General features: G+C 46.7%; 53 protein-coding genes, 1 pseudogene and 1 riboswitch (1 of these 55 running past the window's edge). Of the genes and pseudogenes, 29 read left to right on the forward strand and 25 right to left on the reverse strand.

Annotated features, from left to right (window positions below):
* The 7 genes and pseudogenes from NDA06_RS09940 to NDA06_RS09970 form a co-directional block, all read left to right on the forward strand.
* Positions 1 to 119, forward strand: a pseudogene (locus tag NDA06_RS09940) (photosystem II protein D2); the annotation flags it as partial.
* Positions 120 to 803: 684 nt separating this feature from the next.
* A complete protein-coding gene (locus NDA06_RS09945; protein ID WP_347275959.1) occupies positions 804 to 887 on the forward strand; it encodes a hypothetical protein in 84 nt (27 codons plus the stop codon).
* A gap of 179 nt (positions 888 to 1,066) precedes the next feature.
* Positions 1,067 to 3,208 carry an iron uptake porin gene (locus NDA06_RS09950; protein WP_190536765.1) on the forward strand — a complete coding sequence of 714 codons (2,142 nt, stop codon included), beginning with the start codon at positions 1,067 to 1,069 and terminating at the stop codon, positions 3,206 to 3,208.
* 199 nt (positions 3,209 to 3,407) lie between these two features.
* Positions 3,408 to 5,420 (forward strand): iron uptake porin, encoded by a 2,013-nt coding sequence (locus tag NDA06_RS09955; RefSeq protein WP_348251717.1) that lies wholly within the window; start codon positions 3,408 to 3,410, stop codon positions 5,418 to 5,420.
* Positions 5,421 to 5,663: 243 nt separating this feature from the next.
* On the forward strand, positions 5,664 to 6,101 hold the full coding sequence (locus NDA06_RS09960) for an Rrf2 family transcriptional regulator (RefSeq protein WP_190411711.1): 438 nt from the start codon (positions 5,664 to 5,666) through the stop codon (positions 6,099 to 6,101).
* 123 nt (positions 6,102 to 6,224) lie between these two features.
* The gene (cysK, locus tag NDA06_RS09965; protein ID WP_190525524.1) at positions 6,225 to 7,187 is read left to right on the forward strand and encodes a cysteine synthase A; all 963 of its coding nucleotides are present in this window, start codon (positions 6,225 to 6,227) and stop codon (positions 7,185 to 7,187) included.
* A 107-nt stretch (positions 7,188 to 7,294) separates the two neighbouring features.
* Complete coding sequence (locus NDA06_RS09970; protein WP_190411709.1) at positions 7,295 to 8,131, forward strand: J domain-containing protein; 837 nt, start codon at positions 7,295 to 7,297, stop codon at positions 8,129 to 8,131.
* A 147-nt stretch (positions 8,132 to 8,278) separates the two neighbouring features.
* Here the strand turns inward: NDA06_RS09970 and NDA06_RS09975 are convergent, their stop codons facing one another.
* The 4 genes from NDA06_RS09975 to groL form a co-directional block, all read right to left on the reverse strand.
* Positions 8,279 to 8,944, reverse strand: coding sequence for a hypothetical protein (locus tag NDA06_RS09975; protein ID WP_190679337.1), 666 nt, complete (start codon positions 8,942 to 8,944; stop codon positions 8,279 to 8,281).
* A gap of 188 nt (positions 8,945 to 9,132) precedes the next feature.
* On the reverse strand, positions 9,133 to 10,302 hold the full coding sequence (corA, locus tag NDA06_RS09980) for a magnesium/cobalt transporter CorA (protein ID WP_190432336.1): 1,170 nt from the start codon (positions 10,300 to 10,302) through the stop codon (positions 9,133 to 9,135).
* Between the two features lie 51 nt (positions 10,303 to 10,353).
* Complete coding sequence (locus tag NDA06_RS09985; protein WP_190984766.1) at positions 10,354 to 11,514, reverse strand: hypothetical protein; 1,161 nt, start codon at positions 11,512 to 11,514, stop codon at positions 10,354 to 10,356.
* 323 nt (positions 11,515 to 11,837) lie between these two features.
* Positions 11,838 to 13,496, reverse strand: coding sequence for a chaperonin GroEL (gene groL, locus NDA06_RS09990; RefSeq protein ID WP_348251718.1), 1,659 nt, complete (start codon positions 13,494 to 13,496; stop codon positions 11,838 to 11,840).
* A 252-nt stretch (positions 13,497 to 13,748) separates the two neighbouring features.
* Between groL and NDA06_RS09995 the strand changes: the two genes are divergently transcribed.
* Positions 13,749 to 14,822 (forward strand): M4 family metallopeptidase, encoded by a 1,074-nt coding sequence (locus NDA06_RS09995; RefSeq protein ID WP_199323971.1) that lies wholly within the window; start codon positions 13,749 to 13,751, stop codon positions 14,820 to 14,822.
* Between the two features lie 45 nt (positions 14,823 to 14,867).
* Here the strand turns inward: NDA06_RS09995 and NDA06_RS10000 are convergent, their stop codons facing one another.
* Together NDA06_RS10000 and fabG are read right to left on the reverse strand one after the other, a co-directional pair.
* The gene (locus tag NDA06_RS10000; protein ID WP_190411705.1) at positions 14,868 to 15,167 is read right to left on the reverse strand and encodes a protealysin inhibitor emfourin; all 300 of its coding nucleotides are present in this window, start codon (positions 15,165 to 15,167) and stop codon (positions 14,868 to 14,870) included.
* Between the two features lie 134 nt (positions 15,168 to 15,301).
* Entirely contained in the window at positions 15,302 to 16,066 is a 765-nt protein-coding gene (gene fabG, locus NDA06_RS10005) for a 3-oxoacyl-[acyl-carrier-protein] reductase (RefSeq protein WP_190411704.1), read from the reverse strand.
* Between the two features lie 141 nt (positions 16,067 to 16,207).
* Here fabG and trxA point away from each other — a divergent pair, with 141 nt between their 5' ends.
* Positions 16,208 to 16,525, forward strand: a complete 318-nt coding sequence (trxA, locus tag NDA06_RS10010; RefSeq protein WP_190411703.1) for a thioredoxin — start codon at positions 16,208 to 16,210, stop codon at positions 16,523 to 16,525.
* A gap of 97 nt (positions 16,526 to 16,622) precedes the next feature.
* Here the strand turns inward: trxA and NDA06_RS10015 are convergent, their stop codons facing one another.
* Both NDA06_RS10015 and psb29 read right to left on the reverse strand, forming a co-directional pair.
* Positions 16,623 to 16,808 (reverse strand): hypothetical protein, encoded by a 186-nt coding sequence (locus NDA06_RS10015; protein WP_190984767.1) that lies wholly within the window; start codon positions 16,806 to 16,808, stop codon positions 16,623 to 16,625.
* Positions 16,809 to 16,976: 168 nt separating this feature from the next.
* Positions 16,977 to 17,714 carry a photosystem II biogenesis protein Psp29 gene (gene psb29 / locus NDA06_RS10020; RefSeq protein ID WP_190425383.1) on the reverse strand — a complete coding sequence of 246 codons (738 nt, stop codon included), beginning with the start codon at positions 17,712 to 17,714 and terminating at the stop codon, positions 16,977 to 16,979.
* 217 nt (positions 17,715 to 17,931) lie between these two features.
* Here psb29 and NDA06_RS10025 point away from each other — a divergent pair, with 217 nt between their 5' ends.
* Positions 17,932 to 18,546, forward strand: coding sequence for a chromophore lyase CpcT/CpeT (locus NDA06_RS10025; protein WP_190411701.1), 615 nt, complete (start codon positions 17,932 to 17,934; stop codon positions 18,544 to 18,546).
* Between the two features lie 50 nt (positions 18,547 to 18,596).
* On the opposite strand, the gene NDA06_RS10030 is transcribed toward NDA06_RS10025, so the two are convergent.
* The 4 genes from NDA06_RS10030 to NDA06_RS10045 form a co-directional block, all read right to left on the reverse strand.
* Positions 18,597 to 18,965, reverse strand: a complete 369-nt coding sequence (locus NDA06_RS10030) for an STAS domain-containing protein (RefSeq protein WP_190411700.1) — start codon at positions 18,963 to 18,965, stop codon at positions 18,597 to 18,599.
* Between the two features lie 262 nt (positions 18,966 to 19,227).
* Entirely contained in the window at positions 19,228 to 19,650 is a 423-nt protein-coding gene (locus NDA06_RS10035) for an anti-sigma factor antagonist (protein ID WP_190411699.1), read from the reverse strand.
* A 74-nt stretch (positions 19,651 to 19,724) separates the two neighbouring features.
* The gene (hemF, locus tag NDA06_RS10040; RefSeq protein WP_190411698.1) at positions 19,725 to 20,771 is read right to left on the reverse strand and encodes an oxygen-dependent coproporphyrinogen oxidase; all 1,047 of its coding nucleotides are present in this window, start codon (positions 20,769 to 20,771) and stop codon (positions 19,725 to 19,727) included.
* 19 nt (positions 20,772 to 20,790) lie between these two features.
* Positions 20,791 to 20,949, reverse strand: a complete 159-nt coding sequence (locus NDA06_RS10045) for a hypothetical protein (RefSeq protein WP_190411697.1) — start codon at positions 20,947 to 20,949, stop codon at positions 20,791 to 20,793.
* A 187-nt stretch (positions 20,950 to 21,136) separates the two neighbouring features.
* Between NDA06_RS10045 and NDA06_RS10050 the strand changes: the two genes are divergently transcribed.
* The 5 genes from NDA06_RS10050 to NDA06_RS10070 all read left to right on the forward strand — a co-directional run bounded on the left by NDA06_RS10050 (position 21,137) and on the right by NDA06_RS10070 (position 25,385).
* Positions 21,137 to 21,628 (forward strand): SRPBCC family protein, encoded by a 492-nt coding sequence (locus NDA06_RS10050; RefSeq protein ID WP_190411696.1) that lies wholly within the window; start codon positions 21,137 to 21,139, stop codon positions 21,626 to 21,628.
* Between the two features lie 288 nt (positions 21,629 to 21,916).
* Complete coding sequence (locus tag NDA06_RS10055) at positions 21,917 to 22,981, forward strand: Mrp/NBP35 family ATP-binding protein (RefSeq protein WP_190425392.1); 1,065 nt, start codon at positions 21,917 to 21,919, stop codon at positions 22,979 to 22,981.
* 71 nt (positions 22,982 to 23,052) lie between these two features.
* Complete coding sequence (gene rodA, locus NDA06_RS10060; RefSeq protein ID WP_190425394.1) at positions 23,053 to 24,306, forward strand: rod shape-determining protein RodA; 1,254 nt, start codon at positions 23,053 to 23,055, stop codon at positions 24,304 to 24,306.
* A gap of 97 nt (positions 24,307 to 24,403) precedes the next feature.
* A complete protein-coding gene (locus tag NDA06_RS10065; protein WP_190411693.1) occupies positions 24,404 to 24,601 on the forward strand; it encodes an NAD(P)H dehydrogenase subunit NdhS in 198 nt (65 codons plus the stop codon).
* A gap of 115 nt (positions 24,602 to 24,716) precedes the next feature.
* Positions 24,717 to 25,385: an HAS-barrel domain-containing protein gene (locus tag NDA06_RS10070; RefSeq protein ID WP_190411692.1), complete on the forward strand. Its 669-nt coding sequence runs from the start codon at positions 24,717 to 24,719 to the stop codon at positions 25,383 to 25,385.
* Positions 25,386 to 25,436: 51 nt separating this feature from the next.
* Here the strand turns inward: NDA06_RS10070 and NDA06_RS10075 are convergent, their stop codons facing one another.
* Positions 25,437 to 25,616, reverse strand: coding sequence for a hypothetical protein (locus NDA06_RS10075; RefSeq protein ID WP_190411691.1), 180 nt, complete (start codon positions 25,614 to 25,616; stop codon positions 25,437 to 25,439).
* Positions 25,617 to 25,675: 59 nt separating this feature from the next.
* Here NDA06_RS10075 and NDA06_RS10080 point away from each other — a divergent pair, with 59 nt between their 5' ends.
* On the forward strand, positions 25,676 to 27,793 hold the full coding sequence (locus NDA06_RS10080; protein WP_190425425.1) for a cation:proton antiporter: 2,118 nt from the start codon (positions 25,676 to 25,678) through the stop codon (positions 27,791 to 27,793).
* Between the two features lie 120 nt (positions 27,794 to 27,913).
* Here the strand turns inward: NDA06_RS10080 and NDA06_RS10085 are convergent, their stop codons facing one another.
* Complete coding sequence (locus tag NDA06_RS10085) at positions 27,914 to 28,372, reverse strand: hypothetical protein (protein WP_190432352.1); 459 nt, start codon at positions 28,370 to 28,372, stop codon at positions 27,914 to 27,916.
* Between the two features lie 157 nt (positions 28,373 to 28,529).
* The gene (locus tag NDA06_RS10090) at positions 28,530 to 31,559 is read right to left on the reverse strand and encodes a valine--tRNA ligase (RefSeq protein ID WP_190984768.1); all 3,030 of its coding nucleotides are present in this window, start codon (positions 31,557 to 31,559) and stop codon (positions 28,530 to 28,532) included.
* A gap of 156 nt (positions 31,560 to 31,715) precedes the next feature.
* On the opposite strand from NDA06_RS10090, the gene NDA06_RS10095 reads away from it, so the two are divergent.
* The 5 genes from NDA06_RS10095 (at position 31,716) to NDA06_RS10115 (ending at position 37,667) form a co-directional block, all read left to right on the forward strand.
* On the forward strand, positions 31,716 to 32,105 hold the full coding sequence (locus tag NDA06_RS10095; RefSeq protein ID WP_190984796.1) for a GxxExxY protein: 390 nt from the start codon (positions 31,716 to 31,718) through the stop codon (positions 32,103 to 32,105).
* 153 nt (positions 32,106 to 32,258) lie between these two features.
* Entirely contained in the window at positions 32,259 to 34,352 is a 2,094-nt protein-coding gene (locus tag NDA06_RS10100; protein WP_190984769.1) for a GNAT family N-acetyltransferase, read from the forward strand.
* A 16-nt stretch (positions 34,353 to 34,368) separates the two neighbouring features.
* Positions 34,369 to 34,797 (forward strand): ASCH domain-containing protein, encoded by a 429-nt coding sequence (locus tag NDA06_RS10105; RefSeq protein ID WP_190984770.1) that lies wholly within the window; start codon positions 34,369 to 34,371, stop codon positions 34,795 to 34,797.
* Between the two features lie 75 nt (positions 34,798 to 34,872).
* Positions 34,873 to 36,471: an AAA family ATPase gene (locus tag NDA06_RS10110; RefSeq protein ID WP_190984771.1), complete on the forward strand. Its 1,599-nt coding sequence runs from the start codon at positions 34,873 to 34,875 to the stop codon at positions 36,469 to 36,471.
* Positions 36,468 to 37,667, forward strand: a complete 1,200-nt coding sequence (locus NDA06_RS10115) for a restriction endonuclease (protein WP_190984772.1) — start codon at positions 36,468 to 36,470, stop codon at positions 37,665 to 37,667. The genes NDA06_RS10110 and NDA06_RS10115 overlap by 4 nt, the downstream gene beginning before the upstream one ends.
* Positions 37,668 to 37,775: 108 nt before the next feature.
* Here NDA06_RS10115 and NDA06_RS10120 read toward each other — a convergent pair whose 3' ends face one another.
* Both NDA06_RS10120 and NDA06_RS10125 read right to left on the reverse strand, forming a co-directional pair.
* On the reverse strand, positions 37,776 to 37,979 hold the full coding sequence (locus tag NDA06_RS10120) for a hypothetical protein (protein WP_190411686.1): 204 nt from the start codon (positions 37,977 to 37,979) through the stop codon (positions 37,776 to 37,778).
* Between the two features lie 138 nt (positions 37,980 to 38,117).
* Complete coding sequence (locus NDA06_RS10125) at positions 38,118 to 39,230, reverse strand: acyltransferase family protein (protein WP_190984773.1); 1,113 nt, start codon at positions 39,228 to 39,230, stop codon at positions 38,118 to 38,120.
* Positions 39,231 to 39,380: 150 nt separating this feature from the next.
* Between NDA06_RS10125 and NDA06_RS10130 the strand changes: the two genes are divergently transcribed.
* From NDA06_RS10130 to sipA, 5 genes are all read left to right on the forward strand, one after another.
* On the forward strand, positions 39,381 to 39,551 hold the full coding sequence (locus NDA06_RS10130; RefSeq protein WP_190432367.1) for a hypothetical protein: 171 nt from the start codon (positions 39,381 to 39,383) through the stop codon (positions 39,549 to 39,551).
* Positions 39,552 to 39,692: 141 nt separating this feature from the next.
* The gene (locus tag NDA06_RS10135; protein ID WP_190679306.1) at positions 39,693 to 40,130 is read left to right on the forward strand and encodes a nucleoside deaminase; all 438 of its coding nucleotides are present in this window, start codon (positions 39,693 to 39,695) and stop codon (positions 40,128 to 40,130) included.
* A gap of 680 nt (positions 40,131 to 40,810) precedes the next feature.
* Entirely contained in the window at positions 40,811 to 41,527 is a 717-nt protein-coding gene (locus NDA06_RS10140; protein WP_190984774.1) for a hypothetical protein, read from the forward strand.
* 297 nt (positions 41,528 to 41,824) lie between these two features.
* Positions 41,825 to 41,960, forward strand: a riboswitch (cobalamin riboswitch).
* A gap of 42 nt (positions 41,961 to 42,002) precedes the next feature.
* Positions 42,003 to 43,043 (forward strand): sirohydrochlorin chelatase, encoded by a 1,041-nt coding sequence (locus NDA06_RS10145; RefSeq protein WP_190984775.1) that lies wholly within the window; start codon positions 42,003 to 42,005, stop codon positions 43,041 to 43,043.
* A gap of 109 nt (positions 43,044 to 43,152) precedes the next feature.
* Positions 43,153 to 43,461, forward strand: a complete 309-nt coding sequence (sipA, locus tag NDA06_RS10150) for a regulatory protein SipA (protein WP_348234014.1) — start codon at positions 43,153 to 43,155, stop codon at positions 43,459 to 43,461.
* Positions 43,462 to 43,551: 90 nt separating this feature from the next.
* On the opposite strand, the gene NDA06_RS10155 is transcribed toward sipA, so the two are convergent.
* From NDA06_RS10155 to NDA06_RS10185, 7 genes are all read right to left on the reverse strand, one after another.
* Positions 43,552 to 44,400, reverse strand: coding sequence for a hypothetical protein (locus NDA06_RS10155; protein ID WP_190984777.1), 849 nt, complete (start codon positions 44,398 to 44,400; stop codon positions 43,552 to 43,554).
* Positions 44,401 to 44,677: 277 nt separating this feature from the next.
* Complete coding sequence (locus tag NDA06_RS10160; protein WP_242047355.1) at positions 44,678 to 45,574, reverse strand: lysophospholipid acyltransferase family protein; 897 nt, start codon at positions 45,572 to 45,574, stop codon at positions 44,678 to 44,680.
* A 293-nt stretch (positions 45,575 to 45,867) separates the two neighbouring features.
* Positions 45,868 to 46,809 (reverse strand): endonuclease/exonuclease/phosphatase family protein, encoded by a 942-nt coding sequence (locus NDA06_RS10165; RefSeq protein WP_242047356.1) that lies wholly within the window; start codon positions 46,807 to 46,809, stop codon positions 45,868 to 45,870.
* Positions 46,810 to 46,960: 151 nt separating this feature from the next.
* Entirely contained in the window at positions 46,961 to 48,730 is a 1,770-nt protein-coding gene (locus NDA06_RS10170; RefSeq protein WP_190411677.1) for a pentapeptide repeat-containing protein, read from the reverse strand.
* 111 nt (positions 48,731 to 48,841) lie between these two features.
* Positions 48,842 to 50,317: a hypothetical protein gene (locus NDA06_RS10175; RefSeq protein ID WP_242037722.1), complete on the reverse strand. Its 1,476-nt coding sequence runs from the start codon at positions 50,315 to 50,317 to the stop codon at positions 48,842 to 48,844.
* Positions 50,318 to 50,425: 108 nt separating this feature from the next.
* Positions 50,426 to 51,208: a TIGR03943 family protein gene (locus NDA06_RS10180; RefSeq protein ID WP_190411676.1), complete on the reverse strand. Its 783-nt coding sequence runs from the start codon at positions 51,206 to 51,208 to the stop codon at positions 50,426 to 50,428.
* A 94-nt stretch (positions 51,209 to 51,302) separates the two neighbouring features.
* On the reverse strand, positions 51,303 to 52,316 hold the full coding sequence (locus NDA06_RS10185; protein ID WP_190984778.1) for a permease: 1,014 nt from the start codon (positions 52,314 to 52,316) through the stop codon (positions 51,303 to 51,305).
* A 282-nt stretch (positions 52,317 to 52,598) separates the two neighbouring features.
* On the opposite strand from NDA06_RS10185, the gene NDA06_RS10190 reads away from it, so the two are divergent.
* The 3 genes from NDA06_RS10190 (at position 52,599) to NDA06_RS10200 (ending at position 57,118) form a co-directional block, all read left to right on the forward strand.
* Complete coding sequence (locus NDA06_RS10190) at positions 52,599 to 53,693, forward strand: diguanylate cyclase (RefSeq protein WP_190984780.1); 1,095 nt, start codon at positions 52,599 to 52,601, stop codon at positions 53,691 to 53,693.
* 259 nt (positions 53,694 to 53,952) lie between these two features.
* A complete protein-coding gene (locus NDA06_RS10195; protein WP_190984781.1) occupies positions 53,953 to 55,494 on the forward strand; it encodes an ATP-binding protein in 1,542 nt (513 codons plus the stop codon).
* 130 nt (positions 55,495 to 55,624) lie between these two features.
* Positions 55,625 to 57,118: an ATP-binding protein gene (locus tag NDA06_RS10200; RefSeq protein ID WP_190984782.1), complete on the forward strand. Its 1,494-nt coding sequence runs from the start codon at positions 55,625 to 55,627 to the stop codon at positions 57,116 to 57,118.
* A 49-nt stretch (positions 57,119 to 57,167) separates the two neighbouring features.
* On the opposite strand, the gene NDA06_RS10205 is transcribed toward NDA06_RS10200, so the two are convergent.
* Positions 57,168 to 57,671 carry the 3' portion of a L,D-transpeptidase family protein gene (locus NDA06_RS10205; RefSeq protein WP_190525550.1) on the reverse strand. It continues 111 nt past the right edge of the window, so the window shows 504 of its 615 coding nt (coding positions 112-615); its start codon lies beyond the right edge, outside the window; the stop codon is at positions 57,168 to 57,170.

Consider the following 57,671-nt stretch of genomic DNA (forward strand, 5'->3'; position numbering starts at 1 on the left):
TCTACACCAAGAATATTCTCCTCAATGAGGGCATCCGGGCTTGGATGGCTCCTCAGGATCAACCCCACGAGAACTTTATCTTCCCTGAAGAGGTTCTGCCTCGCGGTAACGCATTGTAATGTCAGGAGTGAAATATTGAGTTAATTTTCTCTAACTCAGCATGGGCGGGGCGATCCCGCTCCTACAGCACTCCTCATTGAACGATACCCCGCCACTCGCGGGGTATTTTTTTTCAAGCCAGCCCACATCTGCTCTAGCCTGTGCTAATCTAAATGAAGGGAATGAATCCTTAGCGATTTTTCCCCTACTCCTTTTGAGAATTAGACCGTTCAGGCAACAAGGAGGTGATGCCCATGAGTGATAGTAGTAAATTTATGGGTCATCAAATTAGCGTTAACCGGCTGAGCGTCGGAGCTGTTCTCTAAAAGCCGGTTTTAATCCCCTAGTGGGATTAACTAAAGGCTGAAAGAGCTAGGCTGGTATTTGGAGTTCCTTCCGACAGTCTGGTGCTAATTTGAAGACCCGCTAGACCGCCCTCACATTGAGTGTAATGGTGATACCAAAACGCTTCCCGTGGGGGCGGATAGTTTTTTAGGGGCTTTTTTTCAGGAAGGCGATGGCGTAGATACTCAGCGAGCTGGCAATTAACAAAGCATTCATCAGCTATCAAGTTAGCCAGGGAAGCAGTAGAAGAGCAAATGAAAAAAGTTTGGAGAAGCGATCGCCCAGATTAACAAATTAGTTGCTGTTGCTGCATCTCAATAGAAACAAAGCATCATCTACGAGAAATTTTGTACAATAAGGTGACGCTAACACTGACAACAGATGATAGCGATGGGTTGACAACAAAAGACTTTGATAGGGCGCAAGTCATTTTTAAAGAGTGACTTAGGTCATCCGAAAAATAACACGAAAAATCTCAATAAGCGCTCTAGCAATCATTTCAGGCGCTGGTGAGGTGGTGGCACCGTCCAATCTGTGTTACGATGACTTGAAAAATCAAGAAGGATTGTCACTCTTTCTGAAATATCTTTCTGAAAAAGTGTGTGTGAGGAAAAGAGGAAAGATGGCTAAATTAATGTGGAAATCTCTGCTAGTAAGTCCAGCAGTTTTGGGAGCGGCACTCGTGCTTTCTTCAGCAGCGATCGCTGCTGAAAAGTCCGTAACCTCTGAAGTGATTCAGCCCCAAACGACTGAGGCAAACCTATCGAAAGTGCAGCCAGTGGCTTTGGTTACTGCACCCCAAGCCCCGGAAGCTAACTCAGCCCCCGTGTTTTCAGCAACCGCTAAATCAGCCGAAGCGCTGAGTGCAGTTGAGGTTGAAACGCCAGAACAGTTGGCAGTAGCGCCGATACAAGATGCAGGAACCGCCAACTCGGCAGAAGCACTAAAGGTAGAGAAGCTCGATAGCACGTCTGTACCTGTAATGCCAGTAGTAGAGACGCCAGCTAAGGTGGCTGCAACGCCCATCCAGGACGCAGCAACCGCCAACTCAGCCGAAGCTCTAGGCGTAGACAACAGCGTGTCGGTTCCGATGGCAGCACCGACGAACGCCAAGCTGGCTCAAAGCGCCCCAGCAGGAAATACAGTTGACAACAACAGCGTTTTAGAACAAATCAATCGCTACAGTCGGGAAGGAAATAACTCCCAAAGCCAAGTCACCAACGTCTCCCAACTGTCGGACGTGGAACCAACCGACTGGGCATACGAAGCACTGCGAAGCTTGGTAGAGCGCTATGGCTGTATAGCAGGATATCCGGATGGCACCTATCGGGGCAACCGGGCAATGAGCCGTTATGAATTTGCGGCGGGTTTGAACGCTTGTTTGCTGCAAATCGAGAAATTAATTGCCGCGTCTACAGCAGATTTCGTTACCAAAGAAGATTTGGCAACGCTGCAACGGCTGATCGATGAATTTGGGGCAGAACTGGCAACCCTCCGCACGCGGGTAGATAACCTGGAAGGACGGGTGACGTTCCTAGAAAACCATCAGTTCTCGACAACCACCAAACTGGTGGGTGAAGCGATCTTCGCTGTCACTGATGGATTTGGGGATAACGACGACAACACGAATCTCATTTTCGGCGACAGAGTCCGTTTAGACTTGCAAACCAGCTTTACAGGTCGAGATAAGTTGCACACCCGTTTGGCAGCAGGGAACCTCGCAGCTTTCGGCTTTGGTACCCCTATCGGCGATAGAGATGGTGATGGTATTGATGATGCTCCAATTGCAACAGCGGAGGGAACCCAGACTTTTAACCTCGGCTTCGGCGACGAAAATAACAATAACATTGGCTTAGACTGGCTGGCGTATGAGTTCCCATTTGGCTCTTCCCAAGTTTACATATCAGCCACTGGAGGACGCCATTCCGACTACACCCCTGTTTTGAATCCTTACTTCTATAACGGAGTGAGTGACAGCGGTAACGGCTCGCTCTCAACCTTTGCTCAGTACAGCCCCATTTATCGCATCGGGGGCGGTGCTGGTGCTGGTCTGAGACTGGGTGTAGGTAGAGCGCCGATTCTCGGTCCAACTTCATTAACTGTGGGCTACTTAGCAGATAATGATTCCGCGAATAACCCCGGTAGCGATTTTGGTCTGTTCAACGGCGACTATTCGGCGTTGGCGCAGCTTAACTTTACTGTCAGCGATCGCTTCGGCTTGGCTGCAACCTACGTCCACGGCTACCATAACACTGGCAACCCGATATTCGATATCGGTCGCGGAGAAGGTGTGGTCGGTAATGCCTTGGCTAATAATCCAGGGGACGTCGGAGACTTTTTAACTGGGGGTCTTCTTGCTGCGTCTCCCGTGGTAAGTAACTCCTACGGATTACAAGGTGCTTTCCGATTGGGTGACAGAGTTTCACTCAGTGGCTTTGTCTCTTATAGCGACGTCAGAGTGATTGGTGACGGGGATGGTGAAATCTGGAGTTACGGACTAGGCCTAGCCTTCCCTGACCTAGGTAAGCGGGGCAACGTTTTGGGTATCTTCGCAGGTGCCCAACCCTATCTTGCAAATCTGGAACTTGAGGGTAACAGGGTACGAAATTTGGATGATCGAGGTTACCACATTGAAGCTTTCTACAAGTACCAGCTGACGGAAAACATCTCAGTGACTCCCGGCGTCGTCTGGCTGACGGGTACCAACCAACGGGAGGGCGACGACTCCTATATCGGTACTCTCAGAACTACGTTCAGCTTCTAGTAACACAGAATTTAGGTGGTTGGGTTAATCCAGTTTGCCCAATATTGTGAAATGAAATCAGTAAAGCCTCGCTCAATGCGGGGCTTTTTTGTATGATTTATTACCTAATGACATTTCTAGCCTGTGGTAGGATGACAGGAAAAATTAAGAAGGATGTAAATCTTTCTTAAGTAAGGTGTGTGTGAGGAAAAGAGGAAAGATGGCTAAATTTATCTGGAGATCGCTGGTATTCAGCCCAGCAGTTTTGGGGGCAGCATTGGTGGTTTCATCGGCAGCGATCGCTGCACAAACGCCTGCTGCTAAAGAAGTGATTCAGCCCCAAACGGTAGAGGCACTACCAGAATTGCAGCCAGTAGCGCTCGCTACTGCGCCAGAAACCCCAACAGTCAGCTCAATCCCTGGATTTTCACCTACCGCTGAGAAGTCAGAGTTAGAGCAGAAAGTTGTTGCGACGGAAGCGCCAGAACAGTTGGCAGTCGCACCCAGCCAGGAGCCAGCAACCGCCGACTCAGCTCAAGCACTAGGGGTAGAAACGATTGAAGGCACATCTGTACCAGTGATGCCAGCTGCCGACTCAAAGCTGGCTCAAACAGCTCCAGCAGGGAATACGGTTGGCAACAACAGCGTTTTAGAACAAATTAATCGCTACAGCCAGGAAGGAAATAACTCCCAAAGCCAAGTCACAAACGTCTCCCAACTGTCAGACGTGGAACCAACAGACTGGGCATACGAAGCGCTGCGAAGCCTAGTAGAGCGCTATGGCTGTATAGCAGGATATCCGGATGGCACCTATCGGGGCAACCGGGCAATGAGCCGTTATGAATTTGCGGCGGGTTTGAACGCTTGTTTGCTGCAAATCGAGAAATTAATTGCCGCGTCTACAGCAGATTTTGTTACCAAAGAAGATTTAGCCACACTTCAGCGGCTGATCGATGAATTTGGGGCAGAACTGGCAACCCTCCGCACGCGGGTAGATAACCTGGAAGGACGGGTGACGTTCCTAGAAAACCATCAGTTCTCGACAACCACCAAACTGGTGGGTGAAGCGATCTTCGCCATCACGGACGAGTTTAGCGATCGCGAGGACACCAATACCATTTTTGGCGATCGCGTTCGTTTAGACTTCCAAACCAGCTTCACGGGTCGAGATGTATTGCACACTCGTCTTGCTGCGGGTAACACTACACCTTTTCTTTCAAAGCTTCCACCTCAACCTAATGATTCATTCGAGGGCAACCAGACCTTTGACCTGAATCCCGGTAACAACAACGATATTTTTCTAGACTGGCTAGCGTATGAGTTCCCCTTTGGGGCTTCCAAAGTATACATTGCTGCTGCCGGTGGAATTCATGCCGACTACGCTCCCGTCCTCAACCCTTACTTTTATGACGGAGACGGTGGTACCGCAGCACTCTCAACTTTTGCTCAGCAGAGTCCTATTTATCGAATCGGTGGCGGTGCCGGTATCGGGATCAGGCTCGGTGTAGGTACAGCACCGATTCTCGGTCCTACTTCATTGAGCCTGGGTTACTTGGCAGATAATGGGAATAACCCTGCTGATAAGGTTGGCCTGTTCGGCGGGGACTATTCTGCTCTCGCCCAACTCAACTTTACCGTTAGCGATCGCTTGGGCTTAGCTGCAACCTACGTCCACGGCTACCATAACGCGGGTGATGGGATTTTCGACCTTGGTGGAAGTCCGCGTTCGGCTGAAGCTAGGGCGGTAACAGGTACTCTCGGAGCTAACGATCCAACTCTTGCAACTGGAACAGGCGCTCGGTTTCCATTAGTACTGGCTAGGGATACCGCACTGATCACTAACTCCTATGGTCTTGAGGCTGCCTTACGACTGAGCGACAGATTCTCCCTGAGCGGCTTTGTTGGTAAGACTGATATTAGCGCGGTTGAAAATAGCACCAGAGGCGAGGTCTGGTACTACGGATTAGGTGTGGCTTTCCCCGATTTGGGTAAGCGGGGGAATATCCTGGGAATTTTTGCAGGTGTAGAACCCTACTTGGCAGGTCTTGAAGTTCAAGGCAGCCCAGTCGGGATTAAGAACGATCTCTCTTATCACCTCGAAGGATTCTACAAGTACCAGCTGACGGATAACATCTCCGTGACTCCCGGCATTATCTGGATTACTGCTCCCAACCAAAACAACGATAACGAAGATGCCGTTATTGGCACGCTCAGAACAACGTTCAGCTTCTAGGGAGACGGAAGTAGTAGCCCGCACATTGCTAGGAGAGGTGGTAATGGGTAAGGGGTGATTACTCCCTCTGTCCCTCTTCTCCCTTGATCCCCTGCTCCCAGCTTTTGTGTCGTAAATTTTGCGAACCCGGTTATGCCCCGTATTAGCGGGGCTTTTTTATTGCCGAATGCTTAAACCGGCAAACTCCGGTGGAGAACCGGGGTATACTGGAATAGACGATCCCTCACACTCGATCTCAAGCTTGTGGAACTTTCCTGTAAAACAGAATATGCGCTGTTGGCTCTGTTAGAGCTAGCGTGTCACTACAACGACAACGAACCGTTACAAATTCGGCAGATTGCGGCTCAACAAAATATCCCCGATCGATATTTAGAACAGCTGCTGGCGACATTGAGGCGTGGCGGTTTAGTGCGTAGCCAACGTGGAGCAAAGGGAGGCTATTTGCTGTCGCGGGAACCTTGGAAAATTACGCTCTTAGAAGTTGTGAGTTGCCTGGAAGGATTGGATGCCAAACCTTCTGAGAACAACAACACTTCCAAAACGGTAGAAAGTGCCGTGGTAGAGGAAATCTGGCAGGAAGTGCATCAAACAGCTAATTCGGTCTTACAAGGATACACGCTTCAAGATTTAGCAGAAAAACGGGATTCTAGGCGTCAGCTAGACATCATGTATTACATTTAAAAATTAAAAATTGAAAACTAAAAATTTAAAAAGAAGCATACTTCTTTTAATTTTTAATTTTGCACTTTTTAATGATTGATGTTGACTTCTGACTCCTCATAACCAAGAAAAAAACTAAAATCTATGCGGATTGCTCAAAACATTACAGAATTAATCGGTCGGACGCCTTTAGTACAGTTGAACCGCATTCCCCAAGAGGAAGGCTGTTTGGCTCGGATCGTGGTGAAATTGGAGGGTATGAACCCAGCTGCCTCGGTCAAAGACCGCATTGGGGTGAGTATGATTAATGCGGCAGAAGAGCAGGGGTTGATCCACCCAGGCAAAACAATTTTAGTGGAACCGACTTCTGGAAATACAGGTATTGCTCTAGCGATGGCGGCAGCAGCCAGGGGCTATCGGCTGATCTTGACAATGCCAGACACGATGAGTACCGAACGACGGGCGATGCTGCGGGCTTATGGAGCAGAACTGGAACTGACCCCTGGCATTGAGGGGATGAGCCGCTGCATTCGTAGGGCGCAAGAAATTGTTGACAGCACGCCTAATGCTTATATGCTGCAACAGTTTAGCAATCCAGCCAACGTCCAGATTCACCGGGAAACCACTGCTGAGGAAATCTGGGAAGATACAGACGGGCAGGTGGATATCCTGGTCGCTGGAGTGGGCACTGGCGGCACGCTTACGGGTGTGGCAGAGGTGATTAAACCACGGAAACCGGGTTTTAAAGCGATCGCCGTCGAACCCATCAGTAGCTCAGTGTTGTCCGGCGGACGCCCTGGCCCCCACAAAATTCAGGGCATCGGTGCTGGGTTTATTCCCCAAGTGCTGAAAGTTGAGCTGATTGATGAGGTAATCGCAGTGACAGATGATGATGCGATCGCCTACGGTCGTCGTCTTGCTCGTGAAGAAGGACTGCTTTCCGGCATTTCCACGGGTGCTGCCCTCTATGCTGCCATCAAGGTCGCTCAGCGCCCCGAAAATGAGGGACGATTGATTGTCATGGTTCAGCCCAGCTTTGGAGAACGCTACTTAAGTACACCCCTGTTCCAAGATCCAGAACCGCGAGTGCCAGCTGTGCTGGGTTGACGCTACAGTAACTGTTAGTGGTCATTAGTTAAAAGCTCATGAGCTATGAGTCATTAGTCATACCTCTACCTACTAATGACTCATGCCTCTGACAGAAAGCTATTTCCATGACAGATTCCACTCACTACGACACCCTTGATATTAGTCCCGCAGCGACTCCGGTACAGATCAAGCAAGCTTACCGGCGTCTAGTGAAGCTGTTTCATCCAGATGGTAATCGCGAAACAGCGAACCACGAGCAAATTGTCCGGATTAATGCTGCTTACGAAATACTGGGCGACCCTCAACAGCGGCAGTCTTATGACCAGATGCTGCTCAAAGATCGCCTGAGACACGAACAATCTGTTAACAATCATCCGTCGCGACGAGCCGAATCATCAGCGACATATACTTCGGCGCGATCGCAGCGATACCAGCAAGCCGATGCTTCGGCGCGATCGCAGCGGCAACAGCAAGCCGACACCGAAAACCGATACTACGCGCATCGACAACAGCAAGCCAACGCTGAAAACCGATACTACGCGCATCGACAGACAGCAATAGATGCCGACGAACAACTGGAGCAATGGCTTCAGAAAGTCTATGTGCCGGTCAATCGCTTGATCTGTCGCATTCTCAATCCTCTGGCAGACCAACTAGACCAACTTTCAGCCGATCCTTTTGATGATGAACTGATGGAACAATTTCAGGCTTACCTGAAAGAGTGTCGTAACTATCTCAAACAAGCTCAGCTGGCTTTTCGTTCTTTGCCTAATCCAGCCAATGTTGCTGGCGCAGCAGTTCACCTTTACTACTGCCTCAATCAAGTAGCAGATGGCATTGAAGAGTTAGAACTTTTTACGCTCAACTATGATGAAGGCTACCTGCACACAGGTCAAGAACTTTTTAGAATTGCCACTGGTTTGCGCTGCGAAGCGCAATACGCAGTCAAAGACATTGCTTAACCATTAAAAATTAGAAACTAGCTTTTTTTCTCGTTACCAGTAGGGGCTTTTTCTGTACCGTCCCCTACTGTGGTAACGGGGCTTGGATGAAAGTAAAGCCTCCCCAGTGCCCAAAACAAAAATAAAAATTTAAGAATTTCTCAATTTTTATTTTTTAGTTGTTTCTCTGGGATTCCAACGCATTACATCTGTCCAAGGAGCTTTTTTAACTGTAAAGTCACAAGACAAAATGTGAGTAACGGAATTGCCCGTCTCACTCGTAGACCTAAATAAATGCAGCACCAGCGTTAGAGAAAAGTGCAGCGTACTCTCAGGACTAGAGAGTTTTTTGAGTTTGGATGGATCAAAAAGGGACGCTGAGATTTTCAAAACATCGGTTTGCAAGTCGCGCTGGAGAACGTCTTCAACAGTTATTTTTTCTTTAAGAATTTTTCCAGATCCAATGAAGCTATAAACTTGACGCTGGGAGAGATCCAGAATCATGCTGGGCGTCAGGCGAATCACTCGCCGCGATCGCCCGTCGAAATCTGTCAGCGAACTGCGATCCCAGTCTACGTCAATTGAATGCTCCGCAGATTTATTGTCAATCTGGATCGATAGTTCGCGCAGTCGATCTAGTTGGTATCGCTTTTCCAGCTTAAATTGGATATCGACGCGATCTCTTAGATTTTGTGCTTCCAGTTGTCCATTTAAGGATTCTCGATCGAGATGGACTATCACTTGATTTCTATCTACCGATTTAAAAACTCGGTATAAAATGTAGGTGACACAGATGATGTAGACAGTCAAGATGAATAAATTGCGGTCATCCAAAATTAGTAATTAGTGATTGGTAATTGTTAATTGGGGAAAGTTTTTAATTACAAAGTTTATTTTTTGAAAAAAAGAAACTTACTTATTTGTACTTTAAAATTAAGTAATTAAAAACAAAAATTTTTGTCTCCCATTAATTTTTAGCAAAAAATTACAGGCTATAAGAAAAGTAATTTATGAACATGATGCTAGTCATCCTTAACTGTGGAAAAATTATCAAACCAGCCGCGCCGCCAGAAAAAGTAAATTAAACCAGATGCGATCGCTATCATCAATGCCCAGCAAAGCGGATAGCCTAAATACCAGTTTAGTTCCGGCATATTGAATGGAGATTTTTCTGTATTAAAGTTCATGCCGTAGATTCCAGCAACAAAAGTGAGGGGAATAAAAATACTGGAAATTACAGTCAAAAGCTTCATAACTTCATTCATTCTGTTACCAACCGAGGACATATAAACATCCATTAACCCAGAGGATAGTTCTCGATATGTTTCCACCATGTCCATTACTTGAACCGCATGATCGTAACAGTCTCTTAGATAAATTCGGACTTCTTCACAAATAAGAGGACTCCCATCTCGAATTAAGGAATTTATGGCATCTCGCTGGGGCCAAATAGCGCGACGGAGTGCCAACAATTCGCGCCTAACTTGATATATTTTGTCTAGAGTCTTGCGTGTAGGATTGGCGATAACTTCTTCCTCTAAGTCTTCAATTCGCTCACCATAAACTTCTAAAACCGGAAAAAATCCATCAATAATTGAATCCAACAGTGCGTAGGCTAAATAATCGGCACCGCGCTTGCGGATAGTGCCCTTATTGTGACGAATGCGATCGCGCACGGGTGTAAAACAATCCCGCAGTGGTTCCTCCTGCACAGTGAGCAAATAATGTTTCCCCAAAATTAAACTCACTTGTTCGCTGTAGAAGCCAGTGCCTTTTTCTTTAGGCATCACCATCCGGCTAATAAGCACCAGATGGTCTCCCTGATCATCCACTTTGGGTCGCTGGGGTACATTTACCACATCTTCCAAAACCAATGGATGTAAATGAAAAACCTGTCCCAATTCTCGCAAAATTTCTTCATCTCCTAAGCCCAACACATCCACCCAAGAAACCGACTCGGTATCCAAATAGCTAGCGCACGCTGCTGGGGTCTCAAGTGGCATGCAGATGCGGTTTGCCTCGTTGTAGTCAATTAAGATAATTTTGGGTGGCGGAGAATTTTTATTAATAAAAATTGTTCCTGGTAGACTACCGGGTTTATCGTAAAAGTCTTCAAACAAAGAATTATCATCGTCTTCGTCTACATTGTATTGTGTAACTACTTCCGCAGGCTGGGGGCGTCTTTGTGTCATTTGCATTTACTCCTATTCAGTATTTATTTTAGAATTTTATCTATTCTTTATTCAGCAAAATTCTCTTTTAATTAATTCAATTTCTTCCTGAAAACTATTAGCATAATTCCACCCAAAATATCCTGCAAATTTGCGATCTTCATTAGTATCGAATATATAAACATGGTGTATATTGGCAAAATTAACATACATTTGTATACTACCGCTACCATCTCTAAAATTTAGATGCAGTAATTTTTTATCAAAGATATAGTTTACTGGAGTTAAAACATTTTTAACTTCAGGTATTTTTTTTAAGCGAGATATAACATCATACATAATATTTTTACCAGATAAAATATTATCAGTAATTAAATTAGCTGTTTTAGAACAATTCATATACCAGTGATGAGCATCAACAACTCCTAAAGCTAAGGCTGCATCCACTTGACCGACAGTATAGGCAGTATTTTCCGCCAGGTTAGCATGATCTAAAATATACTCATCTTGTAAAAATATGTTATCAGACGAATTAATGTTAAAGCTTGTCCGAAGCGGATAGGCAATAATATCAGAGGAATGAATTATATTAATCCATCTCAAACCTTGGTTTTTATAATTTTTAGCAAAACATTTAACTTTATTAGGAGTAATACCTAACATGGTGTTAAAGAATAAAATAGGAGAACCCATTGTGGTAATACTCCTTAGGTAAACTTGTCTTTTGGAGGTGGAATCACCTAGTCCTTTAATCATTGTACGGATATGAAACGCCGCATCATCAGAATCAAATCTATCGGAGAACAAACTATCCCATAAGATGACGCTTCCCAAGGAATGGGCAACAATATGAAGGTCAGTTTCTTCAGGGTTACGTCTTATAAAGTCCTCTAGTTGATCTGCAATCAGTTCTCTAATTTTTACGCCCCGTTCTTGATTAAGGTAGGTGAAAGCATCTCCAACGAATTCAGATAGAAAGCCTTGTCTAAAGTGTTGATACCTCAAAATGGTTTGAATATCTAAATTTTGAGATTCCTTTTTAACTTCCTGTAAATCTTGATGAATCCAGTTCCACATCCTCCCAACATCATTTAAAACATCGCCCCAAAAACTATAATAAAAGTGAGGGAGTAATTCACCTCTTTTGGTAAACTCTTCTGTAATAAAACCTTTCAATTTATCTCCATATTTAACATCCCGTGTAGCAACTCCGTGAAGAAAAAAGACTAGCATTGTTAAAATTAATCCTTTAACTGAAAGAAAAATATCTAAGGAACTCCCTTCATATAAGATTCCCGATGATTTACCTAAAGTAACAGTCTTTACTGAAAATTTTCCTAAAATGCTGATTAAACAGAAGTTTGAGGAATTATCCCAGTTAAGTAGGTTTGAACCCTATAATTTTTCAATACTGTAACACTCTTACAATGAGCGATCGCTACAAAAAAGCAGCTTGCCGTTTGAGACAAGCTGCTTTTCTTTCAGTCCACAAAGGTGGGCTTTGTGTTTTTAGCTTCAGGTTTCAACCTGTGGGCGCTGGGGACGCGAACAATGGACTACATCATGCCCATGCCGCCCATGCCGCCCATGCCGCCCATGCCGCCCATGCCGCCCATATCGGGGGCACCAGCCGCTTTCTTCTCAGGCTTCTCGACAACCAGGGCTTCAGTGGTCAACACCATCCCGGCAATCGAACCGGCATTTTGCAACGCCGAACGTACAACTTTCGCAGGGTCGATAATCCCAGCGGCGATCAGGTCTTCAAATGTGTCGGTAGCCGCGTTGTAACCGATATTCAAATCAGTCTCGCGCACCTTCTCGACAATGACAGAGCCTTCGACACCGGCATTATCTGCCATCTGACGCAGGGGAGCTTCTAGAGATCTGCCCACAATGTCAGCACCGACTTTTTCTTCGGCGTCCAGACTATTTTTAATGTCAGCAACTTTCTTGCTCAGGTAAATCAGCGTCGCGCCACCGCCTGGAACGATACCTTCTTCCACCGCAGCTTTGGTCGCGTTGAGGGCGTCTTCAATCCGCAGCTTGCGATCTTTGAGTTCGGTTTCGGTCGCCGCACCCACTTTGATGACGGCGACACCACCGGCAAGCTTAGCAATTCGCTCTTGCAGCTTTTCTTTGTCGTAGTCAGAATCCGTTTCTTCTAGCTGCTTGCGAATTTGGGCAATCCGCTTTTGCACATCTGCCGTCTTGGCATCACCAGCGACAATGGTGGTGTTTTCTTTATCAATGGTGATTTTCTGAGCAGTTCCCAGCATCTCCAGAGAGACGGTATCTAGGCTCAAACCAACTTCTTCTGAGATTAGCTGACCGCCAGTGAGAACGGCGATATCTTGCAGCATCGCTTTGCGGCGTTCGCCAAATCCAGGCGCTTTGATGGCGGCTACATTCAGTACGCCCCGCGCTTTATTTACCACCAAAGTTGCCAAAGCTTCTCCTTCGATGTCTTCGGCAATAATCAGCAAAGCTTGACCGGAACGGGCAACTTTTTCCAAGACGGGAATCAAATCCTGGATAGAGTTGATTTTTTTATCCGTCATCAAAATCCGGACGTTTTCATATTCCACCACCATCCGTTCGGAGTCGGTGATGAAGTAGGGAGAAATGTAGCCGCGATCCAGCTGCATCCCCTCGACGACATCCAGTTCCGTTGCCATCGATTTGGATTCTTCAACGGTGATCACGCCGTCTTTGGTGACTTTATCCATCGCTTCGGCAATCATTTTGCCGACTTCTTCATCGTTACCAGCGGAGACGGTTGCCACTTGCGCGATCGCACTACCTTCCACTGGTTTCGCGATCGCTACAATTTCCTCCACTAAGAAGGCGATCGTTTTTTCGATTCCCCGCCGCAAACTCACTGGATTTGCCCCAGCCGCTACGTTCTTCAAGCCCTCACGAATCATCGCTTGAGCCAGAACCGTCGCTGTCGTCGTGCCATCACCCGCAATATCTTTCGTCTTGGATGCCACTTCCTGAATCAGTCGAGCGCCTGTATTTTCCAGGGGGTCTTCTAATTCAATTTCCTTGGCAACGGTGATACCATCGTTCACAATTTGGGGTGCGCCAAACTTCTTCTCTAGAAGGACATTCCGCCCTTTCGGCCCCAGCGTAATGCGAACGGCGTCTGCCAGGACGTTCACGCCCCGCTCTAGTGCCCGCCGCGATTCGTCATTAAATGCAACGATTTTTGCCATGTTTTAGGTTTTCAGAGCGCTTCCATTAGTCAATTTAGCACTCACTGGCACAGAGTGCTAATCCGAGAGGATGAGAGTCCTCACCTCGACTGATATGGGGGAGGTACATAATAAACAGCTAGAGCAATCAATGGCACGTTTGAGTTACTTTTTGTAACGAAATTGCCGAATTCTCGATAACTAGAGCGGATTGGATTGAATGCGTTTATCATCCACTTTTTGATGCTCTGTCCTTGACAAAGGAAATAATTTATGCCTTCACCAAAAAAAAGAGCGGTAGGGCTGCAACCTTGCTGCGATAGACTTCATCCCATTTGTTGTATCGTTCCTCCTCATATGCTGAAGGAGGTTCTCCAGAATGGCAACCCTGAGCAGCGGGCATGGGCTTTTCAAACCTTAACCGTGTCAGAACAGTTTCGCGGACGGCGCTTGACAGTGGGAAATATCTCGTTCGCAGCATCAGCGGGAGAGAAGCGTCGTACCATCTTTGATGCTAAAAATGGCAACGATCTACCAGGCACCTTGGTGCGGAGTGAAGGCGATCCTCCCAGCGAAGATGCCGCGATAAACGAAGCCTACGACGGATCGGGTGCAACTTATGACTTGTACGAGCAGGTGTTCGAGCGGAATTCCATCGACAATCGAGGGCTGCGTTTGGACTCGACGGTTCATTTTGGCGTGAAGTATGACAACGCTTTTTGGAACGGCGACCAAATGGTCTACGGTGATGGGGATGGAGAGATTTTTGAACGCTTCACCAAGGCGATTGATGTGATTGGTCACGAGCTAACCCACGGCGTCACCCAATATGAAGCCAATCTAATCTATTACGGCGAATCCGGCGCTCTGAATGAATCTTTTTCCGATGTCTTTGGTTCCCTGGTGAAACAGCGGGTTCTCAATCAGACAGCCGAAGAAGCTGACTGGATTATCGGGGAAGGTTTGTTTACCGCCAATGTTAAGGGCGTTGGGATTCGCTCAATGAAGGCACCGGGGACAGCATACGACGACCCAGTGCTAGGCAAAGACCCCCAGCCTGCGACTTATAAAGACCGCTACAAAGGGCTGGAAGATAACGGAGGCGTGCATATTAACTCAGGGATTGCCAACCGTGCCTTTTATTTAGCAGCAGTGGAAATAGGCGGCTACGCTTGGGAAAAGGCAGGGAAAATCTGGTATATCGCTTTACGCGATCGCCTGCGCTCTAGAGCGAATTTTAAACGGGCTGCGAATACTCTCATTACAGTCGCTGGAGAACTCTACGGCGAAGGCTCCAAGGAGCAGAATGCAGTCCGCAAAGGTTGGCAAGAAGTGGGAGTGATTTAAATTAAAAATGCGTGCATTAAAAATGGAAGAGGCAATTCTTCATTTTTAATTTCTGCGTGCAGCTGCCATCAGCCATTCCAGCAGCGGTCTTAAGTTTCCAGGTACGGCGGATTCACTCACTAAAACAGTATGTTGCTGAGTGTTTTCTTCCACCGTTAGCTTGTACTGAAAGCGGTCGGGTTGGGGAGTGTTGGAAGCGATCGCGGCAGGCAAATCAAAGAAATCAGCTGCGTCAATCAGGAGGCGCAGCTGATTTGCTTCATTTGCAGGCAGAGTCGTAGTGTCAAAAACTTTTGTCAGGCGCATCCCAGCAAAGCCGCCAGTCCGTTCAAAAGAAATTCGCATAGTTTCCCTCGCAGGGAGCAAGACTAACTCCATAGTAAGCAGTGATGGATGTTATTCTTTGTCGGCCTCTCTCTTTCCCACTCCGACCGCGAGGAGAGCGTCACTACGCTCACAGTCCTCTGCCGCTATGGTCGCTATGCCATCACCATACCGCCGTCCACATTGAGCGTTTGACCCGTGATATAGGCGGCAGCCGGATCGGCGGCTAGGAATCGAACTAAACCAGCAACCTCCTCTGGTTGACCGTAACGACCGAGGGGGATAAATTTTAAGATTTCCTCTGATTTGATATTGCTCGTCATATCGGTGGCGATAAATCCAGGGGCAACAGCATTGACTGTAATGCCGCGAGTGGCGAGTTCTTTGGCGACGGTTTTCGTAAACCCAATCACTCCCGCTTTGGCAGCGCTGTAGTTTGCCTGACCGGGGTTGCCCATCTGACCGGCAACGGATGAAATATTAATAATGCGCCCGGAGCGTTGCTTCAGCATCACCTTACTGATAGCTCGCGTACACAAAAAGACGCCAGTGAGGTTAAGGTCAATCACGGCTTGCCAATCTTCCGGCTTCATCCGCAACAACAGGGTATCGCGGGTAATTCCAGCATTATTCACCAAGACATCAACGCGCTTCCACTTCTCCATCACGGTGTTCAGGAGGGCGTCTACTTGATCGGCTTTGGATACGTCTGCTTGGAGGGCGATCGCACTACCGCCTGCTGCGGTAATTTCACTCACGACTTCTTCGGCTGCTCCACTAGAACTGGCATAGTTAATCGCTACACTGGCTCCCTCAGATGCCAATTCTAGGGCGATCGCTCGACCAATTCCTCGTGAAGCGCCGGTAACGATGGCAACCTGTCCGCGCAATCTTTGCTGGCTCTCTGGCAATGCTTCCATCAATAAATTCCTCTCGATCCGTTATGAACGCGGTTATTTAACTGCGCTAACGATCTTAGGTCGATTCGTACCTCGGACTGAACGAATCAATACGCCAAAAGATTACGATTGTCGTGAAAGAGCAGAAAACACTTTGATCGCATGGCAACTAAAAAGCAGTTCAACAATTTCCAAGAGTTACTGTCTGGGTCTGAAAAGCCAGTGTTGGTGGATTTTTACGCGACTTGGTGCGGTCCTTGTCAGATGATGGTCCCGATTCTGGAGCAGGTAAGCGCCCAGATGAACGAACGGTTACAGGTTGTAAAAATTGATACGGATAAATATCCAAACTTGGCGAGCCAATATCAAATTCACGCCCTACCAACGTTGGTTTTATTTAAAAATAGTCAGGTAGTTGAGCGCATTGAGGGTGTGCTGACAGCCCCACAACTTATCCAGCGCCTAGAAGCGTTGGTTTAAGGCTACATCGGCAGTATCTGGGTGTAACCAATAGCTCTCTTTGGCGAAAGCATCCACAGATGCTGACGATCGCAGACGCGGATATGTACGGGAACTCCTATCTTACCGCCTTCTGAGTCAGCTGCCAAACCAGCCCGGAAGTCAAGTTCCGGGCTAATCTTTCAACTTGGTGCATATCTCGGAAAGCTGGGAGAAGTGCTGCGAAGGGAGGCTGCATTTTTACCGCCGAGATGCCAAACCGAAATTCATTTCTGGAGAGCAGTTGGTAATCTACAAAGCTCAAGAAAGCGAACCCTTAAATCAGTTGCCAATAGTCATTAGTTTGTTGCTAATGACTATTGGCAAATGACTAAAGACCCATTACCACTTACGGATGTTTAGCCCATCAAAAGGGAATCGGATGAGCGATCGCTATCATACGGAAGGCTTTCTCAGCTTCAACACAAGTTGCCTAGTCTTGAGAAGTGCCTGGAGCAACGCTTGATTCTGGAGAACTATTGGGAGGAGCCACCACAACCCCTTTATCCCCACGTTGCTCGCGTTTTTTTCGATCTGCTTTTAGCATATCTTCCATAGCCAGCTGCATTTGAGCCATTTTCTCCAAATTGCTGCGATACAGCTCTAGGTCTTTGAGTAATTTATCTTCTGGCAGGTTTAAGGCATTACAGATTTGCTTGAGCGCCTCAATCCGCTGCTTTTCGTCTTTTACCAAATCGGAATCTGCTACTTCCAGCAGCGTAAATAAACCAATCGCAAACAAACGGCTGTACTTAAACGGAGAATTGTTAGCGATCGCCTGCACAGCAGCGTGCAAGTCATCAGCGCCGTGACTAGGAGCCGTTGGGTTTAACCAGGCAACGATATCCTTCCCACCCAGACGCATGGCTAATTCTTCCAGCCGCTGGGCATCCTGCTTGTACTGTTGCGGCTCGTTCTCGACTGCTCGACAGAGGGCTTCAAAAATCGGTTCTTTATCTCGTTCTGGTCGATAGCCTTGCATGAAGCGGTTAAAGGATGTCACCACGCCCAATGCATAAATGGGGTCGTAGCGAAAGTCCACATTGACCGAAAGCAAGTGCATTTCCACCATCAACTCTTCTACCACCCGCCGGTAGATGGAGTTAATGGGGCGGGTGTGTAGGGTATAGAAAGTTCTTTTGGTGTCTGATACAGTGCGGACGTTATTCACCGGAAAATTTTAAGTTTGAGGGCGATGTAAACTCATTGTCACAGCTTTTGGACACCTTTGCCAAGGCAATGTCTTGTAGAGACTCCCGGCGATACAATGCCGGGGATCGCAGAAATTATTCATTGGTAATTGGGAAAAGGGTCTTAGAAGTTAGAGATACGCCTTCCTTATCCTAAATTCCGATTGCTGATTACCCATTATCGATTAGCCATTCCCAATGACTTTTTCTCCTGAACTAACGCTCCTGGCTCAATATATAGCTGGAGAATTTGAGAATTCAGAACAAGCGACAAGAGAACCCGCTTGGTACGTAAACCTCCGCCTTTGGCTGCGACCCGTACCGCTGTTTGCAGAAGATAGCCTCACCCTGTTTGCAGAGCAAGCGAACATCCTGCAACTGGATCGTCCCTATCGTCCTCGGATTCTGCGCCTGCGCCACAGCGACACCTCTCAAGCCTCGCTGATGGTGCAATACTATATGCTGAAAGATCCCGATCGGGTCAGAGGTGCCGGTCAAAATCCAGCCTTGCTGAAGACGCTTACACCAGAACAGATGGAACTTCTCCCCGGCTGTACCCTCGCCGTCATTCAGCAACCCTTAGCTCAAAATACCTATAACTTTTCTACCGCACCCGCGACTGATGCCCCCTGCTGTTTTACCTATCAAGAAGAAACTTACCAGGTTTCTTTAGGGTTTGAGGCGCGGCATCAAGAATTTAGAAGCTATGACAAGGGAATTGACCCCCAAACAGGCAGAGCCATCTGGGGGGCACTGCTTGGCCCCTATATTTTCACTAAGCGCGAAGATTTTTCCGCTGAGCTAGCAATTTGAAATCTTTTGTCCTTAGTTAAGGACGATTGACTGCATAACTCATGAATAATTTAGCTGACCATGCTGCGAGGCACTCCTTCAAGAGCCTCTTCCTCGGTTTCAAAAATTTCAAACACCGAATCCATCATGGTGACTTCAAAAACGAGTTTTGCCTCTGGATGGACGTTACATATGCGGAAACTGCCTTTTACTTTGTCAGCATCTCGCATTCCTGCCACCAAGGATGTTAGACCAGAGCTGTCAATAAAATTAACTTGACCGAGATTCACAACTACGTGGCGACTGAGTTTGGAAATACATTCCTGCAACTTCAGACGAAACTGCCATGCGGTTGTAATATCCAGGCGTCCAGTGGGGGCTAAGACGATGACTGTCGTCCCGTCTTGAGTCGTATGTGTTCTCTGATCGATATGAATCACCAAGACCTCCTTGCTCCGGAAGCTCCGTCTATATTTAATATCTAGATAGGAGCCGCATTTTACTACGATTGCTCCCATGATTTGAGCTTTCAGTAGTCTAACTCTAACTTAGAGATTAGAGCTACCAAAAATTCAGCTCGCCTAATCTTAAAGCAAAGCTTGAAAAAAATTACATTAAATTCGGCTTCTAGCAGACTGGATTGGCGCGATCGCCCACTAAGATAGCACTCAGAATCATACAGGTAGAAGATTCCAGTGTTACTCACAACTCTGCTTCAATATCCGGAAAAAAGGGATCGCCTCCTCTTTTAGGGGAGAAGATGGTTCCAGGGGCATCCGGGGGGTTGAAGCAGTCGTTACAGTTCTCGTAGATTTCCAATACCGAATCCATCATGGTGATTTCCAGCACCACCTTGGCGGCTGGAAGCAGATTGCAAAGGCGGAAACTCCCGTTTACCTTGTCCGCATCTCGCATCCCTGCCACCAATGAGGTGAGACCAGAACTATCAATGAAATTCACTCTCCCAAGATTTACGACCACATGACGACTGAGTGTATAAAGACTCTCTTGTAATTTCACGCGAAATTGCAAAGCTGTGGTGATATCCAGCCGTCCTGTTGGTGTCAAAACGATAATCTTCGTGCCGTTTTGGGTCGTGTATGTTTTCTGGTCGATGTGAAGCACGGACACTCACCTCTAAAGATGGGCAAGTATATCAACCGGGTGCGATGAGAGCGGGATTTTTCCCGTAGTCTAACTCAGACCGGCGATTCCGAGAGAGGTGTCCAGTTTGCCCAATCTTGTGGCTTTAAGAAAGTTTCATATAGCTCGGCTTCTGGGGTGTTCGGTTCGGGTTGATAGCCATATTCCCAGCGAACTAGAGGCGGTAAAGACATCAAAATTGACTCAGTGCGCCCGTTCGTCTGAAGACCAAAAATGGTGCCTCGGTCGTAGACGAGGTTAAATTCCACATAGCGACCGCGACGATAAAGCTGGAAATTCCGCTGGCGATCGCTATATTCCATTTTTTGCCGCCGCTCGGCAATGGGAACGTAAGCCGGTAAAAATGTCTGACCGCAATGCTGCACAAAAGCGAACAAATCTTCCCAGTTGCGAGGTTCTGGCGTACCCACTTGGTTGCTGTAAACAGCTGCTGGTCCATCGGCGTGCGGGCCGCGATACAAAGCTCCTTGACCATCTTGATAGTCAAAGAAGAGTCCTCCAACGCCCCGCGTTTCTTGGCGGTGCTTCAGATAAAAATATTCATCGCACCAAAGTTTAAACGTGGGGTAGTACTCTGGGTGGTGGGCATCACAGGCTTGCTTTAAAGTGCGGTGAAATTGGGCGACATCTTCCGCAAATGGGTAGTAAGGGGTTAAATCGATCCCACCGCCAAACCACCAAACTGGCCCTGCCTCAAAGTAGCGATAATTGAGGTGAACCGTCGGGACGTAGGGATTGCGCGGATGCAAGACCATTGAGGTGCCAGTCGCATAAAAGCCGTGCCCAGCCGCCTCCGGGCGTTGCGCCAGAATCGACGGAGGTAACTGTTGACCCCAGACTTCAGAAAAATTAACGCCACCCTGTTCAAAAACTGCGCCCTCGCGGAGGACGCGGGAACGACCGCCGCCGCCTTCTTCTCGTTCCCAGGCATCTTGTTGAAATTTCCCAACTCCATCCAGTTGTTCCAAACCTTCGCAGATTTGGTCTTGCAGCTGCTGCATAAACTGGCTGACCCTAGCTTTCGAGTCATCTGGGGGCAAAACCTTAGCAGAAGTAGTTACGTCCGTCTGAAAAGCTGTCATAATCTCAAGTCAATATTGTTCACAAAAGCGGTTGGGAAAGAAAAAAGGTATTGAATTGAATAAATCGGGATGGAAGTTCGCCTGAGTTCACCCAGGATACCGGCTTGTACGGGCGCGATCGCTTGTACCACGTCAGCTTGCTTTTCGGGGTGAGGGTGAGCCGCTTTGATCGGGTCAAAGCACTCAACTCTATGCGATCGCAGGGGAACTTACAGCCTATCTTAAATCGGGTCTGCTGAACCCAAGCAGCAAGTTGAATAAAGCGTCTACAGGCTATCGAAATATCCTACAGGGGGATGCTACCTAATGATCCCAGGGATTAAAGTAATAAGTTCCCTTGAAGACTTGGTGCGAGGAGGAGTGTTGTGATTCTCAATTTTTCCTTAAAGTTTATCGCTGGTCGAGAGGGTTTTTCCTTTAAGTTTTCCCTGGTTCGGACTTACCGCGCCGTTAGTTCTGCTTCGGTGGATGTCCTCTGGCAAAAATTAATCAATATTGGCGATGTATCCTGGCATCCTCTACTTGCCAGCACCAATGTCCCCAGCGGGTTGATTGCCAAACCGGGATTGATTTACAAGGTAGTCACGCGCTGGCTACCTATTCCCATCCGGGTTTTTGTTGAGCGTGTCCGTCCCTGTGAGTTACTCAGTGTGAGAATGCTGGCAATCCCAGGAGTTGAGAAACGGGTGACGTACCAGGTAGAATCGACGGTCTGCGGCACGTATGTATCTTATTCAGTGACGTTGCGCGGTTGGTTGTCACCTTTAATTTGGTGGATGATTGGGTCTTACTCAGCTCGTGTTGCCACTGAATTAGCCCAAGCTGCCGAACAGGTGGGTTTACAAGCTCAAGGCTAGAAACTAGAGAGGACTGAGGACTGAGGACTGAGGACTGAGGGCTGAGGGCTGAGGGCTGAGGGCTGAGGGACTGAGGAGTGAGGAGCGAGAATACAGGTTTCAGGAGAGGGGGAGAGGCAAACAGAGGGAGTTATTAATTAGTAATTACCAATTAACAATCTAAATTTAGACCCTGAACTGCATAGCGCGATCGCGTCAAACAAACCGTTAAGATACTTGAAGAGAGAGAACCCCGATCGTTTTGTCCCAGGTGCAATATCTGGGATAAGGAATGCAAGTAACCTAGTTATGCTCGATGCCAGCTCAGTTTTAGAAGTATTGCGACCCGTGCAAGATCCCGAACTCCGCAAGAGTTTGGTCGAGTTGAACATGATTCGCAATGTGCAAATTGACTCCGGAAAAGTCAGCTTCACTCTGGTGCTGACGACACCTGCCTGTCCACTACGCCAGTTCATCGTGGAAGAGTGCGAACAGGCACTCAAGAAAAATTTGCCAGAAGTGACAGATGTCGTGGTAGATGTCACCGCTGAGACACCCCAACAAAAGTCGCTTCCGGATCGCGCCGGAATTGCTGGTGTAAAGAATATCATCGCGATTTCTAGTGGCAAGGGCGGTGTGGGCAAAAGTACTGTAGCGGTGAATGTGGCAGTGGCTTTAGCACATTTAGGAGCTAAAGTCGGTCTGATTGATGCGGATATTTACGGGCCTAATGACCCGACAATGCTGGGATTGTCAGACGCCAAGATAAGCGTGCGGCAAGGTGCCAATGGTGAAGAGTTGGAACCGGCTTTTAACTACGGCGTCAAATTAGTTTCAATGGGGTTTTTGATTGACAAGGATCAGCCGGTGATCTGGCGGGGTCCGATGCTGAATGGAATTATTCGCCAGTTTCTCTACCAAGTACAGTGGGGGGAACTGGATTATTTGATTGTAGATATGCCCCCCGGCACTGGAGATGCCCAGTTAACGCTAGCGCAAGCGGTGCCAATGGCTGGGGTAGTCATTGTAACGACGCCGCAGACGGTGGCTTTGTTGGATTCGCGTAAGGGCTTGAAGATGTTCCAGCAGTTGGGAGTATCCGTGTTGGGAATGGTGGAAAATATGAGTTATTTTATTCCGCCGGATATGCCCGACAAGCAGTATGACATTTTTGGCTCTGGAGGCGGTGAAAAGATGGCGCAAGAACTCGGCGTACCGTTGCTGGGCTGCGTACCGCTAGAAATGCCCGTCCGAGAGGGGGGCGATGCAGGAGTGCCGATTGTGGTTGCCGATCCAGAGTCGGCTTCTGCGAAAGCGCTGATGGCGATCGCTCAAGCGATCGCGGGCAAAGTTTCTGTCGCTGCCTTAACTTAAGAAAAATTAAAAAGGTAAAGTAAAAAATTTGCCTTTTTAATTTTTAACTTTTAATTTTTAATTGTTTAGCAATGTTGCATAAGTCACTAACTGGTTTTCGCTGGCGATCGCTGCTCTCCCCTTGGCAAGAGGTAGATTGGCTGCTATTGGGACTGATTGTTGGACTCACCATTTTTGGAGGTGTGATGATCCGCAGTGCCGAACTTAACCAGGGATTGACCGACTGGTGGTGGCACTGGCTGGTGGGCCTCATTGGGCTGATATTGGCGATGTTTATCGCGCGATCGCGTTACGAGAACCTGCTCCAGTGGCACTGGATTCTTTATGGCATTACCAACTTGTCCCTGATCGCGGTGATGATTATTGGTACCAGCGCCAAAGGTGCCCAAAGATGGATTACTATCGGCGACTTTAACATTCAACCCTCTGAATTTGCCAAATTAGGGGTGATAATCACCCTGGCTGCTATTCTACATGCTCGACCCGCCTCCACGATTCCCGCTGTTTTGAGAGCTTTAGCGGTGACTGGGGTTCCCTGGATTTTAGTATTTTTGCAGCCGGACCTGGGAACCTCCTTGGTGTTTGGAGCGATCGTGCTGGGTATGCTCTACTGGGGGAATGCCAATCCCGGCTGGCTAATACTCCTAGCTTCTCCAGTGATTTCAGCTATCTTGTTTAACGTATTTATGCCCGGATGGTTCATCTGGACGGCAATCATGGGCATTATTGGTTGGCGCACCTTACCGTGGCCTTTGTCGGGTGCCATTGGAGCGATTGTCGTCAACTTGGTGGGAGGCGAGTTAGGGCAAATCTTCTGGGGAGTTTTGAAAGACTATCAAAAAGACAGATTGATTTTGTTCCTTAACCCGGATCTAGACCCCCTCGGCGGCGGATACCACCTGATCCAATCTCGTATTGCCATTGGTGCAGGCGAACTTTGGGGACGAGGGCTTCACAAGGGAACCCAAACCCAACTTAACTTTATTCCGGAACAGCACACTGACTTCATTTTCTCTGCCATTGGTGAAGAATTCGGACTTGCAGGCAGTTTCTTTCTACTATTTATCTTTTGGTTGATCTGCCTGCGCTTGGTGATTATTGCCCAAAATGCCAAAGACAACTTTGGATCTTTATTAGCAATTGGCGTCTTATCGATGATTGTGTTTCAGGTGGTCGTTAACCTAGGCATGACGATGGGACTTGCACCCGTAACCGGCATTCCCCTTCCCTGGGTTAGTTATGGTCGTTCGGCGATGTTGAAGAATTTTTTGGCGCTGGGGATTGTAGAGTCTGTAGCAAATTATCGACACCGATTGAAGTTTTAGCTTTTTGTCATTCGTTATAGGTCGCTGGTTTGACCTATGACGAATGACAGCTAACTGCTATTAAGCTAATAAATGAAAACTTAACCGAGAAAAAATCATGATTCTGCCTGGAGCGGTTGTTCAAGTAAAGAACACTAACGATATCTACTACGGCTATAAAGGGCTAGTCCAACGGGTTGGCGAGGGAAAGGCAGCAGTCCTATTTGAAGGGGGAAATTGGGATAAACTCGTCACCTTCCAACTATCAGAATTAGAACTTGCAGAGACAACAGCAGGTCGCAAAAAAGCAAAATAAGATTGGAAAAAAGTAATTGGTAATTAGTCATGCTTCAAAGTTCATGGTTTTTACCTAAAGAAACATGAACGACTAATTACCGATTACCCATTACCGATTATCCATTACCAAAAATATGCGACTTCCCCTGCCACAGTTTGCCACAGGCGATCGCCCCGCCAACCATATTGCTGAGGTGATTGAGACGGCAACGACTGAATTCCTGGCACAGTGTCTCGATCCAGAAGACTTGAGCTTTCCTGTCATGCCAGCCTTTGGCAGTTGGGTCAAAGCTACGGATGAAGAGTCGGGAAATCTCGTCTTTGCTGTTGTTTATCATGCGGCGACCAGTCCCATTGATTCCATTCACCGCGCAAGAGCCTTGGGGCTATCATTGCAGGAACTGCGAGAGCAGCAACCCCAAATATTTGCCATGCTGAAAACCGAGTTCCGCGCCGCTATTGTTGGGTTTGAAGCCACCCATCAAGGGGTCAATGGTTCTAAGCGACTTGGTGGAACGATTTATCAGTACCTGCCTCCTCGTCCGCCGCAAATTCATCAAGCGGTTTACCAGTGCGAACCGGAGGAAATTGTTCACTTCAGCGAACAGATGGATTTCTTAAGAACCTTATTGCAGGTCATGGGTGCGCCGGTGGAGGCGCTGATTGCAGCAGCGATTCGAGAAATTTATCAACTACGCAAGGCTGACCGTGACTGGTTGGTGCAGGCAGGACGAACCCTCAGCGTCCTTCTCAAGGACGACTACGACCGCTTGAGGTATATTTTGAGCCAAATCCGTTTATAGGCAGCGGATGCCCTAGAAACTTAACGCCTAAAAATTAAAGGTGTCTTGTCCTCAAAATATCCGTCCTTCGCGCTTAGGGCGCAAAAACTTCTGTAACTCTACTTCCATTGGGGCACCCCGTAGATCCAAAATATATTCATCTACTGCACCCAGCACCCCTATTTCTTTAGGGTAGGGCGCAAAAAACGGTTTTTCTGTAGGATGTCTCCAGTGATACCACCATGTTTTCAAAAGTCAGCATCGCTGACTTTTGCAAGCATCGCTTCAAACTCATCTCCAAGCCGCTGTTTATGGAACCGATTTTGCATGTGTTCCGAGAGGAACCAATTGTTCCCTTCGCTCTTTTGCTAGTAGTCATCTTGACCGTGCCCATCCTTTTTGAGCGGCTGCGACTGCCAGGACTGGTTGGTTTGCTGGTAGCGGGAGTGGTTCTTGGGCCTAATGGGTTGCAGCTGCTTCAGAAAGAATCAGAGACGATGAAGCTGCTATCAGATATCGGGTTAGTTTACCTGATGTTTGTGGCAGGGCTAGAAGTTGACATTGAACAGTTCCGCAAAACGAAGCATCGCTCTGCCGGTTTTGGCACGTTTACCTTTTTAGTGCCCCTAATTATGGGAACAATCGTGGGGCGTGTATTCAACTTTGACTGGAACGCTTCCATTTTGATTGGCTCTCTGTTTGCCTCCCATACTCTCTTGGCTTACCCGATTGTGAGCCGTCTCGGCGTTGTAGGGAACGAAGCCGTCACGGTGACAATTGGAGCGACCATCTTCACTGATGTTGGCGCTCTACTGGTATTGGCTGTTTGTGTGGGAATTCATGGGGGTGACTTCACGGTTGTGAAGCTACTCACCCTTTTTGGTTCTTTGATTGTCTACTCTGCCGTCATTTTGTTTGGCTTTGACTGGGTGGGTCGAGAGTTTTTCCGGCGCACTGGGCAAGAAGAAGGCAATCAATTTTTATTTGTACTCTTGGCACTATTTCTCGCATCGTTGGGTGCCCAGCTAATCGGTGTGGAAAAAATTGTCGGAGCTTTCCTTGCCGGTCTGGCGGTGAATGATGTTGTGGGGGAAGGGCAAGTAAAAGAAAAGGTGGTTTTTGTCGGAAGCGTCCTGTTTATCCCCATTTTCTTTGTGGATATGGGGCTACTGATTGATATCCCAGCATTTATTAAAACGCTCAGTTCTATCTGGCTGACGCTAGCGATTGTAGTGGGTTTGATTGGTAGTAAGTTTTTAGCGGCTCTGTTGGCTAAATTTGTCTACCGCTACAACTGGCGCGAGATGCTCGTGATGTGGTCGCTGTCGCTGCCCCAGGTTGCGGCAACGCTGGCTGCTACTCTCGTCGGCTACCGGGTTGGACTACTAACGGAAGAGGTTTTAAACAGCGTTATTGTCTTAATGCTGGTGACGGCAACGCTAGGACCGTTGATTACCAGTCAGTTCGCACCCGGATTAACCGTAACGGAAGCTGAGCCACTAGAGAGCGATAAAACTCGACTGGATGGGGAAAAGGCATCGGCAAGCCATCCTTTTACAGTAGTTGTACCCGTCTACAATCCGCAAACTGAGAAGTATTTGATGGAAATGGCAGCGCTATTGGCGCGGCATGAAGCTGGACGAATTGTGCCTTTAGCGATTACGACAACCAATGCTCAGATGGACGCACCGCAGATGGAAGCTGCGTTCCAACGCAGTGAGATGCTACTTGAGCGAGCCACGGAACTGGCTGGGGAACTGGGTGTGAAAACCGAGCCGTTGCTGCGCCTAGATGACGACATTGCTCGCGGAATTAGCCGCGCTAGCCGCGAACAAAAAGCGAGTTTAATTGTGATGGGCTGGGGCAAACGGACGGGCTTCAGGGCGCGTTTGTTTGGCAATGTGATTGATAGCGTGCTGTGGGCGTCCCATTGTCCAGTTGTGGTGACACGCCTCTTGGATTCGCCTATGAATTTTCACCGCATTTTGGTGCCGGTGGAAAACTTGACGGGGCAAGGGACGCAACCGTTACGGTTTGCGAAAATTCTAGCCGATTCCAATCAAGCTCAGGTAACGTTGTTACACGTCTGCAATGCTAGAACTTCGGCAGCTAAGGTAGCGTGGACGCGATCGCAACTGTCTCTTTTAGCCTCGAAGTGGGCACCGGAGACGAACTTTGAGATTGAAGTGATTAAGCATGAGAATGTGGCGCAAGCGATTCTTAATACAGCTCGTTCGTTTGATTTGATTGTATTGCGATCGCTACGATACCGCACTGCGGGCGGTCTGGAAGTTAGCGATATCACGACCCAGCTGGTTCAACATCTCGCTTGCTCTGTGGTGCTGTTAGGGGAGCCGCAACGAACCACCACCGGCGTGCTTCTCCCCAAGCCGTCGCCAAGGGTTGCCAACGATAATGTCTTAACGTGAGTAATTCGTTTCTCACCTCTGCCCCACCCTTTCCTTGTAAGGGGTGGGGTTTGGGGTTTAGGGTTCTTATCCCAGAAGTATTGCCAAAAGTTGCAAACGTCCCCTGATGCGACGTTCCCTCTAGTTACTACCTCTTTTTTTTAGGTCTGCTTCTAAGGCTTCTAGTTGCTTCTTCTTCTGTTCGAGTTCTTGTTCTAAAGTTTGAATTTGTTCGCGACGCGCTTCCATTTCCAAATTTTTGCGAGCTAATTCCTGACTTTGTAAAGTAAGGTCTTGCCGCCAGTGTTCAGCACGTTCGGCTTCCTGCTGCAAAAAAGCGGGAGTAATGCTACTTGTCAGGTACTGCTGCACTAAATCCAAAACCCAGTTTTTGGCTTCGTGAATACTTAGAATCTGCTGATTCTCGCCAAGGTCTGCCAGAACCAACAAACCTTCGCTTAAGGATGGAATCTCAGCGGCGGGAACGACAGATGCCTTCTCCACCACTGCCCAGATATTGTCAGAGGTTTGCTCAGCTAGGATTCGCAGTTCCATACTGCCTGACGATTCATTTTTTTGCACTTCGGCAAAATATCGCATTGCTATTTTGTCTTTAAATGAATAAAACTGGGCACCCTAACTTTACGGGCGTATTTTATTTTAAACAACCCTTTTCTTCTTCCTTCTATAGGAGGAGAGCGTAACCCAGCTTGGGATTCGTAGGGGCGAGATAATCTTTACCCCTACGCGATCGCTTCTACAGCCGCGCCAGTCGTTCGCGCAGAATTTCTGCTTGTTTCTCGGCTTCGGCAAGGGTGTCCCGCGCTCCCTTAACGACATCAGCGGGGGCTTTATCCACAAATTTGGCATTGCTCAAACGCCCCGAAAGGGCTTTTGCTTCTGCTTCAACTTTGTTCAAATTTTTCTCTAGCTTGCCACGCAGAGCATCCACATCGACAACACCGGCGAGGGGAATCGAAACTTGCACCGTACCCACAACACCTGCGATCGCTTGTGGCGTATCTGCTTGTACATTACTCGCCGATTCTGAGGGAGGGACAGTGGATGGAGGATTGGTAGCACCAACTTGTTTGGCTTCTGAGACACGGCTTCCGAGAATTTGTTTGACCACTGTTGCCACCGCAATTACACCAATGCCCACCAAAAAGAGCAAGGGCAGCAACAGTAAAAATGGCAAGAAAATTGGGCTGATTTGAAAGTTGCCTTTTTCCTTGGCAGACGCCACCTGATTGGGTGTTTCAGCAGATGAAGTTAGCGGATGGGTTTCGGCTGTTCCGGGGATGGTTAATTCTTCCACCTTCGCCAAGTCTTGAATATAAGACTGCCCAGCCAAGAGGATATGCCGTTCGCGATCGCTTTCAGTCTGCAAGATTGCTGACACCTTCACCCCAGGCTTAATATCTGCTTCTGCCCGTAAGTTGCGAATCGTCCGAATTGTGCCAATCAGCAGCTCAAATTGTTGCTCTAAATCCGGGTTAATGAGTGCCGAATCGGGTTTGGGATAAGATTGCAACGCCAAGGTTTTGCCTTCGCCCGCCTGAGTCAGCGTCTGCCAGATTTCCTCGGTAATGTGTGGCATGAAAGGATGGAGTAATTTTAGAATCCCTTCTAGCACATAAGCGAGAGTTTGCTGAGCAACCAACCGCGAGGCGGCGGGGGCATCCGGGCGCAGGCGAGATTTGACCAATTCGATGTACCAGTCGCAAAAATCGCCCCAAAAGAATTCATACAGTCCCTTAGCGGCTTCACCAAGACCATAGTTGTTGATGTAGTCGCCGGTTTGCTGCACTACTTGATGGTAGCGGGAGAGAATCCAGCGATCGCAGAGTTCGAGATCCCCCCCGGTACTTTTTGTTTCCCCCTCCCCGTTAACGGGGAGGGTTGGGGTGGGGTTCCCCAATTGTTGCGGCGTCTTGCCATCCAGATTCATCATCACAAACCGGGCAGCATTCCACAATTTGTTCGTGAAATTGCGGCTAGCTTCAACCGAAGCCGATTCATCGGTCTTGCGGTTGTACTCCATCCGGATATCTTGGCCCGCCCCAGCCACTTCTTTAATTAAGGTGTAGCGCAGGGCATCGGTGCCGTATTTGTCAATCAGCAATAGCGGATCGATGCCATTGTTGGCAGATTTAGACATTTTCTTGCCGTTCTCATCCAGCACTAAGCCGTGGATGTAAACGTCCTGGAAAGGCATTTGTCCCGTAAAATGCCCCGCCATCATCGTCATTCTGGCAACCCAGAAGAAGATGATGTCAAAGCCTGTCACGAGGGTTGTGGTGGGGTAATAGGTTGTTAAATCCGGCGTCTGTTCGGGCCAACCCAGCGTCGAAAAAGGCCACAAACCAGAAGAGAACCAGGTATCGAGAACATCTGGATCTTGTTCTAACTTGACATTTTCCCCAAATTGTGCAAATGCCTTCTCCCGTGCCTCTGCCTCGGTACGGGCGACAACAAACGGCGTTTCGTCGGTAATTGCGTCGCCTGTTTCACTCACCGCATACCAAGCTGGGATTTGATGTCCCCACCACAGTTGGCGAGAAATACACCAATCTTTTAGTTTTACTAGCCAGTCGCGATAAACCTTCGTCCAGCGTTCTGGGACAAACTCCGGTGAATTCCGATCGTCCAGAAACCCTAGCGCCCGGTCAGCGAGAGGGCGAATTTTGACAAACCACTGAGTTGAGAGGAGGGGTTCGACCGGGACTTTCCCGCGATCGCTATAAGGAACCTTATGCTTATACTCCTCTACTTTCACCAGAACGCCGTCTGCTTCCAGTCGCTGCACCACATTCTTCCGGGCAACAAAGCGGTCTTGCCCCTGAAATTCTCCAGCGTTTTCGTTTAAGGAGCCGTCCTTATTCATGATGTTGATAAACGGCAAAGAGTGACGCTGACCCATTTCAAAGTCATTGGGGTCATGGGCGGGTGTCACCTTCACGCAACCCGTCCCGAAAGCCGGATCGACCAATTCATCGCCAATAATCGGAATTTCTCGCCCCATAATTGGCAGCGTCAGCGTCTTCCCAATCAAATGTTTGTAGCGGTCATCGTTGGGATTCACCGCCACCCCTGTATCGCCCAGCATCGTTTCCGGTCGAGTCGTCGCTACTTCCACATAGCCGCTGCCATCCGTGAGGGGATAGCGGAAGTGCCACAGATGCCCGTTAACTTCTTGATTATCTACCTCCAAGTCAGACACGGCAGATTGACTCGCGGGACACCAGTTCACCAGATAATTGCCGCGATAAATGAGTCCTTCCTCATACATTTGGATAAAAGCTTCCAACACGGCTTTGGATAAGCCTTCATCCATCGTGAAGCGTTCCCGCGTCCAATCTACCGAGACGCCCAAACGCCGCAGCTGATTAACAATGGTTCCCTCAGATTCGGTTTTCCACTGCCAAGCCCGTTCTAAAAACTTCTCGCGTCCCACCTCATGGCGAGTTTTTCCTTCTGCCTTCAGTTGTTTTTCCAGTACGGCGTTCACTGCGATACTGGCGTGGTCGGTTCCCGGTACCCACAGAGTGTTGCGTCCTTTCATCCGGTGGTAGCGCACGAGGGTGTCAATTAGGGAACTCTCAAAGGCGTGTCCCATGTGCAAGCTACCCGTGACATTGGGCGGCGGAATGACGATGCAGTAAGGTTCGCCTGGATGATTGGGGTCGGCTTTGAAGACTTGGTTTTCTTCCCAGAACTTCTGCCACTTGGTTTCTGTCGTAGTGGGGTCGTATTGGCTGGCGAGGGCGGGGATTGTTGCGGTCATGCTGGGAAGAATAAATGAAGACGGCTTTACATAAATTTTGCCATACGGTAGGGAAGGGAAAGAGAGAATGAACCGCGAAGACGCAAAGAGCGCGTTGGCGAAGCCTGCGCGAAGCGCTTAGGAAGAGAAAAGAAGAAGGAGGAAGAAAGAAGGATGATGAGGCAGTTAGATGGGGAGGTGGAGCGGTTGGCTTATGATGCGATTGGTGCGGCGATTGAGGTGCATCGGGTGTTAGGGCCGGGGTTTTTGGAGAAGGTTTATCAGCAGGCGTTAGAGGTGGAATTTAGGTTGCGCGGGATACCTTGTCAGCCTCAGAAGCCAGTCCCAGTGAAATATAAGGGTTATACGGTTGGCGAGAATGTCTTAGATTTTCTGGTTGGCGATATTCTAGTTGTGGAATTAAAGGCAGTTGATTCCTTAACTTCTCTTCATTCTGCCCAAGTTATTTCCTACATGAAAGTAACTGGTTGCCAACTAGGCTTACTAATTAACTTCAACGTTCCCATCCTCAAAGAAGGCATCAAACGCATCATCCTCTCTTCTTAACTCTTCCTAAGCGCTTCGCGCAGGCTTCGCCAACGCGCTCTTAGCGTCTTCGCGGTTCGTTAATTAAAAAGCGATCGCCCTTCCACACCGACCACTAAGTCGTCGATAAATCTGAAATGAGTCACAGCAGTAACTTAAGGTAGCAGAAAAAAAGTGACAGAAAATATACAAGTGATGATTAAAGTGATTGACGAAAACTCTCCGCATCTGCAAACAGTCATAGAGCTAGGGGATGCCAATAAAGCAACTCTAAGTTTTTTCCGAAAAGGTGCTTTTTGTGAACACGCGGCTCGTCGCCAAATCATTGTAGCTCTCGATCCTCAAGCAGCGTGTATTGGCTATCTGTTATATGGATATTCGCGTTTGTACGATCGGATAACCATCATTCATCTGTGTCTTGATCCATCACATCGACGTAAGGGAGTGGCTAGAAAACTTGTTGATTACCTAATCAAAATTACTCAACAATATAGTGGCATTGGCTTAACCTGTCGCCGTGATTATAAATTAGACAATACGTGGTCTAAATTAGGGTTTGTTCCTCAATATGATAAGCCAGCTAAAACTCCAGGTAAGGAGTTAACCTATTGGTGGCTAGATCATGGTCATTCAAATCTATTTTCTAACGCTGCTACTCGTCAACGCGAAGAAAAATTATGTGTGGTTATCGATACTAACATTTTTTTTGATTTGTACGATCCTGAAAATATCAATAATGAAGAATCTAAAGCATTATTAGCCGATTGGTTACACACTGAATTAGATTTATGCTTGACTGATGCAATCTTTAATAAAATCAATACAATTACTAACATTGATAAAAGGAAGCATCAACATAGCTTTGCAAAAAAATTCACTCGCTTGCCTTGCCCAACTCAAAAGCTGGATACTGTTTATAAGTCTTTATCAAATTTATTTTCAAAGAAAGCGATTGGTATAGATGAATTTGAATTGCTTCATATAGCTAGAACCATTGCATCAGATTTCCATATTTTCGTTACTCGTGATATTCATATTTTGGATATAGGGGATGAACTATATGACCATTTTAGATTATCAATCATTCACCCTAACAATTTAATTATTCAACTAGACGAGCTTCGCAGAAAACCTGAATATCAGCCTGTCCGTTTAGCAGGTACTTTGTTAAAACAAAACCGCGTGCAGATTGGGCAACAAAATATCTTAACTGACTATTTTCAGTCTTGTAATGAAACTAGAGCGGACTTCCAGCAGCGTTTGCGTCGATTTCTTGCTGAACCAGATAAATTTGAGTGTTTAGTTATTCTAGAGAATGAAAACCAACCAGTTGCCTTAGTTGTATATGACAGACATAAGATACATGAATTAGAGATCCCGATACTTCGGGTTGGAAGCAATCCTTTAGCAGCAACTATTGCACATCATCTACTGTTTCAAGCTGCATCAGTTTCGGCTCGCGAACAGCGTCAATTTACAAGAATCACTGACCCGTATTTAGAAGAAACTTTGACTAAAGCAATTCAAGAGGATGCTTTTATTCGGGTAAAGAATGGATGGCTTAGGGCAAATATAGCAATCTCTGAAAAGGCATCTCAGCTATCACTACATCTTGTAAATTTAGCTAATAATTTCGGTCAAGAGTACGATTTTTGCCGTCAAATTGCTGAAGTTCTTAATAATGGGACTTCAACTAGCGATAACCAAACCATGACACAGATCGAGCGTTTTTTATGGCCAGCAAAAGTTACTGATGCTGACATTCCTATACTTATCATTCCTATAGATCCCCATTGGGCAAAGGACTTATTCGATGATAAATTAGCGTATCAGTATATATTAGGAGCTAAAACTGAACTTGCCTTGAATCGCGAAGCTGTATATTATTGCTCTGGAAATAAATTACGAGGATTGGAAGCGCCGGGACGAATTTTATGGTATGTTAGCGATGATCGTGGCTATTATAATGTAAAAAGTATTCGAGCCTGTTCCCGTCTAGATGAAGTTATAATAGGCAAGCCAAAAACTCTATTTAGGCAATTTAGAAAGTTTGGGGTGTATGAGTGGGAAAAAGTTTTTCAGTTAGCAAAAAATGATTTAAATAATGATATTATTGCTATTAGATTTAGTGACACAGAAGTATTTTCAAGCTCCATAACATTGGAAAAAGTTCAGCAAGTCTTAGGAAATCGTTCAACAATTCAGTCACGGTTTAGGATTCCACCTGAAATTTTTGTAAAACTTTATAGTCTAGGTACCCAAAGTTAGATAAGGGGTGAACCCGATGCAAGTTAATATATTGTTATTATCAATTCGTCCTGAGTACGCGAATAAGATATTCGACGGGACAAAAAAAGTTGAGCTACGCCGGGTTCGTCCTCGCTTGAGTAAAGGAGATTTGGTTATCGTCTATGTTTCATCTCCTAAAAAAGCTGTCTTAGGTTCATTTACAGTCGATAAGATTATTGAAGAACCAATTTTAGAGCTTTGGAATCAAGTTTGGAATAAGGCAGGGATTACATTAGCAGAGTTTGACAGTTATTATGAAGGTGCTTCAGTAGGATTTGGAATTTTATTAAAAAAGCCCAATCGGTTTGAAATACCAGTTTCCTTAGAGCGTTTAAGAGAAAAATGGATAGATTTTAGACCTCCACAGAGTTATCATTATTTGACAGATAGTGAATATGAAATTGTTAAATCTCTAGGTCAGTAAAAGCCAGTAACAATTCCTGAAAAAGGTAAAATATATTTTTTAAGTAATAAATAATCTAGAGTTGGCGAGTGCCTCATGATAGCGGAAAAGAGGGATGAATTTGTCAGGCTATTTCAGGAATTTGCCAACTCATATCCCTATACACCGCCTGGTCTGCGTCATATAGCCGCCTACGATGAGCAGCGTCGTCAGGGGCGTCGTAACTTTGAAGCGATCGCATCTGCTGCCGAGTCTAGAGAAAACGTAACTGAAGCAGTCTTACTTCAGCTGCTGCCTTACGGAACCAGTGCTAATAACCGTCAAAGAGGCGCTTGGATTCATATTGCTCCAGCTATCACGAAAGATATAAAAGAATGGTTTGAGGCAGCCAAGTGGACAAAGTCGGAAGACTGGTCGCAAGTTGCTGAGGCAATTTTTAGTTTTGTCCGTCACTGCAATAATGAGCCAGGGCAGTTGTCAGCAGCTTGCAAAGAGTTCACCGAACTGCCTTACTCCAAAGGGTTTCAGATGGGAATGCTCACACCCATTCTTAACGCATTGCGACCAGATGACTTTCTATTGATCAACAATAAATCACGGCAGGTCATTAACTACTTCGCCAATACATCTTATGGACAAAAACTGACAGACTATCCAGCCGCCAACTTTACAGGACATAAGCTGATTAAAAAATTAGCAACAGAGATGCACTATCCTGGTGTGCCAGCTCTCAGGGACGATGACTTATTCGATATGTTTTCTCTGTGGCTAGTGACAATTAAGAAATACGGCTTCCTTGCTCAGGAAACCTCATTAGCTAGTGAGGTTGTTGAATTTACTTCTGATTTAGAAGAAGTGGAGTTGCAACCAGAATATACCCTCTGCCAATGTGCCGAAGATACTGGTCTTGATCAAGCAGAACTAACCGGCTGGGTACGAGCCATTGAACGCAAAAAACAAGCAATTATATATGGTTCCCCCGGAACAGGAAAAACATTTATCGCACAGAAAATCGCCCAACACTTAATCGGCGGAGGTTATGGTTTCTCGGAACTTGTACAATTTCATCCGGCGTATACCTATGAAGACTTCATTCAAGGTATCCGTCCACAAAGTCAAGATGGACAATTGAAATATTCGCTAGTTCCAGGTCGCTTTCTGGAATTTTGTAAAAAGGCAGAGTCTTGCCAAGGTCTATGTGTTCTTATTATCGATGAAATTAACCGTGCGAATCTGGCTCAGGTTTTTGGGGAGTTGATGTATTTGTTAGAATATCGCGACAAAGAAATTCCCCTCGCTGGTGGTAATACCTTTCGCATTCCCCCTAATGTCCGTATCATTGGCACGATGAACACCGCAGATCGTTCTATTGCTCTTGTAGATCATGCACTACGCCGCCGATTTGCATTCATCGAACTCCGTCCAAACTATGAGGTACTGCGGCGCTATCACGAAAAGAAAACGAGTTTTAATGTGGATAAATTAATTGACGTGCTGAAGCGATTGAATAACGCGATCGCAGACAAACACTACGAAATCGGGATATCTTTCTTTTTGACAGAAAACCTGCCTGAAGATATACAAGATATTTGGCTTATGGAAATTGAGCCATATCTTGAAGAGTATTTCTTTGACAACCTGAAAAAAGTGGATGAGTTTCGCTGGGATGGAATCAAGAAAGAGCTATCTCTATGAACCCAGCGCAACCAAGAATTATTGAGCTGATTGAATACGAACCGAAGCGGTTGGCTCGTAACGAGATACCAGAATCAGCAGCAGTGCAGTTATATCAAAACTACAAAAACAAAGTAGATGTAGAGTTTCCAAACTATAAAACGGGTGACAAGTGGCAGCTCAAAGCTAATGGATGGGTAGGCTACATTCCCTTGACGAAAGAACTGGGGATTAAGCTACAGCCAAAGGTAATAATCAAAAATCTCTTTGGGATGCTGGAATATGCCTACCATCTGAATAGTTTTCGCTTTCTGGATGGTCTGATTGACTGCCAAGCTCTAGAAGAATTTTATAGTCGTCTGGCTTATGTTCTATCTCAACGAGTTCTAGATCGTGGGAGAAAGGGATTTTATCGGGCATACTTACCAAAAATAGGTCAGCTTGCGTATGTTCGGGGACGATTGGATGTGCGGCAAACTATCCAGAAGCCTTGGGATGTCAAACTTAAATGTCACTACGAAGAACACACCGCTGATATTGAAGAAAATCAGATTCTTGCTTGGACACTTTTTATTATTGGTCGCAGTGGGTTGTGTTCAGAAAGAGTGTTGCCAAAGGTACGACAAGCTTATCATGCCCTCCAGGGAAGTATAACGCTTAAATCCTATAGCGCAGAAGATTGTATTGGACGACGTTATAACCGTTTGAATGAAGATTATCGGTTATTACACGCCCTATGCCGGTTCTTTCTAGACAACTGTGGGGCAACCCATGAAAGGGGCGATCGCACGATGTTACCCTTTTTAGTTGATATGGCGAAACTGTATGAACTGTTCGTTGCTGAATGGCTCAAGGAAAACACGCCATTAGGTTTTGTCCTCAAGCAGCAATATCCAGTAACAATTGGCCAAAATCAGCGGTGTCCTATTGACCTGATACTATGCGATCGCTCGACTGGTGCAATACGTTATGTGCTGGATACAAAATATAAAGCGCCTGACAAAGTGGAGATCGCTGATATTCACCAGATGAGAAGCTATGCGATGGCGACCAAGTGTAACGAAGCGGTTTTGATCTACCCGAAACGCTTGAATGAAGTGCTGGACTCCCAAAATGATGAATTTCGGCTCCGCAGCCTAACCTTCTCCTTAGATGGCGATCTCGATCAAGCAGGTCAGAAATTCTTACAAGATTTACTTGCTGACAACCTCTCCTGATTCCTCTTAAGACTTCCTTCGGGCTATACAGCGTCTTCGCAGTTTGTTTTTTGAGCGATCGCAAAGCGTATGCCGTTTCTTAGCAGCTTTTTGACCAATATCTTCGATTCATTCCCCTAGTTTCAGTAAACCATGACGGACACCATAAAATAGCCGATTGAGCATGGTTTGTTCTTCTTCATCCAGCCAATCTTTAGTGAGCAGGACAGTTTGCAGCTGGTACTGGTTCACAGGAGTAATCCGGCGGGAGACGAATATCTGAGCAACTAGATCCTCGATAGTCACTTGGGTCGGAAAAAACTCAGCTGTCATGGTCAGATCAAGAATTTGATATCTCTACTCTCAGCTTTTTCCGAACCATCCCCAGTGATGCAAGCTAGAAAAAATTGTGACAACACCTTAAAAACTAAGTGATCCCGGTCATTTCTGGAGTCATGAGGAAGTGCTGTCTCAGATTTTAAAAAACCACTTTTGGCGATACATTGCGTACAGAATCGCCCACCAGAACAGCAATGTCACGATGGCGAACAATAAAGAGGCGTTCATCGCTCCCGCCCAAGACACAAAGGCATTCTCATAGATCCAGTTATAAGTAGTTGGGGCGGTTTCGCCGGTTCCGACGTGGGTTTTAGCTAGGATTTTAATCAGCAGAACTGAGGCGACAAACGCGAAGATAGCGTTTAACCCCATAACTTCAAACGGCTTCCCCCAGCGGCGGAACTTCCGCACTTCCATCAATTCATAACAAGCTGCCAGCAACAGCAACGCCCAACCAGTTGTGAAAAGCACAAAAGAACTCGTCCACAGTTTCTTGTTGATGGGAAACGTTAACCCCCACGCCCATCCAGCGACTAGGCAAGCAATGCCAAACAAGACCAAGCCGATACTGGTGCGTGACTGTACTGGTTGGGTGCGTATCCAGTCAACCGTAAAGTAGCCGGTGAGGACGGTGACAACTGCTGGAAGAGTGCTGAAAAGACCTTCAGGATCTCCCATTGAGTTGAAATTATCTCCCTTATACAGATGCGCTGTGCCAACGATCAGGCGGTCAATATAAGCGCCAAAATTCCCTTCCCTCGTTAAGACACCAGCTCCATAATCGGGAACCGGGATCAAAGACATCGCTATCCAGTACCCAATGAGTAGCAGTGCTGCGAGTACCCACTGTCCTTTGCGTGGCACGTTAAGAACTATCAGAGCAGCCACCAGGTAGGCAAGGCTAATCCGCTGCAAGACACCCATGATGCGGATGGAGCTGAAGTCATAATTCCAGAAGCCGTTCAGCAGCAAACCAAGAATAAAAAGAATCGCCGCTCGGCGTAAAATTTGTCTATAAACATCGGCAGTAGGGCGGTTCCCTTCCGCGTATTTGGAAAGGGAAAAGGTCATTGCCCCGCCGACAATAAATAGAAAGAAGGGAAATACCAAGTCTGCCAAGGTGCAGCCGTGCCATTCTGCGTGTTCCAGGAAAGGATAAACTTGGTCGGCAACTCCCGCCTGATTAACTAAAATCATTCCCGCAATGGCAATACCTCGAAACACATCGAGCGAAGTCAAGCGCATAGTAGAGTTTCCAGAAGCAAGACATTAATAAATAACAGGGTGATAGGCATCACTCTATCGAACGAAGACGTTCATCTTGTCGCTTAGGGTAACATCACGGGGAAGGAAATCAAAATAATTCCCGATTAATTAAAGAGTTGTAGGAGCGTGATGCTAGCTCTAGCCGTTCAAGCTTATACTAGGGTCACGAAACTGCTCGATAAAATTTTGGTATCGCGAATTACTCGTACTGACCCGCAACAACTAAGCGCGGCGTTGTTGCAGGCTTTCTTGAAGGAAGTCGAACATATTCTGATGGACGGAATACTTTCCTGTGGTTGATATAGATTGCTAATGTTCAAAAATTAAGCAATTGTTTTTTAGCATTTTATTCAGTTGATTTAAGGATGATAATTTATAGCCTTACCTTAAAATAGGATAAGATAAGTCTTATCCAGAAAGATTTTTTTGCGCAGGAGTTGGATGAAAATAGAAAAGTTTATGAAGATAGCCCTGGAAGAAGCAAAGCTAGGAGATGCTCCCTACGGTGCAGTAATTGTTAAAGATAATCAAGTAATTATTAAAGCGCACAATACTGTGGAAACGGATAATGACCCAACTGCCCATGCAGAACTTAACGCGATTCGTTGTTTAACAAAAGAAATGAAAAATCCTTCTTTAGAAGGTTATACCTTGTACACAACTTGCGAACCGTGCCCAATGTGTACAACAGCTTGTATATGGGCAGGGATATCTGAAATTATATTTGGAGCTTCCATTCAAGACTTAATTGAGGCTGGTGTTCCCCAGCTTGACTTATCTAGCGAAGAAATTATTAAAAAAGGGTCTAAGAGAATAAAAGTGACCAAAGGAATTCTCAAAGAAGAAGCTCTACAATTATTCAATCATTCATGCGGCTAGGTTTATTGGGTAAAGGCAGCTTAGCCGAGGTGTGAAAATTCTTGTGACACGCTTACCCACTGATGATACCCCTTAAAAAGGGGACTTTGAGTGGTTCGGTTCCTTCCTCTTTAAGCTTCCCTAAGGCAGGGTGGTTTCATTTATTAAAAGAAAATTATGTAGCGTTGATTTTGGTTGGCGGTAGGGGCTTTTTGATTGCCATGCCCCTACAAAATGTCGCAATGCCTCGATATTTTCTAAGAGTTGTATGAAACCACCCTGCTTTTTAAACTTCCTTAGGGGGAGCGGATACTCTCAGATATTAGGAGGGACATCCTCTTCCGCAGGATTTCGTTAACGTGCCACTTCAGCGGCAATTAAAGGTAAAACTTCCGGTTTTCTAAACCTTAATTCAGCTCATTTAGAAAGCATATCAATTGGCAAACCCTCTTCTGTCCTTGCGAAGGTAACAGAAGAGGGTTCGCTGTGGAAAATAAAGAAAAATTAAATGGGGTGGTTCCGTCTAGGAGGAAGCGTTTCCGAAGAACCGATATTTCTTTTAAAGTCAATTCGTATTTTCCCTGAAATAAAGATGTAAAAATTATTAAATTCACAATTTTATTAATTTGACTTTATTATAACTTTATTTGAATAAACGTATTCTGGTTTTAGTGAGCAGAGCATCTACAAAATAACAAGTCATGAAAAAGCTTTTGATGTTGGTAGCGATCGCGCTGTTTGTTCCATTCTTTGCCCAGCGCTCCGAAGCCGCCATGATGCTTAAGGTGTCGCAAGAATCTAAACCAGGTTTGGGTGACTTTGATAGTAATATTTTGGGGTTTTTTGAAGCTTTTAGCACAAATAAAACAGCAGCCAATTACTACCAGTATAGCAAAGGTTATAATTCATCCTTTAGTAACCCAGTCCTGAGTTTAACCGCTAAGCAATCTCACCTTTTTTTTGTAGATGCTATTGATGGTCTATCACTGTTCATCGTTCATTCTAAGCCGGGTAATCCAACAGGTGGAGCGGCTAAAATGAGCTTTAACTTGTTGGGAGATACGGCAGAATTAAAAATTGTAGACGATTTAGGTGAGGCAACTGCAAATTCCACTGGCACCGTCTTTACTTCAAATCAGAGCTGGGGGGTTTGTTGCACTGATGGTTTAGCCATTGGTTCGCTTGACAGCAATTGGGAAATGTTGGTGCAATTCACTACGCCGCCTAAAGAGTTGAACAGCTGGCAAGTGTATTCTTCATCAACCTCGTCAAAAATTTCTCTCTCGCTGCAAACAGGGCGTCGAGTAAAGTTAAACGTTGCACCCGTATCTACACCTGAGCCTTCAAGCATGAATTCCTTAGTTTTTGCCGGGTTAGCACTGGCTGTACGTCGTCGCACTCAGGGCGGTATTTTGTAATGGATAATTTGTATTTTTTATCAGACTTCTAGGTATGGGGTTATCTTTATCTTTATACAGTCAGCAATGGTTTGGATTGATAAGGTTCTATAAGCTACAAAAAACGGGAGCATCCCGCTTTTGTAAAAAAGCCACAAACGGTCAATCAATTCTAGAGTTGCTCGATCGATCGCCAAACTTGCGAATGATACTCGATAAAGTGGGGAAAATTTTCCTTCAGTTTTGATGGGGCATCAAAAACTGGCATCTGGAGAGTCTTGGGAATACCCCCTCCCCCTGGATTTTGAGCTGCGACCGGATCGGCTAAGATATCAAGGCACACGTAAAGGGTAACAACGTGGGGAAACGCCGGTGCAAATCCGGGGCTGTGCGGCAGCTGTAAACGAGGTGACTCTCGGAAGCCAGAATGCCTACTTAGTACTACCTTCATACAGTCTAACTTCCTGCCTTGCACGGGAAAGGAGCAATCAAATTGATGCCTAGTATAAATTCAACCGATCTGATGGGACTGCAATCCCCTACTCCCCAGTCGATTCAATTGCCGCCGCTACCTTTGCGTCGTCCGTTGTTGATGGTTGGTCATGGCACCAAAGATGAGGATGGACGGCAGAGTCTTCTAGATTTTGCCGATGCGTATCAAGCGTTAGACCCGTCGCGTCCTGTTTTACCTTGTTTTCTAGAACTCACTACCCCCACGATACAGGAGGGGGTGGATCGCTGTGTAGAAGAGGGTTACACGGAACTCTCTGTATTGCCGATTTTGCTATTTGCAGCTCGACACAATAAGTTTGATGTTACGAATGAGTTAGACCGGGCAAGGGTTAGACATCCCCAGGTGAAGTTTTACTATGGGCGTCATTTTGGGATTACGCCAGGGATTTTGGATTTGTGGCGATCGCGTCTTTCGGAATTAGACCAACCCCAGTACAATCGCTCAGAAACGGTTCTGCTCTTTGTCGGTCGGGGTTCCAGCGATCCTGATGCGAACAGCGATGTTTATAAGCTTGCCCGGATTCTGTGGGAAGGTAGCGGCTACGCCACCGTTGAAACTTGCTTTATTGGCATTACCCATCCCCGTCTGGAAGAAGGGTTCCGCCGTGCTAGACTCTACGAGCCTAAACGCATTATCGTCCTACCGTACTTCCTATTTACCGGCGTCTTAGTTAAAAAGATTTTCGACATCACGGCGCAACAACAGGAGCAATACCCGGATATTTCCATGACTTGCCTACCAGAAATGGGCATTCACCCTCAGTTGTTGTCTGTATTAAGAGAACGAGAAATTGAGACGCAGTTGGGGCAAGTGCAAATGAATTGCGAAATGTGCAAATTCAGGATAGCAGCCAATAGCAACAGTAACGGGCACACTCCCGCCCACGATCATTCTCATCATGGGCATGGACATGGGCATGGGCATGGGCATGGGCACGGGCATGGTCACGATCATGCTCACCCTGCTGAAGATCCATACAGAAATGTAGAGCAATATCACCAAAAGATTTGGCAAGCGCCTTGAATATTTGATAAGTAGTCATTAGTCAGTTGTTATTAGTCATTGGTGTCACTCGCAAAGAACTTAGAACTAATGACTACTGACACCCAACTACTTCATTACCTAAAAACTGATGTCTAAAGAATTTGTAATTGGTGAGCGAGTCCGTGTGGTAACGTTGCCGCCTTACGTTAAAACAGCGGAACCGATGCCGATGCTGCGTCCTCCTGATGTGATTCAGCTTGGGGAAGAGGGGGTCGTTGTTGACCGGCGTCCAGGGGGATATTGGAGCGTCCGCTTTGCCAGAGGAGTTTTTTTGCTGGATAGCCAGTTTATAGAGTCCGTGCAGGCGATCGCTGATACCGAATCAGGGACAGAGGCAACTGATGTGCGATCGCACAACGTATCGCTGGAGCAAAAATATATCGTTGATCCCAGCTGAGTCAGAGGCGATCGCGTGTCTTCAAAGCGAGGCGTTCGCCTAGCGCTGACTTGTCAGTTCGCACCTCAACAATCGCTAACCCCGATTAAATTACTTCCGCTTTTTCTGGTTTTTCTTGCGTGACTCCTTGGACATCTTTTTTTTAGACTTGGCTTTGGGATCGCTCTTGCCAGGGCGAAAGCCTTTTGCTTCCTGAGAAATTGATGAACCCGTGAAGCCAGGATCGCTGACCCCCTTTCTTTGAAAGCTCTGGTTAAATTCTTTCTTCGGTAATTCTTCAGACGACTTCAAGCCCAATCCCACCTGCACATCATCCCAGTCTCCTACCAAGAAACGATCCACGGTATCAGCAGCAAAGACACGCTCTATCAGCGGCGCGGACTCTACCGCCTTCAGATCGACCAGGGAACCTATGAGAAAGCTATTCAATTCTGAGCCGTTTTCTGCAAACGATTCCAGTTGATGGGTGAGAATCGCAACACACTCAGGACGAGCCTCAGGATGATCGATTGCAATGTCTTCCAGACAGTTAAGAGCCGTTGTGCGGGGGAATATCGCCTGAGAGGTATCCGCTAGATAAGCCGCCAGAGCCGGAATCGCGGCTTGCCCGATCATGCTATAGACTAATGGCAGTTCTTCGGCAATCCATTCCCAATAGTTGCTTTCCTCTTTCTCAAACAAGCCCATGAGCGGCTCAATGCCAGCCTCAGCGCGGAGTTGGCCCAATGCTCTCCAGGCATGAATGGGTGCCCAGGATTCGAGCGTGTCTTCATCATCCCGGTATAACTCGTTGTCTGTTGCCATGCGGATCAAGTTAGGAATGTCCGTGGGGGCAATACCGAGTTCCAGATAGTCAGGCCAATTGTCAAAGTCCATCTCGGCGCAATTGCCATAGGTGAGCAGCTGGTTTACTGGTGGTGGATAACTCTCTATGCTCATCTCAACCCCTTTGTTTTCATCTCGATTGCTTCTCCCTAGATTCACTTGAGCTTTGGCACCCTCAAGTCCTCATCTCTATCACGATACCGAGGATGAATCAATATAGATAATTAGTCGCGGGATAGCGAAGCAACGTTACTCTCAAGCGTGCTTCGCCTTCATTAATTCACCGCTACTAGGTGAAAAAGTGAGTTGGGAGGGGAAGATCCCCGGTGCGATCGCCCTCTTGTATTCTTTTCTTTGGGTTCTTTGCAGTTGGTTTAGTTCCTGTGCCTTTTTAGGGTGCGGATGATTGCCTCGCGCTAACTTCTAGAAGTAAACGGTCTAGTGCAAGTTGCATCTGGGTACAAACTTTTTCATAGCAAGCATTCACATAAGCGCGATCGCTCGCTGCTGCACGACCATAGCGTTCAAACACAATCGGGGCAAGGACACGAGTATGAATTTGCACTGGCAGCGGAAAATTCGGGATCGGGCCAATTGCCACTCCCCAAGGCAACCCTAAATAAAGTGGAAATACACCCGTTTCAGCATCTAACTTCCAGGGAAAGCCCCATTCATGCAGTTGTCGCACTTGCTGGTAGAAATCTGCTAGAACAATCAGCGTCTCGTGGGCACCATGAGAAATAATCGGTACAATTGGCGCTTCTTCCCGCAGTGCCAGTTTGATAAATCCCTTACGCCCTGCTAAATGAATTTGATAACGCTGGTTGTAAGGACGAAACATATCTTCAGCCCCGCCAGGATAGACGAGTACGGCAGCATCTCGCTGGAGGGCAGCGATCGCTACTTTCGGATGCGCGATCAGTGCCCCTACCTGGGCAGCGGGCACCGCGAAAATAGGAGTTTTCCAAGCAGACGGATGCATGAGTCCATAAGCTAAGCGTTCGTAGCCAAACCGGCGGAACCAGTCATACAAAAACATCGAAGTATCGGGCGAAGCCAAACCTCCATTATGGGAACCGACAACCAGCACCTTCCCTTCGGGGGGCATATGATGCCAGCCATCCGTTTGAACCCGAAAATAGTGGCGGTAGAACCATTCCCATACCGGCATCCATGCTTTAATCGCACCGAGATTTCGCTCTTCTAGCGACCAACCATCAAACTGATGACCAGCGGTTTTGCCGTCACTGCCTCTGCTACCCGTAGAAACATTAATATTGTCAAACAATGGTTCTTAACCACCCGAAACTCATAAATTGCGTTCTTTAGGATAATCTGCTGCCGAGTCTATTGGCAAACATTTTCCCTTTTTCTAGCGATCGTTTCCCAATCTTTTTCGGTTAAGGCTCGATCCCCAAACCCTGATTAACAAAAGGGGCAAATTTCCTCCCTTTTAAGGGGCTAGGGAAGGGATTTCTAAGGAGCGAACACCACTAAGGGGACATATTGCATTGCTTTTGCTCTCAGTTTACCTATCTTGCCCTCATTTCTACCTTTTGTGTTGTCTGCGCCTGGAGTGGTTCATTTCTTTTCTGGAATTACCAAGTCTGCAATTAAAGGTCGGTGGTCTGAACCAACATTCGGCCCAGTGCGAATATTCTTGACTTTAATTTCTGGACTGATTAAACAATGATCGATAGGAATGGATAAAGCAAAAGAGAAAGGTGGGAGAGTTTGAGAATAAGAAGCTTTCATAGGCCAACTCGGTAGAATCCCAAATCCTTTCTGGGCATTATGCAGCCCAGTTTTATTGATAAATCTTTTGTAATAAGGAGACCACATAGTTATATTTAAATCCCCAACCATTACAACTGGGGTTTTCAATTTTTGTATATATTGGCTGATTTTGTCTAGCTGTTGATTCCGAGAATGAAAGAAGGTAGGTTTGACGGGCGGTAGCGGATGAGTGGCAATCAGGGAAATCAATTGTCCGTTCATCGTAAAGTTGCCAACAATACTATTATTTTTATCTGTCCCAAAAAGATTGATAGAAGCGTTGGTGAGAGGCTGCTTACTATAAACGGCGATACCTAGATTATAAGGATTAGGTTTTTTAATGGAGTAGGGAAGAATATCAAGAAGAGAATCTAATTGTTTTATCCAAGCGTCGTTAACTTCTAAAAAGACAGTAATTTCTGGTTTTTCTTTTCTAACGACAGATAATATTTTTGAATAGCTTTTATTTTGCGTATTCAGATTTGAGCTTAAAATTCGGATAGATTCAATATTATTCCCCGGTTTTGGCGATAGAGAAATATACCAAGGGAGTATCTCTGCTAAGAGTAGAGAAATACAAAATAGGCTAATCAAGATTAAGAGTTTTTTGCGAGTCAGTAAGAGTAAGGAAAATAACACTAACCCTACAATGAGATATTGCAGTTTAAAGTGAGAAAGCTGTTCTAAAAAGATATTCCAGCCAACTAAGCTAAGCAAAGAAAGCAGCGTTATCCCCAAAATTCCCAAGAATAATAAATAGGGAATTGCCTTGATGAAGATATGGTTGTGGGAATTTTTATTCAGCGATCGCATACACGGTATCACCAGCGCTTCCCTTGAGCGTACCAGGTTGAACGCGGGTGGGAAAGCTAGAGCTGTCTCATCTACATAGACAACTCTATTTTTGCGGAAGGTGGGGCCAAATGAGCGCGATCGCTAGCCGTAACGACTCCCCCACCATCGAAAAACGCGCCGTTTCATCCGCCGTCTTCTCCCACTGCAACAACTGCTTTTGGAACGTCTGGTCTTGCTTTGCTCGCTTTACCAGCGCCTGACTAATCATTGTCTTTTGGATTTCTTCGGTCGAGATCCCCTCGTTCTTCAGGAAATTCAACAACCGCTGCACGCTTTCGACCAACTGCTCTGGCGCTTGGGAGAGGATAATCAGTTGGATCTGTTTCACCACCTCTTGATAAATCCGCAGCCGATAATCGGGTGGAGGCGACGGAAGTAACGGTGGCGGTGGCGGTGGCGGTACCTTCAGCGTTACAGGTGGATTTTCTGGGCGAACCTTGATTTCCAGCAGATCCAAGATCGCTTGTCGCTTAGACTCCACCAACTGGAGCATCTCCGGGTAGATCTGCAAAACTCGTTGAGACAGAGTTTTCGCATTCACAAAATGACTCGACGCCAGTTTTAGCAGATACTGCTCCTCCTGGGGTTGGTAAGACTTAATACTGAGTTGCAAGTCAGGAGAATCGAGTTGCACCTGAGCCAAAGTAAACACTAGCGCTTCCCAATTCGGAGCTTCTTTCAAAAAAACTTCTATGGTAGTGGCACCCTCCGCACCCTCCGCGTCCCCGGTGCTATCGTCCTTGCCAAATTCCCCCGGCTCAAAATCCCGACCGATTGGAAAGCGCTCAGTCGGTTTTTTAGTCGCGTAATTAAACCGGGTAAAAACATAACGGCACTCCACCTTAGAAAGATCGACATCCTCAAGATGCCAGTTGCTGATGCAACAGCCGGTCAGTTGCGCTTGGTCCAGATTGGTGCGAATCAGATGACTTTCTAGAAGATAGGCGTCGCCCAAATTTGCCTCGGACATCGTGCAGTCGCCCAGGTATGCCCCGCTCAAATCAGCTTTCCGCAGATCCGCCCCGCGTAAATTTGCCTCGCTCAAGTCGGCACGTAACAAATACACATCCTGCAAGATCGCTCGCAGTAAATAAGCTTTTCGCAAACTGGCTTTGAGTAAATACGCTCCCGTTAAATTTACCCGACTCAAGTCAGCACTATTGAGAATCGCCTCGCTCAAATCGGCACCGATGAGAATTGACCGATGCAAGTCTGCCTCAGTCAAATTTGCCGCCCGCAAGTAGGCTGAACTGAGGTCGGCTTCCGTCAAGTTGGTGCCGACTAAAATTGCATCTCGTAAATTCGCAGCTTCTAGATGCGCTTCCCGAAGATTTGCACTGCTGAGGTTTGCGCCAACCAAGCTAGCGCGACGGAGATTTGCCTCCATCAACTCGGCTTCGATTAACTGAGTGCCGTTGAGTTTGGCATTTTCGAGATTGATTTGATCCAGCTTCGCCCTACGCAAGTCAGCACCGCTCAAGTCGGCTTCTTGAAGCACCGCCCAGTTGAGGTCGGCGTCTTGGAGAGTGGCTAAACGCAAGTCCACTTTCACCATCCGAGCGCGACTCAAAATTGCCTGGTTAAGATTGGCACCTGTGAGGTTGACACTCCGCATATCGGCTTGGCGCAGACAAGCACCAATCAGCTTGGATTGGTTCAGAGAAGCCCAACTGAGGTTGGCACCGCTCAAGTTCGCTCCGGTTAAGTTTATATCGCGGAGATTGACCCCGCCGAGGCTGGCTCCACTGAGGTCTACATAGGAAAAATCGCGTTCTCCTTGTCGGTACCGATCGAGGAAGTTATGTATTTGCACACCCTTGAAGGATAAAAATTATTAAATTTTAAAAATAAAAAATTTAAAAGGCAAAATTTTTAGGGATTTCCTTCTTTATTTTGCCTTTTAAATGAGTAAAACTTGGCTCTTTTATGGTACCCAGCGCGGATGAAATCCAGCGAAAGGCAGCGCCTCTGGTTGGAGCTGGGCTTGGGGTTGTGCAGCTTCTGGCTGGCTCAGGGGAAGCAGCCAAAGGCGACTGGTCGCGATCGCTTGTCCTTCACTGGTTCTCAAACTGTCTGCCGCGGTTGCCGTCTCGTTGGTCACAACTTGGTCGAACAGCAGCGCTAACCCATCCGGTGCCAGACTCATCTGAATATCCCGCTGGGTGGGCAGGAGCAACAGCGGCTCGATCGCCTTTGCATCCAGAGTCCCTTTCTCTGTCTGGAGGTCAATTTCCGCAATGTAAGGCTGTTCTTGGTACTCTTCTCCTGGCAGTAACTGAGTCAGCAGGCAGTAGAGCGTTTCCTTATAGGGAGCAAACTGACAGTTGAGGATTGAGCCATTTGTTCGCAGCAGTTCTTTCTGTGCGCCTTGGTTGGTGACTAAAAAGAGCGATCGCGTGTAATCTGTATTAAATTTCACCATCGCTGCTGCCGAGCCATCTCTGGCAAAATCCAGCGCCATCCCAAACTTGGGCAGAAAATCTAGCGGTTTGGCTCCTGGTGTCAGCGGCAGAATCGCGATGCCCTCTCCCTGAGCGCTTGCCACCGAGGCACTATCCGGCGCAATCAAAAAATCCCCGCCCGGTTGGTTATTCAGCGGTTGCGGCGGTGCATTCGGTCGGACTACCCACAAGCCAAATTCGGCTGGATTTTGGCTGTTCACCCGCTGAACAACAATCGTTTGCCCATCCGCCGCTAAGTCAAATTTGAGATTCTGGTAGTTTTTATTATCTAAAACCAGATTCATTCTGCCTGGGGGATCGAGATCCTTTTCAGATTTTCCTTTGGTTTTGTAATGGAGTCCGGTACTGACGGTGTACAGTTGTTGCGCCAATACACCGGGTTGGTTATTCGTCGCGTCGGTGGCAGAAAACAAAACCTTGTCACCATCTGGATACACCTTAAAGTCCATCACTACGAGGTCTTTAGGCGTCAGAACGGTTTTTTTGTTTTGGGTGAGGTTGTAGAGGATTAACTGTCCCTGTTCTTCTTTCTCAACGCCCAGGTAGATAAAAGCGCGATCGCGGGTGCGAAACTGACTCGTAAACGGCTGAATTGCCCTTCCTGTTTTTCCTTGAGTCCCCAAGCGCTCTCGCGCCCCCTGTAATTCCACTTTATAGTCGGTGTCATAGGATGCTGGGGAAGTGAGGGTATAAGACATCTTCCGCCCCGCCCAACTGAATTTACCCCCCAAAGGTGGAGCGATTCGCAGATTTGCTTCCACGCTGCTGTGTTCCATCGGGCGGCTAAAGGTGAGGATAAAGGAAGTATCCTCAACACCTATTTTTTCTCCCTGCCAGTTGAAATCCCGCACGCGAGGTCCGGTGACTAAAAAACAGTTCGTGCCGCAGGCATCGCCACCCCACACGACTAGCCCAATCACCACGCTTAGCACCAGCATCAGCGCTAGCGCCAGACGGTCAACAGGTTGCCCCCATTTTCGATTTTCGATTTTTGATTTTCGATTTATCACTGCCTTCGTCCTCGCCAATCTAAAATCTAAAATCGTCTAATAATCATACGGGTTCTTCGGTGCTTCTATTTTTTTGAGGGAGTTTGCCTTGATGGTGAGTTGGCGTTTGTTTTCTAGAGTTTCAGTGATCATCTCACCTTCAACTTCTAACCAAGTATCAGGGGCATAAGCTGTCCGGTTTTCAGTGAGTTTCACTGGCAGTCCCACGGGATAAGCATCTGCGGCACAGCAGGTAATCACAAATTGCGAAATTAACAGATATTGCTCAGAGAGTTTTGGTGGATGGACAACAAATCCCTTTACTTTAACTTTTTGACCCGTGTAGGTATCGGGTTCTGGATTGAAGTTGAGCGTCCGCACCCAGTCCATGAGCGATCGCTCTTCCGGTCTTGTTGAAGAGCGAAATGATTGGGGTTGCACTCGTGTCAAGGTCAAAGAATCGGTAATTCCCCGATCGAGCGCTGTGCTTGAGTTAAAGGCGCGGGGGGCAACCAATAAACCAGCGATTGCCGTCAACAGTAACAATACACTGCTCCAACCAGGAGGAAATAGGGTGATGTGCTGAAGAACTGCCACCGACCGCTTTTCCTTCCGGTTATTTAATATTTTCCCAATCAGTTGCATGGCGCTCAATGCCGCCATAATTAACAAGCAGATGGCAGTGACAACAACATATTTAAAGTAATCTTTGTGAATCAGCAGGTATAACTGACCCGTGAACCAATATTTCAGGAGCAAGGCTCCCCAAGCCGTTAGTGCTAGGACATCCAAGCCGGGAATTATAAATTTTTGAGAAATAATTTTTGGTTGATTGGTCATTGGTAAGGGTACGAATCGCTAATTTAAGACGGGTTGATTGTGAATCGTTCTAGGAATCTGTTTTCCCTGAGCCAATTGCAACTCACCACTCATCTTAGAAAAAGTACGTATACAGGAGAGTCATTATAAAAGTCAGCTGAGCTGCAAGACCAAATAGGTAAAACACAGCTCTGGGTTTGAAAATGGATAACATCAAACCGATGCCTTTGAGGTCAATCATGGGGCCAAATACCAGAAAGGCTAACAAGGAGCCGCTGGTAAATGTTGTGGCAAAGGAAAGGGCAAAAAAGGAATCGACCGTTGAACAAATGGACACGAGAGCCGCTAATCCCATCATCGCAAGGATGGAGGTGATTGGTCCCTGACCCAAGCTGAGGATCAGTTCGCGGGGAGCGAGTACCTGAATCGCCGCTGCGATCGCGCTTCCCAAAATTAACACGCCTCCCAATTCCCGCAGCTCTTGCACTGTATTATCAAGGAACATCCGCAGCTTGAAAGGCAGGGGTTTTGACGTAATCGATTGACCCATCATCCCACCGCCGGAGACGCCAACGGCGCTCATTATCGGTTGCGGTTGTCCCAGCCAAAACGTACCGGATTTTAACAAGGTGGGAGTGTCATCTTCCCGTGCCGCTTGAGTTTGCGTCTGGGGTAAGGCGCAAGCGATCGCGGGTTGCAGTAACGGCTTCAGATTAGATTGAACGCTGAAAACCGAGGCAATAATTGTCGCGATCGATAAAGAAAATACCACCCGCAAAACGACAATTTCTGGCTGATCTCGAAACGCTACCCAGGTTGACCAGATGACGATCGGATTAATGGTCGGTGCCGCTAGCAAAAACCCAACTGCCACAGGTGCAGGCACTCCCTGCATCAGCAACCGTCGCGCCACGGGCACGTTGCCGCACTCACACACCGGAAACAAAAAGCCCGCACAACTGCCTACAAATGCCCCCAATATGGGGTTCTTCGGCATGGCAGAAATCAGCTTGCCCTCATCAATCCACAACAGGAGCAAACCGGAGAGCAATACCCCCAGTAGTAAGAAAGGCATTGCCTCTACCAGCAAACTCAAAAACAAGGTGAAAGCGTTGTGCAGTTGATTCATGCTTTGGATCGTGAGAAGCCTTTTTTAGCTTTATGAGGTTGCCAAGACATTTTAGCGGTTATTACTACTCATCACTAGGGCTGATGAATGTGCTAGTGGACGAACCCGATTACCAAAAGTTGCTCGCTTTCTCCCTTATCTATCGGTTGCTTTACCGTAAATTTACGGAGTTTACCGAACCTTTGTAGTTTGTAACACGGACGATTGCTAGTGAAAATGCTATCCTAAGCTTGAAGTATACTCAAGCTTCCATTGCTGCGTTTTCATGCAGCGGGGTACCCTGTGCTGAACGCATTTTTATCACTTCCTTTGTCATCCAATCGAAGCCAGCAAGACTTGTGTTTAGAGTCCACGCTGCGATCGCTATCGCTTCACGATTGTCAGATTGAATATCATCAACTTGGTTGGGAAGTAACTCAGACTCTTAAAGCCAATCCCCTACTCCCAGGCGTCATCTTGATGAAGCAGGGTCAATTCACGGGGATGATTTCGCGGCGGCGATTTTTGGAATACATGAGCCGTCCCTACGGATTGGAACTCTTTTCCAAACGTCCCATTGAATGTTTATATCGTTCTGCCGAAACGGAAACTTTGATTCTGAACGGCGATACGTTAATTGTGGCGGCGGCGCGTCACTCTTTGCAACGAGCGGCTGAGTTACTTTATGAACCGATTGTGGTGGAGGTCGCGCCGCAAGTTTATCGATTATTAGATGTACATGAATTACTGATTGCTCAGTCGCAAATTCACGAATTAGCAACTGAACTGCTCACTCAACTTTATACTCATCTGGAAGCAGCAAACCAACAATTGCTGCGCCTTGCCACTTCTGATGGTTTGACTGGGGTTGCTAACCGACACCGTTTTGATAGCTATCTCGATTCCTGTTGGCACCAGATGCAGGCGAGTAATTCAGCATTATCGCTGATCTTGTGCGATGTTGATTTCTTCAAAAAGTACAACGATACCTACGGTCATCAAGCGGGTGATGACACTTTGCGACAGGTAGCGGGTGCCATCCAGCAAGCGGTGCAGCGACCGGAAGATTTAGTGGCACGCTATGGGGGCGAAGAATTTGCCGTGATTTTGCCGCACACATCGCTAGAGGGTGCCCTTCAGGTCGCAGAACGTATCAGATTGACTGTGAAAGCCTTGAAGATAGCCCATGTTTGCTCAGAAGTAAGCGAGTGCATCACCCTGAGTTTAGGCGTTGCCACGATCTTTCCTAGCTCAAATTTTTTACCTGCAATGCTGATTGCAGCGGCGGACGAAAAGCTTTATCAAGCAAAACAGACTGGGCGAGATCGGTCTCAAGGTCATTTGCTTCGCATTCCGCGCGATCGCTCATCCGTTTTTGCGCCATCTGCAACTTCTTGAATACAAATTATTCCGCTTTAGATAAATATATAGAGTTGTTTTAGTTTAGTAAAAAGTGTAAATTATTGTATTTTTATAACAATTAAAAAACCTCTTGAGCCGTCATTTTTTAACCAAAGGTTAATCAAATCTTTAAATCATATTTAAATTTAAACTAAGGTTTTAGCTGTAAAATTTATAACTTAAATCAGTAGAATTTGGGGATAAAGTAAATTTTGCATCTCCCTATACAGCGAATAAGAACTGATTGAGGTAATTTATGATGGCTTGGCAAGAATCTCCGTCGGAATTATCAGTTCTCCCTCTGTCCCAGATAAAGAACCTCAATTTAGAGTCAACCCTTCAAGAGCTTCCGCTATACGATTTTCAGATAGAAGCCTCTGGTCTGGGGCAGGAAGTTAACAAAGAATTTGAAGGAAATGCGCTGCTACCAGGAGTCATTTTAACGATAGAAAGTCAGTTTGCGGGAATGATTTCGCGGCGACGATTTTTAGAACAAATGAGCCGTCCTTATGGACTAGAATTATTTTTAAAACGACCCTTACAATCTTTATATCAATTCGCCAGTACCCATGTTTTGAAGCTTTCTGGCAATACGTTAATTGTAGCGGCGGCAAAGCAGTCTTTGCAACGGCCTCCTGAGCTACTCTATGAACCGATTGTGGTAGAGTTAGCGCCAGGAATTTACCGATTACTAGATGTACATCAATTATTGGTGGCGCAGTCAAAAATTCATGAACTCACAACCGAGTTGCTCAACGAGCAAACGAAAGCTCAGATGTTGCAAACCGAAAAAATGGCGAGTTTGGGACGGACGGTTGCTGAGGTTGCCCATGAGATTAGAAATCCGATTAACTGCATTAATGGTAATTTTGGTTTTGTAGAAACTTATTACAAAAATTTAATCGGTTTATTGGCAGCTTATGAAAAAGCTGAAACTTTGAATACAATCGAAGAATTGAAAGAGGAAATTGAATATGATTTTCTTCTAGAAGATTTGCCTAAGTTGATAGGAAGTATGAAGCTGAGTGCGGAACGATTAACAAAAATCGTTGGCAGTCTGCGAAACTTTTCTCATATGGATGAAACCAAGAGACAGCCTGCTGACTTACACGAATGTATTGAAAGTACCTTATTAATTTTAAATAATCCCATCAAGCAGGGGATTCAATTAATTAAAAAATATGGCGATTTACCACTGGTGAATTGCTACTCAGGTCAACTGAGTCAGGTATTTATGAATATCATTAGTAATGCGATTGATGCACTCAAAGATCGAGTCACTGACGGGTCGGATTGGCAACCCCAGATAGAGATTACGACGGAAGTTTTAGAAATCCAAGATTCTGAATGGGTTGTAATCCGGATTGCGGATAATGGGCCGGGAATTCCACCAGAAATTCAGGATCGGATTTTTGAGACGTTCTTTACTACAAAGCCGGTGGGCAAGGGAACGGGATTGGGATTGGCAATTAGTTATCAAATTGTTACTGAGAAACACGGGGGTCATTTATCGGTGCGATCGCGTAGTGTATGTCCAGAGGATTGCTCGCCTTTGGCGTATCCTCCTCCTAGCACCGCCTCCCATAATGGTTCCGTAGTTGAAGCGTTGTCGGTGCCCGTAGCTTCCGCCGTAGGAATAGGAATCGCAGATTCCTATCCCCGGCAAGACAGAATCTATAGTGCGGCTAGCGGATGCGAGGCACCAGCAGCGGCACAGTTGCTAGCTAATTCCAGGGAGATAGAAGATTCACAACCAAGGATGGGCACAGAATTCGAGATCCGATTGCCACTCGGTTAAGGCGCTTGTTCACAATTTTTCTGGAAAATAGTAGCAGAAATTAACCTCAAGGGCAGGTGGAAAACTGCTGAAAATGGTAGTCTATGGTCATAGCTGATTCCAGCTTCACTGCTGCATTTGTGGGCGTTGTGTGTCGGTACCAAACGGATTTATATCACTTCCGTCCTTGTCCCAAGGGAGCGATCGCGACCTCTCTATAGAGTCAACTCTTGGGGAATTGCCGCTGTACAACTTTCTGGTAAAACCCATCTGTCTGGGTGTGGATATTGCCCGGATTTTTGAGAAGCATCCTCTACTGCCAGGAGCCATCTTAGTCGAACAGGGTCAGTTTGCCGGGATGATTTCGCGGCGGCGGCTTTTGGAGTACCTGATCCGTCCTCATCGACTAGAGCTGTTTTTGCACAAACCGCTGCACATCCTCTACAAGTACGCCCACTCTGAGGTTTTAATCCTTCCCGATAGTACGCCGATTTTGACAGCAACCCAGCAGGCGCTGCGGCGATCGCCTGAATTTTTGGCAGAACCTGTCGTAGTGCAAGTGGGAGAATCTGATTATCGGCTGTTAGATGTTCAGGATTTGAATGTTGTTTCTTGGCAAATCCGGGGAATCGAAGCTCAGGTGCGATATGAACGCACCCAAGCTCAGATGATTCAAAGTGAGAAAATGGCAAGCTTAGGGCGCTTAGTGGACGGAGTTGCTCACGAAATTTTAGACCCGGTTGGCTTTATTTGGGGGAACTTAACGTATGTCTCAACTTACACTGAAAACTTGATAGAATTGCTGTCTACTTATGAGACATATTTGCCGCAGATTCCTGAAGAAATTGCGGCTCTGAAAGAAGACATAGAATTTGATTTTGTACAACAAGACTTACCTCGCTCAATTTCCAGCATCCGAGCCGGAGCAGAACGATTGAAAAAGCTCGTGATGAGTCTGCAAAACTTCTGCCATATTGATGATGTTTATCCCAAGCCTGCCGATTTGCACGCTTGTTTAGATAGTATTGTTTTGCTTTTAAAAAGTCGTGTAAACAGCGAAATTGAAATCATCAGAAATTACGGTCATTTGCCGCCGGTACAATGCTATGTGGGTCAATTGAATCAGGTTTTCATGAATATCCTGACGAATGCGATTGATGCATTGATTAATCAAGCAGTCGTTCAGCAGTTTACTCAAGATTTTCAAGGAACATTGCCCCCGAATATTCAAGAGAAACCTCGGATCGAAATTACGACTGAGGTTTGTTCGCACAAGGCAAGTCAGACAGGAATTTCTGATTCGCGGTGGGTTTCCATTCGCATTGCCGATAATGGCCCTGGGATGTCTCCTGAAGTACAGCAGCAAATTCTTGAGTCTTTTTCTGTAGAGAAACGCTCTGCTAAAGAGACGAGTTTATCGGTAAGTTATCAGATTGTGACGGCGAAGCACGGTGGAAAATTAAGAATGCGATCGCGTAGTGTATGCCGTTTGGGCGACTCGCTTAGTGTATGTCCTGAGGATTACTCGCGCAGTGGATGCCCAGAGAGCGGATCTCCTCAGGGGTATGCCACTCCTAGCAATTCCAGCGGAGAACCTAAACCAGGCATTGGCACCGAATTTGAGATTTTGTTGCCTTTGGTTTAATTAAAAATTAACAAGCCGCTGTATTTTTAATTGGGCAACTTTCAGGACTCTAAGGCTCTACTTTTACAGGAGTTCCGATGTTGACCTGTGCATACAAAGCCAAAATATCCTGATTACGCATCCGGACGCAGCCGTGAGAAACTGCCTGTCCCACCAGTTTTTCCTGGGGGGTGCCATGAAACCCGATAAAATTACGTCCGTCTGTCCAAAAAGCAATCCACCTGGCTCCTAAAGGATTATCTGCACCTGGAGGAACGACTTTTCCATTCCAAGGATGCTGCCAAGCTGGATTGCGTAGCATTTGCGTCACCTTAAACGTGCCTGTAGGCGTCTCCCAGCCCTTTTTCCCGACTGCGATAGGATAACTTGCTTTCACCTGATTGTCTCGGTAGACATAGACGCGGCGATCGCTTAATTTAATCACTAAATGAGTATCAGGCGTGGTACTCGCTGGGGAGAGTTCCTCTAAAGGCAGATAGAGAGAGGGTGCCCCCAGAGGAGGCAATTGTGGTTCCGAAGGCAATTCGATCGTTGCCTCTCTGGTAGTTGCCAA

It is taken from the genome of Trichocoleus sp. ST-U1 (assembly GCF_039961835.1).
Lineage (GTDB): Bacteria > Cyanobacteriota > Cyanobacteriia > Cyanobacteriales > FACHB-T130 > FACHB-T130.

Excerpts from the sequence above, each read along its gene's own strand:
- NDA06_RS09950 (WP_190536765.1), top strand. The coding sequence starts at position 1,067 with ATGGCTAAATTAATGTGGAAATCTCTGCTAGTAAGTCCAGCAGTTTTG.
- NDA06_RS09955 (WP_348251717.1), top strand. The coding sequence starts at position 3,408 with ATGGCTAAATTTATCTGGAGATCGCTGGTATTCAGCCCAGCAGTTTTG.
- cysK (WP_190525524.1), top strand. The coding sequence starts at position 6,225 with ATGCGGATTGCTCAAAACATTACAGAATTAATCGGTCGGACGCCTTTA.
- NDA06_RS09970 (WP_190411709.1), top strand. The coding sequence starts at position 7,295 with ATGACAGATTCCACTCACTACGACACCCTTGATATTAGTCCCGCAGCG.
- corA (WP_190432336.1), bottom strand. The coding sequence starts at position 10,302 with ATGACACAAAGACGCCCCCAGCCTGCGGAAGTAGTTACACAATACAAT.
- NDA06_RS09985 (WP_190984766.1), bottom strand. The coding sequence starts at position 11,514 with ATGCTAGTCTTTTTTCTTCACGGAGTTGCTACACGGGATGTTAAATAT.
- groL (WP_348251718.1), bottom strand. The coding sequence starts at position 13,496 with ATGGCAAAAATCGTTGCATTTAATGACGAATCGCGGCGGGCACTAGAG.
- NDA06_RS09995 (WP_199323971.1), top strand. The coding sequence starts at position 13,749 with ATGCCTTCACCAAAAAAAAGAGCGGTAGGGCTGCAACCTTGCTGCGAT.
- NDA06_RS10000 (WP_190411705.1), bottom strand. The coding sequence starts at position 15,167 with ATGCGAATTTCTTTTGAACGGACTGGCGGCTTTGCTGGGATGCGCCTG.
- fabG (WP_190411704.1), bottom strand. The coding sequence starts at position 16,066 with ATGGAAGCATTGCCAGAGAGCCAGCAAAGATTGCGCGGACAGGTTGCC.
- trxA (WP_190411703.1), top strand. The coding sequence starts at position 16,208 with ATGGCAACTAAAAAGCAGTTCAACAATTTCCAAGAGTTACTGTCTGGG.
- NDA06_RS10025 (WP_190411701.1), top strand. The coding sequence starts at position 17,932 with ATGACTTTTTCTCCTGAACTAACGCTCCTGGCTCAATATATAGCTGGA.
- hemF (WP_190411698.1), bottom strand. The coding sequence starts at position 20,771 with ATGACAGCTTTTCAGACGGACGTAACTACTTCTGCTAAGGTTTTGCCC.
- NDA06_RS10055 (WP_190425392.1), top strand. The coding sequence starts at position 21,917 with ATGCTCGATGCCAGCTCAGTTTTAGAAGTATTGCGACCCGTGCAAGAT.
- rodA (WP_190425394.1), top strand. The coding sequence starts at position 23,053 with ATGTTGCATAAGTCACTAACTGGTTTTCGCTGGCGATCGCTGCTCTCC.
- NDA06_RS10065 (WP_190411693.1), top strand. The coding sequence starts at position 24,404 with ATGATTCTGCCTGGAGCGGTTGTTCAAGTAAAGAACACTAACGATATC.
- NDA06_RS10070 (WP_190411692.1), top strand. The coding sequence starts at position 24,717 with ATGCGACTTCCCCTGCCACAGTTTGCCACAGGCGATCGCCCCGCCAAC.
- NDA06_RS10080 (WP_190425425.1), top strand. The coding sequence starts at position 25,676 with ATGGAACCGATTTTGCATGTGTTCCGAGAGGAACCAATTGTTCCCTTC.
- NDA06_RS10085 (WP_190432352.1), bottom strand. The coding sequence starts at position 28,372 with ATGCGATATTTTGCCGAAGTGCAAAAAAATGAATCGTCAGGCAGTATG.
- NDA06_RS10090 (WP_190984768.1), bottom strand. The coding sequence starts at position 31,559 with ATGACCGCAACAATCCCCGCCCTCGCCAGCCAATACGACCCCACTACG.
- NDA06_RS10095 (WP_190984796.1), top strand. The coding sequence starts at position 31,716 with ATGAGGCAGTTAGATGGGGAGGTGGAGCGGTTGGCTTATGATGCGATT.
- NDA06_RS10105 (WP_190984770.1), top strand. The coding sequence starts at position 34,369 with ATGCAAGTTAATATATTGTTATTATCAATTCGTCCTGAGTACGCGAAT.
- NDA06_RS10110 (WP_190984771.1), top strand. The coding sequence starts at position 34,873 with ATGATAGCGGAAAAGAGGGATGAATTTGTCAGGCTATTTCAGGAATTT.
- NDA06_RS10115 (WP_190984772.1), top strand. The coding sequence starts at position 36,468 with ATGAACCCAGCGCAACCAAGAATTATTGAGCTGATTGAATACGAACCG.
- NDA06_RS10120 (WP_190411686.1), bottom strand. The coding sequence starts at position 37,979 with ATGACAGCTGAGTTTTTTCCGACCCAAGTGACTATCGAGGATCTAGTT.
- NDA06_RS10125 (WP_190984773.1), bottom strand. The coding sequence starts at position 39,230 with ATGCGCTTGACTTCGCTCGATGTGTTTCGAGGTATTGCCATTGCGGGA.
- NDA06_RS10130 (WP_190432367.1), top strand. The coding sequence starts at position 39,381 with ATGCTAGCTCTAGCCGTTCAAGCTTATACTAGGGTCACGAAACTGCTC.
- NDA06_RS10135 (WP_190679306.1), top strand. The coding sequence starts at position 39,693 with ATGAAAATAGAAAAGTTTATGAAGATAGCCCTGGAAGAAGCAAAGCTA.
- NDA06_RS10140 (WP_190984774.1), top strand. The coding sequence starts at position 40,811 with ATGAAAAAGCTTTTGATGTTGGTAGCGATCGCGCTGTTTGTTCCATTC.
- NDA06_RS10145 (WP_190984775.1), top strand. The coding sequence starts at position 42,003 with ATGCCTAGTATAAATTCAACCGATCTGATGGGACTGCAATCCCCTACT.
- sipA (WP_348234014.1), top strand. The coding sequence starts at position 43,153 with ATGTCTAAAGAATTTGTAATTGGTGAGCGAGTCCGTGTGGTAACGTTG.
- NDA06_RS10155 (WP_190984777.1), bottom strand. The coding sequence starts at position 44,400 with ATGAGCATAGAGAGTTATCCACCACCAGTAAACCAGCTGCTCACCTAT.
- NDA06_RS10175 (WP_242037722.1), bottom strand. The coding sequence starts at position 50,317 with ATGCTGGTGCTAAGCGTGGTGATTGGGCTAGTCGTGTGGGGTGGCGAT.
- NDA06_RS10180 (WP_190411676.1), bottom strand. The coding sequence starts at position 51,208 with ATGACCAATCAACCAAAAATTATTTCTCAAAAATTTATAATTCCCGGC.
- NDA06_RS10185 (WP_190984778.1), bottom strand. The coding sequence starts at position 52,316 with ATGAATCAACTGCACAACGCTTTCACCTTGTTTTTGAGTTTGCTGGTA.
- NDA06_RS10195 (WP_190984781.1), top strand. The coding sequence starts at position 53,953 with ATGATGGCTTGGCAAGAATCTCCGTCGGAATTATCAGTTCTCCCTCTG.